Origin of the sequence: Streptomyces sp. YIM 130001, assembly GCF_003574445.1 — a bacterium.
Lineage (GTDB): Bacteria > Actinomycetota > Actinomycetes > Streptomycetales > Streptomycetaceae > Streptomyces.
On sequence record NZ_KZ984553.1, the window covers coordinates 346,029 to 403,052 of the forward strand.

Annotated in this window: 53 protein-coding genes and 1 pseudogene (2 of these 54 running past the window's edge); 19 read left to right on the plus strand and 35 right to left on the minus strand. The window is 68.2% G+C overall.

Going from position 1 to position 57,024, the window contains the following annotated elements; translation table 11 throughout:
• The 3 genes in view from DSC45_RS13405 to DSC45_RS13415 are tightly spaced (at most 40 nt apart) and all read right to left on the minus strand, a layout consistent with a single transcriptional unit that may run on beyond the window.
• Positions 1-609, minus strand: partial view of an ABC transporter permease gene (locus DSC45_RS13405; RefSeq protein WP_119290443.1) — the 5' portion only. It extends 273 nt beyond the left edge of the window; 609 of the gene's 882 nt are visible here — the first part of the coding sequence; the start codon lies at positions 607-609; its stop codon lies off the left edge, out of view.
• Entirely contained in the window at positions 606-1,535 is a 930-nt protein-coding gene (locus DSC45_RS13410) for an ABC transporter permease (protein WP_119290445.1), read from the minus strand. The genes DSC45_RS13405 and DSC45_RS13410 overlap by 4 nt, the downstream gene beginning before the upstream one ends.
• Positions 1,536-1,575: 40 nt before the next feature.
• On the minus strand, positions 1,576-2,634 hold the full coding sequence (locus DSC45_RS13415) for a LacI family DNA-binding transcriptional regulator (protein ID WP_119290447.1): 1,059 nt from the start codon (positions 2,632-2,634) through the stop codon (positions 1,576-1,578).
• A 430-nt stretch (positions 2,635-3,064) separates the two neighbouring features.
• Between DSC45_RS13415 and DSC45_RS13420 the strand changes: the two genes are divergently transcribed.
• On the plus strand, positions 3,065-4,144 hold the full coding sequence (locus tag DSC45_RS13420) for a GDSL-type esterase/lipase family protein (RefSeq protein ID WP_119290449.1): 1,080 nt from the start codon (positions 3,065-3,067) through the stop codon (positions 4,142-4,144).
• Between the two features lie 88 nt (positions 4,145-4,232).
• Here the strand turns inward: DSC45_RS13420 and DSC45_RS13425 are convergent, their stop codons facing one another.
• Complete coding sequence (locus DSC45_RS13425) at positions 4,233-5,030, minus strand: alpha/beta fold hydrolase (protein WP_119290450.1); 798 nt, start codon at positions 5,028-5,030, stop codon at positions 4,233-4,235.
• 1,455 nt (positions 5,031-6,485) lie between these two features.
• Between DSC45_RS13425 and DSC45_RS13430 the strand changes: the two genes are divergently transcribed.
• The 4 genes from DSC45_RS13430 to DSC45_RS13445 all read left to right on the plus strand — a co-directional run bounded on the left by DSC45_RS13430 (position 6,486) and on the right by DSC45_RS13445 (position 12,819).
• Positions 6,486-6,713: a type A2 lantipeptide gene (locus DSC45_RS13430; RefSeq protein WP_119290452.1), complete on the plus strand. Its 228-nt coding sequence runs from the start codon at positions 6,486-6,488 to the stop codon at positions 6,711-6,713.
• 130 nt (positions 6,714-6,843) lie between these two features.
• Positions 6,844-7,650, plus strand: coding sequence for an HlyD family efflux transporter periplasmic adaptor subunit (locus DSC45_RS13435; RefSeq protein ID WP_119290454.1), 807 nt, complete (start codon positions 6,844-6,846; stop codon positions 7,648-7,650).
• Between the two features lie 38 nt (positions 7,651-7,688).
• Positions 7,689-9,938, plus strand: a complete 2,250-nt coding sequence (locus DSC45_RS13440; RefSeq protein ID WP_276145458.1) for an NHLP family bacteriocin export ABC transporter peptidase/permease/ATPase subunit — start codon at positions 7,689-7,691, stop codon at positions 9,936-9,938.
• Position 9,939: 1 nt separating this feature from the next.
• Entirely contained in the window at positions 9,940-12,819 is a 2,880-nt protein-coding gene (locus DSC45_RS13445; protein ID WP_119290458.1) for an NHLP bacteriocin export ABC transporter permease/ATPase subunit, read from the plus strand.
• 284 nt (positions 12,820-13,103) lie between these two features.
• On the opposite strand, the gene DSC45_RS36100 is transcribed toward DSC45_RS13445, so the two are convergent.
• Positions 13,104-13,448: a hypothetical protein gene (locus DSC45_RS36100; protein WP_205571322.1), complete on the minus strand. Its 345-nt coding sequence runs from the start codon at positions 13,446-13,448 to the stop codon at positions 13,104-13,106.
• Between the two features lie 372 nt (positions 13,449-13,820).
• Positions 13,821-14,081, minus strand: coding sequence for a hypothetical protein (locus DSC45_RS36325; RefSeq protein WP_240434613.1), 261 nt, complete (start codon positions 14,079-14,081; stop codon positions 13,821-13,823).
• Between the two features lie 405 nt (positions 14,082-14,486).
• On the opposite strand from DSC45_RS36325, the gene DSC45_RS13460 reads away from it, so the two are divergent.
• Entirely contained in the window at positions 14,487-15,347 is an 861-nt protein-coding gene (locus DSC45_RS13460) for a hypothetical protein (protein WP_240434614.1), read from the plus strand.
• A gap of 322 nt (positions 15,348-15,669) precedes the next feature.
• A complete protein-coding gene (locus tag DSC45_RS13465; RefSeq protein WP_119290462.1) occupies positions 15,670-17,253 on the plus strand; it encodes a restriction endonuclease in 1,584 nt (527 codons plus the stop codon).
• Between the two features lie 33 nt (positions 17,254-17,286).
• On the opposite strand, the gene DSC45_RS13470 is transcribed toward DSC45_RS13465, so the two are convergent.
• Together DSC45_RS13470 and DSC45_RS13475 are read right to left on the minus strand one after the other, a co-directional pair.
• Positions 17,287-18,030, minus strand: coding sequence for a hypothetical protein (locus DSC45_RS13470; protein WP_162929197.1), 744 nt, complete (start codon positions 18,028-18,030; stop codon positions 17,287-17,289).
• A 170-nt stretch (positions 18,031-18,200) separates the two neighbouring features.
• Positions 18,201-18,566, minus strand: a complete 366-nt coding sequence (locus DSC45_RS13475; RefSeq protein WP_119290464.1) for a hypothetical protein — start codon at positions 18,564-18,566, stop codon at positions 18,201-18,203.
• A 362-nt stretch (positions 18,567-18,928) separates the two neighbouring features.
• Between DSC45_RS13475 and DSC45_RS13480 the strand changes: the two genes are divergently transcribed.
• The 3 genes and pseudogenes from DSC45_RS13480 (at position 18,929) to DSC45_RS13490 (ending at position 20,819) form a co-directional block, all read left to right on the plus strand.
• Entirely contained in the window at positions 18,929-19,321 is a 393-nt protein-coding gene (locus tag DSC45_RS13480) for a hypothetical protein (protein WP_119290466.1), read from the plus strand.
• Positions 19,322-19,326: 5 nt separating this feature from the next.
• Positions 19,327-19,515, plus strand: a pseudogene (locus DSC45_RS13485) (hypothetical protein); the annotation flags it as partial.
• A 368-nt stretch (positions 19,516-19,883) separates the two neighbouring features.
• Positions 19,884-20,819 carry an ANTAR domain-containing protein gene (locus tag DSC45_RS13490; protein ID WP_119290468.1) on the plus strand — a complete coding sequence of 312 codons (936 nt, stop codon included), beginning with the start codon at positions 19,884-19,886 and terminating at the stop codon, positions 20,817-20,819.
• 93 nt (positions 20,820-20,912) lie between these two features.
• On the opposite strand, the gene DSC45_RS13495 is transcribed toward DSC45_RS13490, so the two are convergent.
• Together DSC45_RS13495 and DSC45_RS13500 are read right to left on the minus strand one after the other, a co-directional pair.
• The gene (locus tag DSC45_RS13495) at positions 20,913-22,001 is read right to left on the minus strand and encodes a tyrosine-type recombinase/integrase (protein WP_119290469.1); all 1,089 of its coding nucleotides are present in this window, start codon (positions 21,999-22,001) and stop codon (positions 20,913-20,915) included.
• Between the two features lie 60 nt (positions 22,002-22,061).
• Positions 22,062-22,268, minus strand: coding sequence for a helix-turn-helix domain-containing protein (locus tag DSC45_RS13500; protein WP_119290470.1), 207 nt, complete (start codon positions 22,266-22,268; stop codon positions 22,062-22,064).
• Between the two features lie 1,450 nt (positions 22,269-23,718).
• Here DSC45_RS13500 and DSC45_RS13510 point away from each other — a divergent pair.
• On the plus strand, positions 23,719-24,198 hold the full coding sequence (locus tag DSC45_RS13510; protein WP_240434615.1) for a Dps family protein: 480 nt from the start codon (positions 23,719-23,721) through the stop codon (positions 24,196-24,198).
• Positions 24,199-24,324: 126 nt separating this feature from the next.
• Here DSC45_RS13510 and DSC45_RS13515 read toward each other — a convergent pair whose 3' ends face one another.
• Complete coding sequence (locus DSC45_RS13515; protein ID WP_240434616.1) at positions 24,325-25,521, minus strand: aromatic acid exporter family protein; 1,197 nt, start codon at positions 25,519-25,521, stop codon at positions 24,325-24,327.
• A 118-nt stretch (positions 25,522-25,639) separates the two neighbouring features.
• A complete protein-coding gene (locus DSC45_RS13520) occupies positions 25,640-26,446 on the minus strand; it encodes an SDR family NAD(P)-dependent oxidoreductase (RefSeq protein ID WP_119290474.1) in 807 nt (268 codons plus the stop codon).
• A 530-nt stretch (positions 26,447-26,976) separates the two neighbouring features.
• Between DSC45_RS13520 and DSC45_RS13525 the strand changes: the two genes are divergently transcribed.
• Positions 26,977-28,182: a PP2C family protein-serine/threonine phosphatase gene (locus tag DSC45_RS13525; protein WP_119290476.1), complete on the plus strand. Its 1,206-nt coding sequence runs from the start codon at positions 26,977-26,979 to the stop codon at positions 28,180-28,182.
• A gap of 854 nt (positions 28,183-29,036) precedes the next feature.
• On the opposite strand, the gene DSC45_RS13530 is transcribed toward DSC45_RS13525, so the two are convergent.
• From DSC45_RS13530 to DSC45_RS13545, 4 genes are all read right to left on the minus strand, one after another.
• A complete protein-coding gene (locus DSC45_RS13530; protein ID WP_119290478.1) occupies positions 29,037-30,095 on the minus strand; it encodes an iron-containing redox enzyme family protein in 1,059 nt (352 codons plus the stop codon).
• Complete coding sequence (locus DSC45_RS13535) at positions 30,079-30,345, minus strand: CDGSH iron-sulfur domain-containing protein (protein ID WP_240434617.1); 267 nt, start codon at positions 30,343-30,345, stop codon at positions 30,079-30,081. Before DSC45_RS13535 ends, DSC45_RS13530 begins: the two co-directional genes overlap by 17 nt.
• Positions 30,329-31,018 carry a HemK2/MTQ2 family protein methyltransferase gene (locus DSC45_RS13540; RefSeq protein WP_119290616.1) on the minus strand — a complete coding sequence of 230 codons (690 nt, stop codon included), beginning with the start codon at positions 31,016-31,018 and terminating at the stop codon, positions 30,329-30,331. Before DSC45_RS13540 ends, DSC45_RS13535 begins: the two co-directional genes overlap by 17 nt.
• Positions 31,019-31,634: 616 nt before the next feature.
• Positions 31,635-32,327: a GAF and ANTAR domain-containing protein gene (locus tag DSC45_RS13545; RefSeq protein WP_119290618.1), complete on the minus strand. Its 693-nt coding sequence runs from the start codon at positions 32,325-32,327 to the stop codon at positions 31,635-31,637.
• Positions 32,328-32,858: 531 nt separating this feature from the next.
• On the opposite strand from DSC45_RS13545, the gene DSC45_RS13550 reads away from it, so the two are divergent.
• Together DSC45_RS13550 and DSC45_RS13555 are read left to right on the plus strand one after the other, a co-directional pair.
• Positions 32,859-33,569 (plus strand): ANTAR domain-containing protein, encoded by a 711-nt coding sequence (locus DSC45_RS13550; protein WP_162929214.1) that lies wholly within the window; start codon positions 32,859-32,861, stop codon positions 33,567-33,569.
• A gap of 136 nt (positions 33,570-33,705) precedes the next feature.
• Entirely contained in the window at positions 33,706-34,434 is a 729-nt protein-coding gene (locus DSC45_RS13555; protein ID WP_119290484.1) for a GAF and ANTAR domain-containing protein, read from the plus strand.
• 777 nt (positions 34,435-35,211) lie between these two features.
• Here the strand turns inward: DSC45_RS13555 and DSC45_RS13565 are convergent.
• The 13 genes from DSC45_RS13565 to gvpO form a co-directional block, all read right to left on the minus strand.
• Positions 35,212-36,192 (minus strand): SDR family NAD(P)-dependent oxidoreductase, encoded by a 981-nt coding sequence (locus tag DSC45_RS13565; protein ID WP_119290486.1) that lies wholly within the window; start codon positions 36,190-36,192, stop codon positions 35,212-35,214.
• A gap of 700 nt (positions 36,193-36,892) precedes the next feature.
• Positions 36,893-37,798 carry a non-homologous end-joining DNA ligase gene (ligD, locus tag DSC45_RS13570; protein ID WP_119290488.1) on the minus strand — a complete coding sequence of 302 codons (906 nt, stop codon included), beginning with the start codon at positions 37,796-37,798 and terminating at the stop codon, positions 36,893-36,895.
• Between the two features lie 61 nt (positions 37,799-37,859).
• Positions 37,860-38,741, minus strand: coding sequence for an SDR family oxidoreductase (locus DSC45_RS13575; RefSeq protein WP_119290489.1), 882 nt, complete (start codon positions 38,739-38,741; stop codon positions 37,860-37,862).
• 309 nt (positions 38,742-39,050) lie between these two features.
• Positions 39,051-39,329 carry a gas vesicle protein K gene (locus DSC45_RS13580; RefSeq protein ID WP_119290620.1) on the minus strand — a complete coding sequence of 93 codons (279 nt, stop codon included), beginning with the start codon at positions 39,327-39,329 and terminating at the stop codon, positions 39,051-39,053.
• Entirely contained in the window at positions 39,326-39,553 is a 228-nt protein-coding gene (locus DSC45_RS13585) for a gas vesicle protein (protein WP_119290491.1), read from the minus strand. Before DSC45_RS13585 ends, DSC45_RS13580 begins: the two co-directional genes overlap by 4 nt.
• Positions 39,554-39,556: 3 nt before the next feature.
• The gene (locus DSC45_RS13590; RefSeq protein ID WP_119290493.1) at positions 39,557-40,396 is read right to left on the minus strand and encodes a GvpL/GvpF family gas vesicle protein; all 840 of its coding nucleotides are present in this window, start codon (positions 40,394-40,396) and stop codon (positions 39,557-39,559) included.
• Entirely contained in the window at positions 40,393-40,785 is a 393-nt protein-coding gene (locus DSC45_RS13595; protein WP_119290495.1) for a gas vesicle protein, read from the minus strand. Before DSC45_RS13595 ends, DSC45_RS13590 begins: the two co-directional genes overlap by 4 nt.
• Positions 40,782-41,903, minus strand: coding sequence for an SRPBCC family protein (locus tag DSC45_RS13600; RefSeq protein ID WP_119290497.1), 1,122 nt, complete (start codon positions 41,901-41,903; stop codon positions 40,782-40,784). Before DSC45_RS13600 ends, DSC45_RS13595 begins: the two co-directional genes overlap by 4 nt.
• A 6-nt stretch (positions 41,904-41,909) precedes the next feature.
• Positions 41,910-42,596, minus strand: coding sequence for a histone protein (locus DSC45_RS13605; protein ID WP_119290499.1), 687 nt, complete (start codon positions 42,594-42,596; stop codon positions 41,910-41,912).
• 5 nt (positions 42,597-42,601) lie between these two features.
• On the minus strand, positions 42,602-42,856 hold the full coding sequence (locus tag DSC45_RS13610) for a gas vesicle protein GvpG (protein WP_119290500.1): 255 nt from the start codon (positions 42,854-42,856) through the stop codon (positions 42,602-42,604).
• 2 nt (positions 42,857-42,858) lie between these two features.
• Positions 42,859-43,617 carry a GvpL/GvpF family gas vesicle protein gene (locus tag DSC45_RS13615; protein ID WP_119290502.1) on the minus strand — a complete coding sequence of 253 codons (759 nt, stop codon included), beginning with the start codon at positions 43,615-43,617 and terminating at the stop codon, positions 42,859-42,861.
• A 2-nt stretch (positions 43,618-43,619) separates the two neighbouring features.
• Positions 43,620-44,102, minus strand: coding sequence for a gas vesicle structural protein GvpA (locus DSC45_RS13620; protein WP_119290504.1), 483 nt, complete (start codon positions 44,100-44,102; stop codon positions 43,620-43,622).
• 52 nt (positions 44,103-44,154) lie between these two features.
• Entirely contained in the window at positions 44,155-44,478 is a 324-nt protein-coding gene (gene gvpO / locus DSC45_RS13625; protein WP_119290506.1) for a gas vesicle protein GvpO, read from the minus strand.
• A 392-nt stretch (positions 44,479-44,870) separates the two neighbouring features.
• Between gvpO and DSC45_RS13630 the strand changes: the two genes are divergently transcribed.
• On the plus strand, positions 44,871-46,208 hold the full coding sequence (locus DSC45_RS13630) for an APC family permease (protein ID WP_119290508.1): 1,338 nt from the start codon (positions 44,871-44,873) through the stop codon (positions 46,206-46,208).
• An 18-nt stretch (positions 46,209-46,226) separates the two neighbouring features.
• Here the strand turns inward: DSC45_RS13630 and DSC45_RS13635 are convergent, their stop codons facing one another.
• The 6 genes from DSC45_RS13635 to DSC45_RS13660 form a co-directional block, all read right to left on the minus strand.
• On the minus strand, positions 46,227-46,907 hold the full coding sequence (locus DSC45_RS13635) for a LysE family translocator (protein ID WP_119290509.1): 681 nt from the start codon (positions 46,905-46,907) through the stop codon (positions 46,227-46,229).
• 92 nt (positions 46,908-46,999) lie between these two features.
• Positions 47,000-47,458 carry a hypothetical protein gene (locus DSC45_RS13640; RefSeq protein ID WP_119290510.1) on the minus strand — a complete coding sequence of 153 codons (459 nt, stop codon included), beginning with the start codon at positions 47,456-47,458 and terminating at the stop codon, positions 47,000-47,002.
• 5 nt (positions 47,459-47,463) lie between these two features.
• Complete coding sequence (locus DSC45_RS13645; RefSeq protein ID WP_119290511.1) at positions 47,464-49,833, minus strand: molybdopterin oxidoreductase family protein; 2,370 nt, start codon at positions 49,831-49,833, stop codon at positions 47,464-47,466.
• Between the two features lie 169 nt (positions 49,834-50,002).
• Complete coding sequence (locus DSC45_RS36330) at positions 50,003-50,239, minus strand: hypothetical protein (RefSeq protein WP_119290513.1); 237 nt, start codon at positions 50,237-50,239, stop codon at positions 50,003-50,005.
• Between the two features lie 156 nt (positions 50,240-50,395).
• Complete coding sequence (locus DSC45_RS13655; RefSeq protein ID WP_119290515.1) at positions 50,396-51,535, minus strand: baeRF2 domain-containing protein; 1,140 nt, start codon at positions 51,533-51,535, stop codon at positions 50,396-50,398.
• Positions 51,536-51,720: 185 nt separating this feature from the next.
• On the minus strand, positions 51,721-53,031 hold the full coding sequence (locus tag DSC45_RS13660) for an NAD(P)/FAD-dependent oxidoreductase (RefSeq protein WP_119290517.1): 1,311 nt from the start codon (positions 53,029-53,031) through the stop codon (positions 51,721-51,723).
• Positions 53,032-53,348: 317 nt separating this feature from the next.
• Between DSC45_RS13660 and DSC45_RS13665 the strand changes: the two genes are divergently transcribed.
• The 4 genes from DSC45_RS13665 to DSC45_RS13680 all read left to right on the plus strand — a co-directional run.
• On the plus strand, positions 53,349-54,392 hold the full coding sequence (locus tag DSC45_RS13665) for a non-homologous end joining protein Ku (RefSeq protein ID WP_119290519.1): 1,044 nt from the start codon (positions 53,349-53,351) through the stop codon (positions 54,390-54,392).
• A gap of 353 nt (positions 54,393-54,745) precedes the next feature.
• Entirely contained in the window at positions 54,746-55,549 is an 804-nt protein-coding gene (locus tag DSC45_RS13670; protein ID WP_119290521.1) for a VOC family protein, read from the plus strand.
• 154 nt (positions 55,550-55,703) lie between these two features.
• The gene (locus tag DSC45_RS13675; protein WP_119290522.1) at positions 55,704-56,612 is read left to right on the plus strand and encodes an SDR family oxidoreductase; all 909 of its coding nucleotides are present in this window, start codon (positions 55,704-55,706) and stop codon (positions 56,610-56,612) included.
• 151 nt (positions 56,613-56,763) lie between these two features.
• Positions 56,764-57,024, plus strand: partial view of a DUF5709 domain-containing protein gene (locus DSC45_RS13680; RefSeq protein WP_119290524.1) — the 5' portion only. It continues 210 nt past the right edge of the window; 261 of the gene's 471 nt are visible here — the first part of the coding sequence; its start codon is at positions 56,764-56,766; its stop codon lies off the right edge, out of view.

Consider the following 57,024-nt stretch of genomic DNA (forward strand, 5'->3'; position numbering starts at 1 on the left):
CCGGGTGAGCGTGGCCCGTTTGGAGACGCCCATGATGCGCGCGGCGTCGACCCAGTCGCGTTCCCGGGTGGACATGGTGATGCTGCGCGACAGACGGGCGAACCCGACCCAGCCGCCGACCGAAAGCGCGATGATCACGACGTGCATTCCGCGCTCGAGCAGGCCCGAGATGACGATCGCCAGGAGGATGCCGGGGAACGCCATCAGGACGTCGATCAGGCGCGAGACGGCCATGTCCGGGAGCCGGCCGATGTAGCCGGCGATCGCCCCGAGCGCGACACCGACGGCACCGGAGACCAGGACGACGGCGATGCCGATGATGAACGACGTACGGGCCCCGTAGACGACCTGCGCCAGGACGTCACGTCCGACACCGTCCGTGCCGAGCCAGGCGGTACCGGACTCGGTCTCGGATCCGGGCGGCAGCAGCCGGCCCGTCACCTTCGTCGCCACCGGGTCGTAGTCGATCAGGAGCGGCCCGACGGCCGCGGCGATCAGATAGAGGCCGATGATCACGTACGGCAGGGCCGCGAGCGGGCGGCGTCGGCGGCGGGCGGGTGCGGCCGCCGGGCGCGGCTTCGGATCGGCCGCCAGGACGGTCTGGCTCATCGACTTGCCTCCAGGCGGATCCGGGGGTCGAGTTTGGCGTTGACCAGGTCGGCGGCCAGGTTGAGGACGATCACGCAGATGGCGATGAGGAACGTCGCGCCCTGCACCACCGCGTAGTCGCGGTTGCCGACGGCGCTCACCAGCAGGGATCCGAGTCCGGGCCAGGCGAACACCGTCTCGATCACCACGGCGCCGCCGAGCAGCGTGCCCACCTGGAGTCCCACGACGGTGACGACCGGGATGAGCGAGTTCTTCAGGACGTGGCCGCTGAGCACCTGGGTCTCGCTGAGTCCCTTGGACCGCGCGGTCTGCACGAATGCCTCGGTCATGGTCTCGGCGACGCCGCTCCGCGTCATCCGGGCGACGAGCGCGGTGAACGGGATGGACAGCGTGGTCGCGGGCAGCACCAGCTGGGCGAAGCTCCCGCCGCCCGCACTGGGCAGCAGTTGGGCCTGCAGCGCGAGAACCAGGATCAGCATGATGCCGACCCAGAACGGCGGCAGCGCCTGCAGCGCGAGCGTGAAGGTGGACACGGCGCGGTCGATCAGGCTGCCGGGCCGGTGGCCCGCGATGATGCCGAGCACCAGGCCGACGACGACCGCGATCACCGTGGCGGCTACGGCCAGTTCGACGGTCGCCGGGAACCGCTCGAGTACCGCGTCCATGGCCGGCCGCCCGTAGCGGTACGACTGGCCGAAGTCGAGCGTCGCGGCATCGCCCAGGTAGGCGAAGTACTGGACGAACACCGACTCGTCGAGGCCCAGCGACTGCCGCAGGGCCTCGATCTCCTCGGCCTTCGCGCCCGGACCGAGCGCCACGGTGGCCTGGTCACCGGGTGCGAGGCGGATCACGACGAACACGGCGGTGACGACACCCCAGATCGTGAGAAGGCCGATCGCAAGCCGCTTGGCGAGGTAGTTGATCACTGCGACAGCCCTTTCGTCGTCGAAGGTGCGGGTTCCTGGGTCATGACGGCCGGCTCACGGTCGGTTCCGCGACGGATTCCCCGGGGATCGGCCTGCAGCCGAGGAGGAGATGGCGCGGCCGCCCGTCCTCGTCGTCCAGCAATTCCAGAAGCAGCCGGACCGCCTCGCGGGCCATCTGCTCCCGCGGGGGCCGGTACCGGGTCCAGTCGCGTGTGCTCTCGCTCGGTGGCGGATCGCCGAGGAGCACCACCGAGCAGTCCTCCGGAATGAGGATTCCCGCCTCTGCGGCGGCGCGTTCGACGGACGCGATCGCGGCGTCGTCCTCGCTGGGTTCGACGAGGAGCGCGGTGATCCCGTCGGTGAGCCACTCCCGCAGCAGTGCGCCGGTGACCGGTTCGTCCGTGGCGTGGACGAGCACCTGGTCCGCACCGATCCCCACGTCGGCGATCCCCTGCCGGAAGCCCTCGGCACGGTCACGCGTGGGCTCCTGGTCGTCGGCCATCTTCAGGTACGCCATGCTCCGGTGCCCGAAGCCGGCCAGGTGCAGCACGGCGTTCCGGGTGGCCGCGACGTTGTCGGGGGCGACGTACGACAGTTCGTGGCCGGGGACCTCGCGTCGTCCGATGAAGACGAACGGGAAGTCCTCGCGGACGAGTTCGGCCAGTTCGGCGCGGTCGATGTCGCGTCCGAGGAGGACGCATCCGTCGGCGACCTTGAGCCGGTTGGCGCCGCTGGCGTAGATGCTGCGGTCACCGCGCGCGGTGGCCGAGCTGAACAGCAGCAGGTCGTAGCCGCACGCGGCGGTCGCCTCCTCCACTCCGAGCAGGAACGGGAAGTAGAAGTCGCGCCGGTCGACCGGGAAGACCGGCTCGAACGTATACAGCCCGAGGAGGCGGTTCCGGCCGCCCTTCAGGCTGCGCGCGGCAGCGTTGACCGTGTAGCCGAGCTCGGCGGCAGCCTCGAGCACCGCGCGGCGCGTGTGCTCGGCGACCTGGAAACTCGCAGGCCCCCCGCTCACCACGAGAGACACGGTGGCCTGGGAGATGCCGAGACGACGGGCTATGTCCACCTGGGTGGGGCGCCGTCGTGGTGATGCCATGCCGGATCCTTAATACGTATAAGGCGAGGATGGCGGGGACGTTACGTACGCCTCTCGGCGGCAGTCAATAGGTCGGCGTCAACTCTGTGTTGAGCCAAACCGGCGCCACCGAGCGCGACGGGAGGCACATGCTGAATACCGCGCGCGAGCGGCTTCCGACGGCCCGGACACGTACTGCCCCCGAGCCCCGGAAGCCCTGCCGGCCGGGCCCGTACCGCCCTTGACAACGCGGTCGCCGCAGTCCATGTTCGAGATCGGCGAGCCGCGCGGGACCCGGCGGCCCGGCCCCGCGACGGCGCTCGCACGTCCGTCTCCGCACTACTTCGACCTGCGCCTCAACTCCCCCGGGCCGTACGGCGGGTGGCGTCCGCGGTCCACGTCACGCGCCTCGCAGCACACGCTTCGGCGCGCGTCGTGAAGCCGACCGGAAATGCCTCTTGACGGCAGCATCGAACGACAGGAAGCGAGCGAGTCGAAGGGCAATGCGCGGGTGACACAGGAGCAGCGCGAGATCCGCGCCGACGACCCGGCTCTGCGGTGGGACGGCGCGATCGAGGTCGAGCACACGCCGCACTACTCCCGCCCGTGGCGCCTCCCGCACAGCCGGATCTCCCTCTTCCCCGGCGAGGGACTGCGCAGCCGCGCGGCGATGGGGGCGGGGGTGCGGATCGTGTTCCGCACGGACAGTGCCCAGGTGTCCGGCCGGTTCGTTCCGGTCAGCGGCCCGGAACACCTCTCGCCGGTCGACCTGGTCGTGGACGGCTGGCCCGTCCGCACCCAGCCGCTGTCGCCCGACGGGACCTTCTGTTTCGACGCTCTGCCGGCCGGTGACCACACCCTCGAGCTGTGGTTCCCCCAGTTCGGCGAACTACGCCTGCGCGGGCTGTCGGTCGACGCCCACGCCCGGGTCCGGCGCGTCGGGCCGACCGGTCGGCCCGCGCTCGTCGTGCACGGAAGCTCCATCACCCACGGCAGGCAGGCGGCCTCCCCGACCCGCACCTGGCCCGCACGCACCGCCCGGGCCCTCGGGTACGACCTGACCTGCCTCGGCTACGCCGGCGAGTGCCACCTCGACCCCATGGTCGCCCGGGTCATCCGCGACCTGCCCGCCGACCTCGTGGTGACCTGCCTCGGGATCAACGTCCGCGGCCAGGGCACGTTCACCGAACGCTCCTTCCTGCCCGCCGTCCTCGGCTTCCTCAGCTCCATCCGCGACGGCCACCCCGGTGTCCCGCTCGCCGTCCTCTCGCCGATCGTCTCCCCACCCCGAGAGGACACCACCGGGCCGGGCGGTATGACCCTGGCCCGGATCCGCGACGCGGTGGGCGAGGCCGTCACCCTGCTGAACGAGCACGGCGACACCGCACTCCACCTCGTCGACGGCCTGCACGTCCTCGGCCCGCCGGACGCCGCCCTCCTCCCCGACGGCCTCCATCCCGGCCCCGAGGGTCACGAACTGATGGCCCGCAGGCTGGTGCCCGTACTCGAGCAGCTGCCGGCGCGATCCTGACAGGTGGTCACACGGGCCGGCCCCGAGCAGCCGGCGCAAGACGCCGACCACCCGGCCGTGACGCGCCGTGCCACCGTGAAGCGGCCGTTCAGGCGGCCGGCCGCGATCCCGCTCCGGTGAGGAAGTCCAGCACCAACGGGCTTGCCGTGGCCCGGAATTCCTCGAAGTAGGCGTGCCGGGCTCCGCGGATCAGATGCAGCCGTGCACCGGGAATGCGGCCGGCGAGCAGCGGAGCGTTGGCAGTGGGGTTGAGGAGGTCGTCGGTTCCGTGGACGACCAGGGTGGGCGCGCCGATCTCCGGCAGGAGGTCCCAGGCGTCGTGCCGGTTGCTGGCCGACAGGTGCCGCCGCCTGGAGTGGGCAGGCATGGAGGGGTCACCCAGGGTGTGGTGCGGTCCGGGGTGGCCGGCGAGCCAGGCGGGCGTGTACATCAGCTCCATCAAGGCCCGCCGCGCTGCACCGGCTTCCGGTTGGACCAGGGATTTACGGACAGCGTCGCTGCTCGGGGTGCTGTGCGGGCCGCCGGATGAAGTGCAGCCGAGGACCAGGGCACGCACTCGGTGCGGATGGCGGGCGGCGAGCTGTTGGGCCACCCGTCCGCCCATGGACGTGCCGTAGACATCGGCCCGGTCGATGCCCAGGTCGTCGAGGATCGCGACGACATCCCGGGCGAACAGCTCGGTGCTGTGCGGGCTGTCGGGCTTGTCGCTGTCGCCGGTGCCGCGGTAGTCGAGCGTGAGAGTGCTGCGAGCGGTGTGGAAGTCGGCACGCACCGCGTCCCACCAGTGATGATTGTTGGCCTGCCCCGCCAGCAGCACCAACGGCACTCCGCGTCCCCGGAGTTGGTACCCGATACGGACACCGTCCCCTGCCGTCGCGTACGTCATCGCCCCACCTCTGCGCGCGCCGAGCCCCACGAGCGTCCTGCTCACCACCAAATTATCGCCCGCGCCGCCCACACCACGCCCACGCGTGCGGACCGTCGACTATCGCCCTGGTGAACTGAGACGGCCGGGTGCGCATCGGTCGTGAAGGCCTGCCCCGGTGCTGCGGCGCGGCGATGACGTGCGCACCGCCCGCCTCTGGCACCGGGCACCGGGCACCGGGCACCGGCCGAGTGCGAGGCGCCCTTACCGCGGAAGCCCTGCACTGCACTGCCGCCGAAACAGCAGTCGAGCAGCAGGCCTCGAGTCGAGTCGGGCCGCGCATTTCTCCAACCGGTCGGTCACATAGGAGACTTCGAGGGGCGCTCTGCCGGAGCCCGTCCGTATGCGTGTCATGGGTGACGTAGTACAGCTGACCGTCCTCACGGCCGTACGCCCCGTGCCCGCTGACGTACACCACGGCCAATTCATCGGGCTCACGATCCCGCAGAAACTCCTCGACGGCCTGCCTGGTCGACGTCCTCGAAGATCCCTCGGCCCGCACGCAGTTCTCGTAGCCTCCGAGCGGCGCCGGCATCTCCAGAACGCGACTCAGGTAGTGCACGTCCGCACGCACAGAGGGCAGCGCAGGGAAGCTCGCGCCCTGATGGACGGCCGTTCCCACGCGTAAGGCATCCTGACGGCTCATCGGACCGCGAGGTGGGTGACCAGCTCACCGGCGTCTCCCCTCAGATCACGTCCCTGTCGATCGTCGGCCGGCCCGTCGGCGCCCTCCCTCGGGCAGCCTCCTCGTCACGGCCGACAGCACCCACGTGATCACCGGCAAGTCATTCGAGGACGTCATCGAGCTCTGGAGCCAGAACGGCGAACCCGCGTACCACCTGCGCCAGTCCGACCAGATCGCACGGTTCCACGACGGGCTCGAACTCCTGGACCAGGCACCACCTCCTGCCCCGCCGGCGTCCCGACGTCCTGACGTCCCGGCGTCCCGACGTCCCGTCAGCACGGGCCGGCGACACGGACGAGTTCTGCGGCGTGTGCCGCAAGCCCTGATGCTCGCCACGCCCCTGCCACCGCTCCGCAGGACGCCTTCAAGAGACCTGCACACGGAATGTGCGGCGTGGTCACGTAATTCGGTTCGGGGAGCTCGCGGAATTCCCTGCAGAGGGCATTTACCGGATTCTTCGGCAGCGGGGTGTCGGATTTGTTGGAGGGAGTCTCCGCACGCCCTTGATCTCCTTCTGTGTGGGTTGTGAAGGTGCTGCCGCCGTACGGTGAACTGGCCTGCACGAAGCGGTGTTTCGGCGTCACGAACCCCGGGGGGAGCCGCTGCGCGAATTGGGTGACCCGGCGTGTGCGTGCTTTGATCCAGGCCGACGCGGAATTCGCACCACGGGTTTCGCGGAGTGGGAAACACCCTTGCAACATTCACGTTCCACGAGAAGGGCAGTTCACATCATGAACAACACCCCCCAGGTCGAGACCGCCGAGATTTCCGACGCCGACCTCGACAACGTGGCCGGCGGCCTCGTCTCCGGTGTCGCGGGCAACGTCACCGGCGCCGTCGACGGCATCGCCCCGGTCTCCGGCGTCGTCGGCGGCCTCGTCGGCACGGTCGAGGGTGCCACCGGCGTGAACACCGGTGCCGTCACGGGCCTGGCCACCGGCCTGACCGCCGGTCTCTGAGCCTCAGCTCACCGCGACGCGTCATTCGTGAGCCCCGGAACTCCGCGTTCCGGGGCTCTCGGACGCGGCAGCTCCAGGTGCCCGCTCCCCGGCACCGGCACGGCACCGGCACAGGTAAGGAAAGCGCTCCATGCAGTTCCGCCAACAGGCCCTTTCCAAGCTGCAGTCGCCCGAGGACCTCGACGTTCCGGTGCGCTACGCCCGCCCGCAGGGCCTGCTCGTGCTCACCGTCACGCTCGTCGTGATGGCCGCCGCGGGCGTCTGGGCCGTGACCGGGTCGGTCGACTCGACACTCCGGGCCACCGGCATCCTCACCCATGGGCAGGGGAGTTACGTGCTGCAGAGCCCCGTCACCGGTCAGGTGACCCGCGTCGTCGCCGAAGAGGGCAAGCGCCTGGCCGCGGGCGCTCCGGTGCTCGAGGTCCGCACGGAGCGGGGCGACCGGGCGGTACGTGCGATCGTCGCCGGCCGAGTGACCTCGCTCGCCGCCAGGATCGGCACCGTCGTCACCACCGGCTCCGACGTCGCGACCGTGGAGCGTGTGACGGACGAAGCCGACCCGCTGCTCGCCATGCTGTACGTCCCCGCCGACAGCGCGGCCACCGTCCCCGTCGGCGCCTCGGTGGACCTGACCGTCCAGACCGCACCCAGCGAGAAGTACGGAACGCTGCGCGGCCGGGTGAAGGCCATCGGGAGGACGGCGCAGAGCCGGCAGAAGATCACCGGCTTTCTGGGCGACAAGGAACTGGCCGGGCAGTTCACGAAGAACGGACAACCCGTCGCCGTGCTCGTCCAGCTCGACCGCTCGTCCCGTACCGAGTCCGGCTACGCCTGGTCGACCGCCGGCGGACCGCCCTTCGGGCTCGACTCCATGACTCCGGCCGCCGGTGCCGTTCACCTCGCCGAGCAGCGCCCGATCGATTGGCTGCTTCCGTGACCGCCGCACCGCACCCCTCCCCCGCGCATCAGCAGCAACTGCCGCCCCCGGGTGGACGCCGCAGGCACCGCCCCGATCCCCCGCGGCGCGGCCGGCGCCGTGCCGCGCCCCCGCGTCCCGCGTCGAGGAGCAGGCGGCCGAGGACCGTCCGTACCCCCACCGTCCTGCAGATGGAGGCCGTCGAGTGCGGCGCCGCCGCGCTCGCCATGGTGCTCGCCCACCACGGACGGCACGTCCCGCTCGAGGAACTGCGCATCGCGTGCGGCGTCTCCCGGGACGGCTCGCGGGCGAGCAACCTCCTGAAGGCGGCCCGCAGTTACGGTCTGACGGCCAAGGGCATGCAGATGGAGCCGGCCGCACTCGCCGAGGTCGAAGCACCGGCGATCCTGTTCTGGGAGTTCAACCACTACGTCGTCTACGACGGCACGGGACGCCGCCTCGGCCGCAAGGGCGTGTACGTCAACGACCCGGACAAGGGCCGCCGCTTTGTGCCGGCGGAGGACTTCGACACCAGCTTCACCGGGGTCGTCCTGGTCCTCTCACCCGGTGAGGACTTCCGCCCGGGAGGACGCAGACCCGGTGTCATGAAGGCCCTGCCGGCCCGGATGCGCGGCACCGCGGGCACCATGGCCGCCGCACTGCTCGCCAGCCTGCTGCTCGTGGCAGTCGGCGCCTCGCTCCCCGCACTCAGCCGGACGTACATCGATCTGTTCCTGATCGGTCATCAAACCTCGCTGCTCGGCGCCCTGTTCACCTCGATGGGCGCCATGGTGGCGCTCACCGCGGTGCTGACCTGGCTGCAGCAGGCGAATCTGCTGCGCGGTCGCATCATCTCCTCCACCCTCGGCAGCGCCCGCTTCCTGCGCCATCTGCTGCGTCTGCCCGTCTCCTTCTACGCACAGCGAAGTCCCGCCGATCTGGTGCAGCGCCTGTCCTCCAACGACACGGTCGCCGAGACCCTGGCCCGCGATCTGACGGCCGCCGGGGTGGACGGCATCGTGGTCCTTCTCTACGCGGCCCTGCTGTGGACGTACGACCCGCAGCTCACCCTCGTCGGCGTCGGTATCGCGCTGCTGAACATCGTGGCCATGCGGATCGTCGTCCGGCTGCGGGCCACCGGCACCCAGAAACTGCGGGCCGACAGCGCCAAGCTCACCAACACCTCGTACACCGGCCTGCAGTTGATCGAGACGTTGAAGGCCACGGGCGGCGAGGACGGCTACTTCCGGCGCTGGGCGGGCCAGCACGCCACCACCCTCGAGGAGCAGCAGCGCCTCGGGGTGCCGAGTGCGTGGCTCGGTGTCGTCGCGCCGGCCCTGGCCACGGTGAACAGCGCCGTGATCCTGTGGATCGGCGGCCTGCGTGCGGTCGAGGGGCATCTGTCGATCGGCCTGCTCGTCGCCTTCCAGGCACTCGTCACCCGGTTCACCGCGCCGATCACCCGCCTCAACGGTGTCGCGGGCCGCATCCAGGACTTCGCCGCGGATGTCGCCCGCCTCAAGGACGTCGAGAACTTCCCCGTCGACACGCTCTACTCCCGGCCCGAACCGGCCGCGAGTACCCGCCGCCTCACCGGGCACGTCACGCTCGATGCCGTCACCTTCGGCTACAGCCCGCTCGACAAGCCGCTCCTGACGGGCTTCTCGCTGTCGGTCGGGCCGGGGCAGCAGGTCGCCCTTGTCGGCGGCTCCGGCAGCGGCAAGTCGACCGTGTCCCGGCTCATTTCGGGGCTCTACAGCCCGTGGGAGGGCGCGATCCACATCGACGGGCAGCGTCTGGAGGACATTTCACGCGGGGCGCTCGCCGCCTCCGTCTCCTTCGTCGACCAGGACGTCTTCCTCTTCGAGGGCACGGTCCGCGACAACGTCGCTCTGTGGGACCCGTCCATCACGGACGACGCCGTCGTCGCGGCCCTCCAGGACGCCTGTCTGTACGATCTCGTGTCCCGCAGGCCCGGCGGCATCCACGCGCGCGTGGAGCAGGACGGGCGGAACTTCTCCGGCGGGCAGCGGCAGCGTCTGGAGATCGCGCGGGCCCTCGTCCGCCGCCCGAGCATCCTTGTCCTCGACGAGGTGACCAGCGCCCTGGACGCCGAGACCGAGCAGAGAGTGATCGACAACCTGCGGCGCCGCGGCTGCGCCTGCGTCGTCATCGCCCACCGCCTGAGCACGGTGCGCGACAGCGACGAGATCGTCGTACTCGACCAGGGCCGGATCGTGGAGCGCGGACGCCATGAGCACCTTGTCGCCGCGGGCGGGCCGTACGCCGAGCTGGTCAAGGAGCACTGAGATGGCCTCTGTTCCGCACGAGCAGTCGTACCCGCGTCACTCCGACGACCCCGACGACTCCGTCGCCGCCGCCTTCGGCGCGCTCGGCACAGCGGTCGACTGCGCGGGGCTGCCCAGCGTGCATCTCGAAGGCCCGCAGGTGCTGTGGCTGGTCGTGTCCGGTGCGCTCGACCTCTTCGCCGTCGACGCGGTGCAGCAGGGCCACTGGCACTACCTCGGCCGACTCGAACCGGGCACGCTGCTGCTCGGCCCCACCGAAGGCCCTCAGCACACCCTCGTCGGCCGCCCCCTGCACGGCTGCGCCCTGCGCCGGATCCCGCTCCGCGAGCTCTACCGTGCGGAGTACGACAACGCGTGGTCGTACGACCAGCAGTACGCCAGCCGGTATGACACTCAGGACGCGGCGCTCAGCCTCCTGGAGCACGCCTTCGCGCTCGGTATCGGACGCGGCCACCGGGTCCTTTTCGAGGCTCCGCTCGACGGCCGCGGCACGGGCGACGACGTGGTGACCGACGACGACGTGCTGTGGATGCCGGTGGCACCGGGAAGCGTGCAGTACGGCGCCGCCTACAGCGAGCAGACGGCGAGCGATCTGCTCGTCGATGCGGCGATGTGGCAGCGGATGGTCAATCAGCAGTGGCGGCTGCTCTCCGCCCTCGACCGCTGGATCGAGCGTCTGGAGCGGGCCCACGAGGACCGTGCGGCGGCCGGGATCAAGGCGGGCGAGCACGTCCGTGAGCAGGCCGACCGGACCCTGATCGCCTCCATCGGCCGCACGGGCGGGCGCGGTTCCGCCCGTCGTACGGGGTCCGGCGGCGGCCACGACGACGCGACGTACGCCGCCTGCCGCCTGGTCGCGGAGGCTTCGGGCATCACGCCGGACCAGCAGCTCAGGGGCAGGCCGGGCGGTGAACGGATCGATCCGGTGGAGCAGTTCGCGGTGGCTGCGCGGGTCCGTACCCGTGGCGTCCGGCTCGACGGCCGCTGGTGGCGCGAGAACTCAGGGCCGCTGGTGGGGCACCGCACGGCGAGCGGCGCGCCGGTCGCCCTGCTCTGGCGGCGCGGCGGCTACGAGTCGGTGCATCCGACGTCCGGGCGCCGCACCCGCATCGATGCCGCCATGGCGGAGGAGCTCGAGCCGGGCGCCGTCATGTTCTACCGCCCGCTGCCGGAGCGGGCGTTGACGCCCTGGGGCCTGGCCCGGTTCAGTCTGCGCGGCAGCGGCGGCGACGTGCGCAATCTCGCGCTCGCCTCCCTGGTGACCGTGCTGGTAGGCGCCCTGGTGCCGGTCGCCACGGGAGAGGTGCTCGGCGTACTCGTACCTAATGCCGAGACCGGCTTGATCGTCCAGGTGTCCCTGGCAGTCCTGGTCGGCAGTATCGTCTCCGCGGCCTTCATGCTGCTGCAGCACCTGACGGTGCTGCGTATGGAGGGCCGCATGGAGAGCGCGCTCCAACCGGCCGTCTGGGACCGCCTGTTGCGACTGCCCACCCGCTTCTTCGCGGCCCGCTCCACCGGGGAGCTGGCAAGCGCGGCGATGGGAGTCAGCGCGATCCGCCGGGTCCTGTCGGGCATCGGCCCGATCGTCCTGCAGTCCGGCTCGATCGGCGCGATGAGCGTCGTACTGCTGCTCCTGTACAGCGTGCCGCTCGCGCTGACCGCCCTGGCGATGCTCGCCGTCATCGCGGGCGTCTTCCTCGTCCTCGGCCTGTGGGAACTGCGCTGGCAGCGCCGCCTGGTGAAGCTCGCCAACAAGCTCAACAACCAGGCGTTCCAGACCCTGCGCGGCCTGCCCAAGCTCCGGGTCGCCGGGGCGGAGAGCTTCGCCTACGCGGCCTGGGCCGGGGAGTTCGCCCGCAGCCGGGAACTCCAGCAGCGGGCCGGCCGCATCAAGAACATCACCACGGTCCTCGACGCGGTCTATCTGCCGCTCTGCACGCTCATCATGTTCCTGCTGCTCGCCGGCCCGGCACGCGGGAGTCTCACCGCGGGCGAGTTCCTCACCTTCAGCACCGCGGTGACCATGCTCCTCACCGCCGTCACCCAGCTGACCGGCGCGCTGATATCGGCGGCCGCCGTCCTGCCCATGTTCGAACAGATCAAGCCGGTACTCGACGCGACCCCGGAGGTACGCAGCGGGAGCACCCAACCCGGCGAGCTCCGGGGCGCGATCGAGGTGCGCTCGTTGTCCTTCCGCTACAGCGACGACGGCCCACTCGTCCTGGACGATGTGTCGCTGGCGATCCGGCCGGGCGAATTCGTGGCCGTCGTCGGCCCGAGCGGCTGCGGCAAGTCGACCCTGCTCCGCCTCCTGATCGGCTTCGACGCACCGGTCTCGGGCAGCGTGCTCTACGACGGCCAGGACCTCGGGGCCCTCGACCAGTCGGCGGTGCGCCGCCAGTGCGGTGTGGTGCTGCAGAACGCCCAGCCGCTCACCGGCTCGATCCTGGACTGCATCTGCGGCGCCGAGTCGTACACCCAGGAGGAGGCCTGGGAGGCCGCCGCGATGGCGGGCCTCGCCGACGACATCAAGCGGATGCCGATGGGCCTGCACACGATGATCGCGGGCGGCGGCGCGGTCTCGGGCGGCCAGCGCCAGCGTCTGATGATCGCCCAGGCCCTGATCCGCCGCCCCCGCGTCCTCTTCTTCGACGAGGCGACGAGCGCCCTGGACAACGAGACCCAGCGCACGGTCATGGACAGCACCCGCTCCCTGAACGCCACCCGCATCGTCATCGCCCACCGCCTCTCCACAGTCCTCGACGCCGACCGCGTCGTGGTCATGTCGGAGGGCCGCATCGTCCAACAGGGCACCCCCGCCGACCTCCTGTCGGACACGAACGGCAGACTCCACGAGCTGGTGCGGCGGCAGATGCGGTGACGCGGGCCACGCTGTCCACTCTCTGATCCCTGCTCGACGCCGCCGCCCACTCGGGTATCGGACCCCGCCGCCAGGCTTTCCGCCGAGGCGGTCCCGCACCACGGGTTCAGGATCCGGGTCGGGGATCGCCGTGGGCGACTTGGCCCGCGCGATCCAGATCCGCGCCGCGGGGCCATGGTGTGGCGGCGAGGCTGGGTGGAGCCCGTGACACCACCGCCCGAGCCACACCACCCGGTGGCGCAGCAATCGCCCACGGCGACGCTCCAACAACACAAACTGGGCGATCAGTTGAGCAGCGACCGCTTGTCGACAGCCTCGGCGACCTTGGGGGCCGCGCCTTCCTCCTTCCCTTTGGGCAGCAGGTTGATGGTGAGGACCTTCTGGCGGATGGCGTACCTGATCGCCACGTTGAGGATCCGTCGCTCACGCCTGACCGAACTGGCCGCGGACGGGTCGCCGTCGAGCCGGATGTCGAGCGCATGCAGGACCGCGTCGACGTGCTTGGTGTCCTCCCGAGCCGACACGGGAAGGGAGTTGCGGCCGATCCACGACAAGATGGTGCGGACCTCGGGCGGGGCCTCAGAACGGCGGAGCTTGTTGAAGGCGTACTCGCGCAGGGCCCTGCGCACGTCGACCGGCTCGAAGCGGTCGGGACCTCGGGGCGGAGGAGCGCAAGGGTGGCCTTGGTGGGGGCCTTGGCGGTGTTCTTGCGGTTGCTCGCGGAGATCCGGGGCCACTTCGCGTCGACGCACTGGAGAGCGAACTCGTATGCGGTGAGCTCGGATTCCGGCCTGACCTGGGATGCCGGCAGGCCGGTGTCCATGTCGAAGGGCTCGCCGTTGTTCGCGGCGACCAGCAGCGTCGCACGGAAGGAATCCGCGAGGGCTCTGGTGGCGAAGCCCTGGCCGCGCCGTCGGCCGACCAGCGAACGGTGTAGGTGGTCTTGCGCTTTCCCTTGTAGACCTCGGTGTCGTAGAAGTGGACCTTGAAGGACCGGTGGCTCACGCAGCTCCCTCGCAGTCGGTGAGCCAGTTCTCGTAGTCACTGCGGCGGATGCGCAGGGCACCGTTGGGGATGCGTATGCAGCGCGGTGCCTTCAGCGTCGTGAAAGGTTCCAATGCTTCCACGTCGCCCTGTCGAAGGATCGCCGTGATGTGGACATCGCACCAGCTGGCGCGCGTGCGCGTACGGAAGGCCGCAGGCTGATCGCAGTCCGTTTCGGAGCACTGCTGGATACCCTGCGGGGAAGTCATGGAACCCATGTACGGATTGTCACAGATGAGCGAAGCAAGTACCTCGCCCGCGTGGGCCGGGGCCGCGCCCACTCAACACCTCGGCGTCCCGCACCGCCCGTCTCGGTGGCCGCTGACCTACCCCGGCAGATCCACCAGTCCCGCAATGAGCCCCCAGTTCCCGCAGCAGCACCCACACCGGCGCCCAACGCATGAGCCGCGCAACGCAGCCCCGCCACCGCCACCGCCAGCGACATGGTCTGCCGGGGCACGCACACGCTCTTCAGAGTAAGAGCAAGCGGGATCTCCAGTGTTATGCGCAGCCACAGGCCACCGCTGGCCACCGGCAGACGGGGCAATGACGCACTGGCTAAAGTGACCACCGTCTGCGCCCGGGACAGGAGAAACGGGGGGGTTCCAATGCCCATAGAGCCGGTGTCCATCGTCGTGGTGGCGGCAGCGATCGAGCTGAGCGAGTTTCAGCAGAACCTCGTCGTCGCCGTCGTCGGCATCGTCGGCGGTGTCCTCGGAACGATTGCCGTCGAGCGGTTCAAGCTGCGGCGCGAGCCGACCAAGCGGCTCTCCTGGGATGCTGAGGTCCACAATGCCATGCTGTCCACGGACGAAAACCTGCACCAACAGCTACAGTTGAACTTCAACGGCCACCCGATCGCGGGCCTGAGTTCGGTCGACTTCCGCGTGGAGAACACCGGCAACCGAGTGGTAAAGGACCAGTATCTACGGTTCCACTTCCCAGTCGGGCAGCTCGTCGAAGCCGCCATCACGTCGGGACCCGAGCGCGAGATGGGCGTGGTCAGGCGCCAGGACCGCGAACAAGGACCGGGCGAGGCTGTGTTCGCCATCGGGCACCTCGAGCGCGGCCAGGCCGTCTCGCTCCGGCTCTCTGTGTCGGCGCGTGACCTCGGCAACTGGCGGGTCGTCGCCCACAACGATGAAGGCGATGTCGAGTTCCACGAGCGTGCGGCCGCCCGACGGCGAGCGGACCGGGAGCACGTCCCAACTCTGTTCGCCCTGACGTTTCTGCTGTTCTCGGCGCCCCCATTGGCCGCGCTCCTCGGCGACCTCGGACGAATCATCGCCGTGGTCCTCGGCACGGCCCTTCTCCTCAGCATCGTCCCGCATCTGGCACCCGCCGGACGTGCCCTGCGGGACTTCCTCACCCGGCCCGAGCCGAAGCCGGGCGTCCACATCAACAGGGTCGACTCGTCTGCATTGTCCATCGGCGACCATGGCTCGGCCACACATCACGCGTCCGTGCCCGGGCAACACCCCTAGAGGATCCCGAGGCGCCCCAAGACCGCGACAGCCACGCGGTACCTCTTAGTCGGCTCCAGAGCCTCTTTGAGTAGCGGACACCGGGGTTCCGTCAATAGAAGCGTGCAGCAGGTGATTTCGCTTCGCTCCTAGCTGCGGCCAGGTCCTGCCGATGGGCGCTCTCACGCCGCCGGCTGATTAGTGGCACTCTGCTCGTCCTCGCGGTTTGAGACGGATCACCGTCGCATCTCCGCCGGACTTCCGGTGCCTCCTGTCGCTGTCATAAGGGTAGGTGATACTGCGAAAGTTCGGCAGAAGGGTCATGCACTGACCGGGGGGCGCAGTGGCAGGCAGAGGTGGGGCGGGCGGGAACGATCCCTACGCCAGGGAACTCGCACGGCAGGCGCGGGAGCACGAGAAGGCGCGTAAGGCCGCCGAGGCCGAGTCCAAACGCAAGGCGCGCGAGGAGAAGATCGCGTACGAGGCGGCCCGAGCACAGGAGGCTGTCGATCGCACCTACGTGCTTGAGAACGACGTCGAGCAGCTGGCGAATCTTCTGCGAACCGCGGTGCTGGACAGCAGCCATCTGACCTTCGACCGGCTCCAGCAGAGGTTCGTACCGGCCGCCTTTACTCCTCCCAAGGGCCGGGCCAAGGCCGCGCCGCAGCCTCGCTGGGAGGAGTACGAACCGGAACCCCCACGCGGTTTCCTCGGTGCGCTTGGCTTCGGCCGCAAGGGATACGACGCCGAAGTCGAGGCGGCCCGAGATCGGTTCGACAGGGCATTGCGCGACCATGCGCGGGACGACAAGAAGCGCGTCGAGAAGCTGGCGAGGCTCCGCGCCAAGCACGAGGAGCAGAACCAGCAGGAGGCCACCAGGGTCGAGGAGTGGAACGCACGTATCGAAGAACGCCGGGCTGCTTACCGCGAGCGGGACGTCGAAGCCGTTGAGTGGTTCATCGACCAGGCGCTCGCCGCTTCCAAGTACCCACATGGCTTCCCTAAGGCGCACCGGGTCTCGTACCAGGCGGACACGGGCGACCTTCTGGTCGAGATCGACCTCCCGCTGGAGGACGTCGTTCCCGAGGCGCGCGCGTACCGCTACGTGAAGTCCCGCGACGAGATGAATTCCGTGCCCCGCCCCGACAAGGAGCGCAAAGAGCTCTACGCTTCCGTCCTCGCACAGACCGCACTGCGTACCGTGCACGAGCTGTTCGCCGCCGACACCGAGGGCACGGTGAAGTCCATCGCCCTCAACGGACATGTGGCCACCATCGACCGAGCCACCGGGCGCGAGGTGCACCCGTGCCTGATCACCCTCCAGACGGACCGGGAGGAGTTCGCGCAGCTGGTACTGACACAGGTGGACCCACGCGCCTGCCTGAAGCGGCTACGCTCGCTGATCTCACCGAACCCGTACGAGCTGGAACCTGTGCGGCCCCTGGTCACCTTCGACCTCAGCAAGTTCCGGCTCATGGACAGCCTGGACGTCGTGGCAGGGTTGGACAGCCGCCCCGTGCTCATGGACCTGACGCCCACGGAGTTCGAGCACCTGATCCGGCAGCTGTTCGAGGCCATCGGCCTGGACAGCGTGAACACCCAGCCCTCCAAGGACGAGGGTGTCGACGCCATCGCGATGAACACCGACCCGGTCATGAAGGGCCTGTGCGTCATCCAGGCCAAACGCACCAAGAACGTGGTGCCGTTCGAGACCGTCTCGGCCTTGGCCGGCGTCGTGGAACACAAGCGGGCGGCCAAAGGCATCCTCGTGACGACCTCATGGTTCGGTCGGGCCAGCGAGGCATTCGCCAACGAGCACGGACGTCTTGAACTGCTCGACGGCGCCAACCTGGTCCACCTGTTCAAGGAGCACCTGAACCTCGATGTGATCCCAGGACCGGTGCCGCCGAAGCGCCGACCCCAATGAGCGGGGCGCCACGAACGTCGTGCGGTGCCCCGCCTATCGCCGGTTGAGCAGCGCGCGGCACACCGCGCAAACCCTGCCCGCGTTCCGGCCGTATCTCCTCATCAGCTGCCCGCATTCCGCACAGGGACCGAGCTCCCACACCGTGCACCCCAGCGCGGCGGCAGCCGCCGCTCGCTCGACGGAGGTGATCAGCATCGGGCGCTCGGAGTGTCGTGCGGGCATCCGGGGCAGTGTGAAGCCACCGGTCGGCTGCCCCAAGTCCCGAATGGGCCGGGAGTCGCTGACGAACCAGCCCTCATCTCCGGCACGGCAGGTCCGGTCGATCTCCTGGTCGGCGAATGTGGTCTCGTCGCCCTCTTCCTGCTCTGGTACGGGAAGAGACTTCTTCTCGCCGACGAGTTCCTTCCAGAGGTCACGATCGGTCGCAGTCACCCGCATGTGCCGCCCTGCCCGCCCACTGCCGCGGTTTGGCACATAGACCGGAACGCTTTCCCCTGTTGCACTCGACACGACGAGATCCTCAAGGTGCACAGGCTTCCTTTCCAGCTGGCACAGGGCCGGCAGGAACCAGTCCGCGTGCATCCCGCCACAGTGACCGGCGCCCTCACTCAGTAAGCAATGCCGGTCGCTGCTGGGGACACACCTCCAGACCTCAAGGTGGCGGTAGCCACCACGAATCACCATTTCCCTCCCGCCGGCGATGTCTTTCCACGGCATATCGTCCACGCGTGCCCAGGCGGCGCGGTCGATCAGTGAGGCAGTACGGTCCTTCGCCACCCAGAGCGGGGTAATTCCGCTGTCCACCGCCGAGGCGGAACGACGGTGCACGCTGCTCGGGCTGATGTGGTGGTACTGGATCTCCCAGCCAACGCGTATGCCGTCAGGCCCAGTCACCAACGCATCGCAAATACTCCGGCGCCTGGCTGTCGGCACTTCGGCCTCCGCATCTAGACCGCATCGCGACGCTTCTCGCACGACGCGTTCCTCCAGGAACGTCCCAGCACCCGTAGCAGCGCGGCGGCCCGTCGGCGCCGAACCACCCCGTCCTTCTCCAGCGCTATGTCATCGAGGACAGCCGTCAGGTCAGGGCTGTCGTAGTCCTCCAGGGTGTAGGTGGCCGAGCGGGCCTGGAGATCTTTTCGGCGCTCCTCCGGGTTGCCTTTGACCCGGGCCGGCAGCCCCTCGTTCGGGTTGGAGGCTGTGAAGCGGTGCTCGACTCCGGGGTGCGCCCGAAGCCGCGGTCCCTTCTCGGCACCGAGTAGGGCAACACAGGACGCCTGACACCCCGTCAGAACGAGCGTCACCAGCGTCATTTCGGCGTCAAGATATCGTCCGTAACGCCCACACCGCACATAGCGCACACAGGCAAAACCGCAGGTCAGGCGCCCTTAGCCACCGGCTCAAGCACCGCCACACACTCCACATGATGCGTCATAGGAAAGGGGTCGGTCCGGGCGAGTCGCGGAAAAGGCCAGGTCAGGGGCACTTTCTCGGTTCGCTGTGCAGCGGGAGGGAGCCCAGAGCGTCAAACGAGCGTCACGGCCGACAGCCCGTCCCGCCTACTCGGGGCAGACCGAGTTGCCGCGACTGGCTCCCCAGCAGACTCCGTCCCGCTCACTCCAGATGCCAGCTGGCTCATGACCGGCGCCACTTCTCCGGCCGCCATAATGGACTCATGCCCTCCAGCCCACAGCACCCCGCACCCACACCGAGCGACCGCTCGGGCGCGGTCGCCGAGGACCTCGCGCTGTACCGGGAAAAATTCCGGCGGCGTCTACCGGAGTCGCTGGACGATTTGCACGGCCCGACCCAGGGGATCGTGGAGCTTCCGCTGCACATGGCTTGGTCGGGGATGACCGCGTACGACATGAGCAAGTCTCGCCAGCGCATGGGCCTGTACCGCACCGTCCTGCACGAAGGCCTGCACGACGACCTGCCCCGCTACCTCAACCGGGACCTGATCCTCCAGGTGTGGCCTGTGCTCCGCACCCTCGTCGGTCGAACCGTGCGCACCGTGTGGGAGGACACCTTCCCCCAGCTCGCCTCCCGCAGCCGGGCAGCCACGTGACGGACATGCCGGAGCTGCACACGCGGCTCCTGGCAGATGTGATCGCCCTCGGCTCCCCGTATCCCCTGGTCCTCACCGGCGGATATGCCGTACGGGCGCAATGCTTCGTCAACCGCCCCAGCCAGGACCTCGATGTCGCCACTGACAACCCGGCGCCCATGGGCGACATCGCCACCACACTCGGCGCCGGCCTGGTGGGGTGACGCCTCGGCGGTCTTGCCAGTGACCATGATTGGCTGTCACTGGCTTAGGTTCGGAGCTAGGGATGAAACAGGAGCTGATGGGGCGCGGCAGCGACTTCACAGGCCCAGCCATCACAGCTGCACCTGGACTCCCTCTCACTTCTCCAGTCACTCGCCATAAAACGGTGTAAACCGTAGCAAGAGTGAGCTAAACGCCCTCTTTCGTGTCCTCGTCGGCCTGGACGAGCACCACATCATCCTGCGCCGGGAAGACAGAGAACGCGCTTGCGCTCATCGAGTTGTCCTGAGCATTATGACGCTGGAGCCACCGACCGCGTCGCGGAGCCCCCTGCCCCCCAGGTACACCAAGAACGACGGCGATGACCGCGTTCCAGAAACCGAGGGTGGCCCTCCACATGTCGACGGGGAACAACGACGCCAAGGCTCAAGCCTCCCTGCCGGAGCAGGTGTCACAGGCGCCCCTCAACGACCTCCCCCAGGGAGAGCCTGACGGTCTGACGGAGAACGCGTGGGCCGAGTGGCTCGACGAGCGCAACCGACTGTTCGCTCGTTTCGTAGTGCGTAGAGCGGAGAACGTGCTCGTCGAGAGGTACGGCCTGGAAGATCTGCTCCAGGCGTTCAGTCTGCTCAAGGAAGCGTCGCAACAATTCAACGTGAAGCTGCACACCGTGGCTGATGCAGTGGCGCGCGTCGACGGGCCTGCCCCGGGGCGTTCTGACTGGTTCCCCGGCCGCAGGCCGGATCCGGCACCGAGTCTCGGCACGCTCAATCTGGTGGACAACAAGGGGGGCAGACTCGGGCCGCCGCAGGGGGCGGTACTCAGCGCGGCGCTCGACCGGACCCTGAGTATCGCCGGCGCCGCCGTGGGGCACGTGCACCTTGCGGAGACCGGCGTACGTCGCCTGGCCCAGTCCAGTGGGCTGGACGGCCCCTTTACCGAATACGCGAAGTTCACCCAGGACCAACAGACCGCCTGGGACTGGGCCGCGGCCGAGAACCGTCAGATAACCGTTGAAGCACTGTCCAGCAGCGAAATGTTCACGCCGAGAGCCCGGACCATGATGCTGCGCAGCGGCAGCCGAGCATGCCATTGCGTGCCCCTGACGCACGACCACGATGCTCTGGCCGTGGTGACCGTGCACGCCCAGGACCGGCTCACGAGCCCCCTGTCACAAATGCAGTTGACGGACCTGCAGGAACTCGCCGCCGAGACCGGAGCGTGGCTCGAGTGGCACCGCCGCACCATAGTCCTGAACTGCCTCGAGCTCCTCCACCACCGCGCCCAGGCACAGTGACACCCGGCAACGAGCCCGCACCAACCGGGAGTTCCGCTAAACGGCCGCCGGAAACGCCTGTGGCACGGCAGCGAGACGGGACGAAGAAAGGTTTCATGCAACGACGGTGAGCGATGCTTCCATACGCTCCCAAGCACCGAGCACCGCCTTGTGCGCGTCCGGCTGGAGGTGTGCGTAGCGCTGGGTGGTCTGGAAGCTCTCGTGGCCGAGCAGGTGTTGGACCTCATAGAGCGAGACGCCCTTCTGAACCAACCAGGAGGCGCAGGTGTGGCGCATGGAGTGCGGCGGGTAGTGCGGGACAAGCTGCCGCTCGCCGTCATCGTCGAAGTAGCGGGCCCCGTCGACGGCGGGCCACCAGGTCTGTTGTCGCCAATTGCCGTCAGTCAGTAGGCGGCCGGCGCGCCCCTTGGTGAGAGTAGTGAACACCACGGCATCCCGGTCGAGCCCGTGGATATGACGTTCGAGTGCTTCCAGGACATGCGGCGGGAGCGGCACCTCCCGGCGGCTTCTGGAGCTCTTCGGGTACTCCTTGATGCCGCTCTTGCTGTTGACCTCGACAACGAACAGGCGGGAGCGGCGCTGGTCGATGCGCTGGCGGTGTAGGCCGGAGAGCTCGCCCCACCGCAGTCCGGTGTAGAAGCCGAGCAGGCACATTGTCCGCCACACGGTGGGAAGTTCGTCCAAGACGCTCTGCGCCTGGTCCAGCGTGAACCACTGCGGCGGCTTGACCGCGATCTGAGGCAGGTCGATGCTACGGCAGGGGCTCACCGCGATCACGTCGTCATCGACAGCCGCGCGCATGATGGATGACGTCAGGTTGTAGGCCCGCTTGATGGCCGCGGATCCGGCGCCCTTTTCGATCAGGGAGCGGATCCAACTCTGCACGTCCATGCGGGTGATGGCCCGCATCTCCCAGTCGGCCCAGTGGGGCATGACGTGGTTCTTGATGCTCGAAGCGTCGCCCCGCAGAGTATGCGGCTCGACCACGCGGGCGGCCCACCATCGGTCGTGCCACTCGCGGAACGACGTCTCGCCGGCCCGCGGGTCGCGCATGCCTCCGCGGGCGAACTGGGTCTCCATCTCGAGCCCCCAGGCGCGTGCCTGAGCCTTGAGGGGGAAGGTTTCACTGAATCGATCACCGAGCCGGTTGCGCACTGTCGCCTGCCACTTACCGGTCTTCAACTTACGTAGGTACAGCCCAACTCCTCTTGTCAGTACGGGGGGTCCTTCGCTGGACCGGAGTCAGCGGCGCGGTCTCGATGCGATGACCGCGCGACTGGAGATGAACTCATCGAGGCAGGCGGCGGGGACCCTGATACGGGAACGCCCCGTGCCCGTACGCAGATCGACGACTGGAAGGTCGCCTGCAGCAACGAATCGGTAGACGGTGCGACGGTCGACGTCGAGGACGGCGGCGACGGCGGGAATGGACAACAGACGCGCAGGCATAGCTCAGTCCTTGATAGGGGCGAGAAGGGTTCCGGCGTGCAAGCGCCGATGTGCGGCAGGTCCGCAGCGGAGTCGCCGTGCCGAGACGAGCACGGCAAGTCCGGGAGCGGCGGTTGGCCGGGCACGAAGCCGTCGACCACTGTCTGACAGGTGCGCTGAGCGAGGAAGGCGGGTGCCGGAGCTCGACGTATGTGCAGGAGTCGGCCTGGCTCGCCGAGCGGTCGTCTCCACGAGGCCGACCGCTCAAGTAGGGGGCCCACAGTCGATCTCGGTTGCCTGGCTGCGGATGCAGTACCGATACCGAAGAACTGGCCAGGTGAGGACCACCCCAGCAAGCTCGACCACCGTCACGACGTCGACGTCAAGCTTCAAGACCCGCATCTGACGGGCCCCAGAGGGTGTCAACCGGCGCTGCCCCCAGCTGCCAGTCAACAGCTCGTCGTGTGCAGGCACCGCCTCCTGTGCCTGCCTCCACAGACGCTGAAACGCGGCGGAGAAGAGCCGACCGCCACGCGGCCCGGGGGACAGCAGATCGTGCTCCTGGAGACCGCTCCCACAAGCCACTCGAGCCGGCACGCCACAAGCCACAGCTGGAGGTGAACCACTCGGGCTTCTCCTTGACGACGGGCAGCCAGTTCACCGGGACCACGCGAAAGGCGTGCGAGCTCGCGAACTCGCAGGGTGCAAGCTCCATTCGGCCGAAGTGGCCCCTCGGCCACGGTGGCAAGGAAGGGGTAGACGAAGGCGCCTTCCCTGCGCGCTCCCCGATCCAATCGCGCGGCCCCCGAGCTGCACCTCGAACAGCATCCATTCGTCCGTCAATGCATCAACAAACACAGAAATGAGCTCCTTAGGGAATGCAAGATTCGCCGCGCGGCGGCCCGCTGGACAACAACAATCGTCCACACGATCCCCGATTTCGGTAACCGGGGAACCCGTGCTAAAGGGAAGAAGATCGCACGCCCCATCTGCGCTCCGATTCACCGATACTTAGCGTTGAATTCACCCGCTCTGCGACCAAGCCTGTGCACCTAGGTTTGCTTGAAGTCGCCGAACTATTCCAGTCCATTGCCGGTTCGATGCGTCTGCCGAAGGCGAACCGCCGAACGGCCGCCGAAACGTAGGGACGACTGAACGCATTTCAGCTGCGTCCCGGCAAGTGAAGATCGTGGTCGGTGTGTGACGAAGAGCGCGGTGTCGGCGTACACGTGAACGTGCAGTGGTGCGATCGGGTGGCACATCTGCCTCGAGAACCATCCGATGACCGCGCGGGACATACACGTCCCCTGGGGCATCATCGGGTTGATTTGGCCGACACGGGTACCTGGGGGCCGTCGTAGGAGCCACAGACACGGACCAGACACCGGCGGAGACAAGGCCGCGAGACAGGAGGCACACACTCACGGCTTCCAAGAACACCACTCCCGGTTACACGGTCCCCGGGCTCGCGGTGCAGGACGCCGGCACGGTCATCGAACTGCTGCAACAGCGCCTGCACGCTCTGAATGATCTTAATTTGACTCTCAAGCACATTCACTGGAACGTGGTGGGCCCACATTTCATCGCCGTGCACGAAATGCTCGACCCCCAGGTGGACCGCGTGCGAGATATGGCCGACGACGTCGCCGAGCGTGTAGCGGCCCTGGGCGGTGTCGCCCAGGGAACGCCAGGTGCGCTCATCGAAGAGCGGACCTGGAAGGAATACAGCGTGGGCATCGTGTACACCGGCGTGCTCGAAGCACTGCGCTCGACGATCAAGACGGTGGGCGACATCGACGCGGCCACCGAGGACTTGTTGATCGAGCAACTGCGCGATCTGGAGCCGTTCCAGTGGTCCGTCCGGACGCACCTGGAGACGGCAGGCGGCACGCTGACCACATCGGACGCCACCACCGAGGTGGAAGCCGCCCGGCAGTCCAGCCAGCAATGACTACCGAACCAACCGGCCGATTCGTCGCTGATGTCAGTCGCGGGGGGGGGCACAGGGCCCAGGGCGGCCCAGGCCCCCGTTGAGGTCCTCGGGGGTGACACGCTCGTGGACCGAGAACAAAGAGCGTCAGCTTGTTGCCTGTCCTTCGACCAGGCTGCACAAGGTGTCGTTGGTGTACTCGATCTCTTCCATGAGGCGGGTGGCCTCCACGACGAGGACTCCGTACGGTCGAGTGGGGTCGGAGAGCGGGAGGCGCTGGGACAGAGCCTCGTCGGTGACCTCGCGACGTCTGGTCTGCGCCTCGCCGACCAAGTCGGTGAGCTCGTCCGTCTGCTGCCGGAGTTCCTTCTCGTCGGTCGTGCTCAGCAGCAGAGCGGTCTCGGAGACGGCTTCGAGGAAGGCCGCGTACCGGTTCAGGAAGTGGTGGTACTCGTAGTCGTTCTCCTCCTGCTTCCACTGGTCCAAGCTCCTTACCAGGGAAGCCAGTTGATGCAGGGTCCGCTCCACTGCGTTCAGCACCGCCTCGTATCCCCGGAAGCTGATGGGGCCGTGGTGCCGCTTCAGGAGGCGCCGCGGGTTATAGGGAACGCTCTCCTTCGCGTTGTTCAGGCCGGCCCTCGCGTCGGCAATCAGGCCATCCAACCGCGCGGCGCTCTGGCGCCAACGTCCGGTGGTCTCGGCGTCCGGCGCGCCGTCGCGCAGGGCCGGGTACACGTCGGAGGTGAGGTCGTAGAGCTCGCGCGCGAGGCTGCGGACGCCGTACTCGGCGCTCCGGTAGCGCAGCGGTGGGGCAAGGACCACCGTGACCACTATGCCGATGGCGCAGCCGATGACGACGAGCAATACGATCTGGCCCAGCTGTGCGAGGCGTTCGCTGTTGTCGGCGGCACTGCTGTACGCGGCGAACGCGAAGAACGCCGCGGTGGCCACCTGTGGGCCCTGGACCCCGAGCAGCCGTGATCGGCCGATCGCCAGGGCGATAACGGTCACCAGGACGAACGTGAGCAGGTCGGGGCCGGTGAGGTAAGCAAGGGCGGCCTGCGCGGCTACTCCAACCACGACGGCTCCCACGTAGCGCAGTGCCTGGGCCACGGACTGATAGACCGTGACGTACATGATCGTCACGGCGGAGAACGGCGCGAACGCCGGCGACTGTGCCTCCAGGAAGTAGAAGGAGACCGTCCAGGCGAGGGCAGCGGCCAGGGTGCTCTTCGCCCCGAGCAGCAGCACGTGCCGCTCAGGACCCGCGTAGCGAAAGGCCTGCTTCCACCATTGAGGCACCACCAAGAACCACCGCGCGGTCTTCTTCTCAGCGACCGTCATGCAGCCATCACACTTCCGATCCCCTCGGTGACAGGGGCGAGCCCCCGATATACGGAGAGTGATCGGCCATTACTGCCGCCCCCAGCCGAAGCTGCTACTGCTGCGCTCGCCGCAGGGGTCACCGTTGGTGGTCTCCCGCCGAGCCCGGCTCCGCCATCTTTCGGTGCGCGGCAGCCTTGGAGCTGTCGGGGAGGACCTTGTTCGCCAGGCCTTGCGTCTTGGTTTTCGCCGAACCGGCCACCACCTTCTTCGTCCCGCTCATGAGCGCATCGAAACCGTCCCTGGCGACCTGGACGGCGTCGTCCTTGTTCTGCGTGCCGACCTTGGTGTCCTCCATGTCGGCACGCTCGAAGAACTCCGTCTCCGTGGGACCCGGCATGAGCACGGTAATCGTGAGGTCGGTGTCCTTGAGTTCGTTCTGCAGGGCCTGCGCGAAGGACTGCACGAAGGACTTCGACGCGTTGTACACGGCTTGAAACGATCCCGGGATGGTCGCCGCGATCGACGACGTGAACAGCACCTTGCCCGCTCCAGAGCGCACCATGTCTGGAAGGATCCGCTTGGCGAGCCGCACCGTGGATGTGATGTTGAGGTCGATGACGCGGATCTCGTCCTCCAGCGGAGTGTCCACAAAAGGCCCGCCTTTTCCGACGCCCGCGTTGAGCGCCGCGGCGGCCAGCGGCCGGCCCACGGCAGTGACCGCGTCGTATAGTTGGCCCACCCCTCCTCGCTCCGCGAGGTCAACCTGCACGACGGCCACCACATGTGCACCACTTCCGCGTATCTCGTCGGCCGCTTGCTGCAGTTCGTCGTCCTCAGCCGTGAGCAGCAGATCAAACCCGTTGTCGGCGAACTGCTTGGCGAGCTCGAAGCCGATGCCGCTAGATGCGCCCGTCACCAGGGCCAGGGGTTTCGCGTCATCCATGCGCCCCAGGTACCCGTTAGAACGACCGCAAACGTCACCCGGAGGATCTGCAGCACCCTCCCCGGTACGAGAAGGCTCAGCCTGAGGCTGAGAGCGCCCCGCGGCTGACCGTGCCAGCTTCGTCGTGCTCGGAGACTTCGCCTATCTGCGTCGATTCAAAGTCCGACCCTTTGACTCCGAAGCCTCCCCCCTCCCGCGTCCTCGCCGTTGTGCTCGTTTACAGCTTGTCGGCTATTGATGCAGTGTCTCCGGCATCAGCTGCAGGCGCCGCCGACCGGGCGGCCCTCACGACAGGAGTTGGCCCCTGGGTGCCTCGCCAGTCTGACTCCCTCGAGCGGAGCAGCCACTCACCGTCCTTGATCACTCGGGCCGGTTGCCATAGGCGCATGCCATCTCGTCGAAGATCAGAACCCTTGTCCCGAGTCATACGAGGGCGCCCCAAGGGCGGGCCGTCACTCGCGGCCTCCTTACGCGCAATGAGACTGTGTCAAGACCAGCGACGAACGGGAGTTCCGGTGCCTGAGCCGAACATGAGTGTCGAGAAACTGATGGCGGCCGTCGAGCAGGCACCTCCGGTCGAATCGGTCGCGGTAGTCGCCCGCCTCCTAGCTGATCAGCTCGATGCACGCGATGTGTGTTTTCTGATCACGGAACTCGGTGGTGAGACGCTGTGGCGCCTCCCCGCCCTCTGGCCGAATCGTGCCAACAGACACGACCCGGTGCACGCATCCGACAACGTCTACGACGCGGTGCTGCGAGCGCAGAAGCTGCACATCACCGCGGCACCCCGGGACGAGGGATACCGAGGCGGGCACCGGGTGCTCGCGCCCGTCACCATCCGAGGCGACGCCATCGGAGTGCTGGAGCTGATCACCGGGGCTCCGCCCAGCCCTCTCGAGCAGCACCAGATCGAGCAGGCAGCACATGCCCTGGCTTACGTCGTCACCGCCAACCGCCGCTTCACCGACCTCTACGAATGGGGCCGTCGCAGCACCACCCCGACATTGGCCGCCGAGATCCAGCAGAACCTGCTGCCCGACGCACTCACCTTCGAGGCCGGGGAAGTCACCGTCGCCGGCGGACTCGAACCCGCCGGCGACATCGCAGGAGACACATTCGACTACAGCCTCGACGAGAACACCGTCCACGTCTCGATCACTGACGCGATGGGGCACAACGAACCCGCCGCGCTTCTGGCCTCGCTCGCTGTCGGCGCTCTGCGCCAGACTCGCCGTGCAGGCGACACTCTGGCCGAACAGGCACATGCCGCCCATCGAGCCGTGCTGGAGCACGGCTTCGACGGCAGCGTCACCGGTCAACTCCTACGGATCGACCTTCACAGCGGGCAAGCACTGCTGGTCAACGCCGGCCACCCCTGGCCACTACGGTTGCGGGACGGCGACGTGACAGAAGTGGAACTCGACGTGGATCTTCCGTTCGGCACCCCCTGGCACGGTCAGTACCGCGTCCAAGAGGTGGACCTCCGGCCCGGAGACCGGCTAGTGCTCCTCACCGACGGAATGATCGAACGCAACACGACCCGCTTCGACATGCCCGCCGTCATGGCGCGCGACGCACACCTCCACCCCCGCGAAGTCGTCCGCTACATGACGCGCGAACTCCGTAAAGCCACCGAGGGCCACCTACTCGACGACGCAACCGTCCTATGCCTCGATTGGCACGGTCCCGGATCCAGCCGACGCAGCAGCGATGCCGATGCCAACGACGTACGGTAGACCGCGGCGAACGTAGCGGTTGCTGCCCCCTGGCCGCTTGACCGAACCTCAGCTCGCCGATCTGATGCCGGCTCCAACAGCCAGCAGGTTGTCTGCTGCGTTCCTGCCCAAGGATCGCGACAGGCCACGTGCGGGCCAGGAGTTCGCGGGACGACATCCGACAGGTGGCCACACCCTATGCCGACGCTCAGGTCGTATGGCCTCCTGGATTGGGCCACCCGCTGACCGACGAGCGCGCCGCGGCGAGGGGAACCGCCTGCGGCGACGGCGCCAGCTGCGTTTACCCGGTCCAGCCGATGCACTGACGGATTCACCGGTGACGTTCAGCAGCACAGGGAGGCTGGGCGGGAGTGTCCGGCGTACCGGGTCTACCTGCCTGCGCGGTCGCGGATCCTTCCGGTTGCCGTAGAGCGAAAGGGTCGATCCCACGGGTCCGAGGGCGGGGCCTGCAGCAGGCGATCAGTGCAACGAGCCGGGCCAGCCGACAGCGGAGTACAAGCAGGAAGAGCACCAAATCCCCAGAAGGCTCACATGAGAGAGAACAGCCGCTTTCTGACCGTTGAGTATTGGGGAGTACCCGCCCGCAGGCGGCCTACTCATCTGACTGCTCGCAGGTCGGTGACCGTGAAGCAGACGTCCCACCGCGGCCGTGCCCCCAGATCGGCTGCTGTGTCGACAGCTCCCGAGGTGAGCCGGGCCAGAACCTTACTTTCCTGGATCAGGACAACCTTCGTAGTTCTCGTCGATGTCAGACCCACGCGGGCCCGCCCGCCGACCTAGGTGGGGCTGGTCGAACCGTACGGACAGCTATTGGTGGGCCGCGAATATTGCTGGGGCCCGGCCCGCACCCGCTTTCACCTCTGACGAGCGGCCGCAGGCATGGTCGGCGAAAGAGTGAACGTCGTACGCAACGCTGTCCGATTGTCGCGCCACCGTTGCAGGAGATATGCGCCGAACCGGTCCTCCAGGAGATCGGTTGCCTCGATGCCGAGGACGACGTCCGGTTCCAGAGCAGGCTCGTCGGCAAGCAGGCCGTCGATGACGTCGCGGCGTACGACTTGCTCGTGCACGGCGTCGGCCTCGACGTGCTCGTCGTAGAAATGGGCAGCCGGTTCTCCGGCCCCTGTGCGGCGCAGTGCCTTCGCCAGGCGTCGGGAGCCGGGCGGTGAGGTGACCTCGACCACCGCGAAGTGGCCCACCAAGGCCCCGCGCAGCGCGCGGTGCAGCCCGAACAGGGACATGAGGTTCACGATGGCGAGCATCTCGCCGGGAGCCCCGTCCACGTAGTGGCCGTAGTCCGTCCGTAGCCCCAAGTTGGCCATGAGGTCCGCGAACAGCCGTGCGTGCACCTGCTCGGCGCGGCCGGCGCCGAACTCGTCGTACAGCACAGCGACCATGCCTGCCTTGGCTCTTCCGTAGATCCGGGGCAGGACCCAGGCGTGCGGATCGGCTTCTTTGAGGTGGTAGAGCGAGCGCATCGCTGCGTACTCCCGCAACTGCCAGGCGCTGCCCTCCTTTTGGAGGTAGTGCGTGACGTTCGTCGGGTCGTACCCGCTGGGCTCCACGAGCAGGTCCGCCATGGCCGCCGCCACGTCCTCGGCGCCATGGGTCTCCTCGCGCAACGCCTCCAGGAAGCGTCGCTCCAGGATCCGGCGCATCTGCAGCAGAGGCGGGTCCCACTCCAGGCTGTCCGGCAGCCCATCGAACCCCTGGTAGTGCAATTCGTAAAGCACATACAAGGCCAGCTGCAGGTCCTCGCCGAATCCGTCGGCGCGCGCGACTACCGGCCCGGACAGCGGGGCCTCCCGGCCGGCGCGCAGAGCGGACAGCAGGTGCGCGGACAGCTCACCGCGCGCCTCCGGCAGCGGGGGCCGCGTCTTGCGGGGCTCGGTGAACTCAGGCGTCGCGGGCATCGGGTTTTCCCTTCCTGGCCGATCGGTTCGGGTCCGGCTGCGCCTGAACACGTGGCCGCAGCCGGTGGCTGGTGTCGCACCAGGGATACGTACGGCTGCGGTGGCAGGTGCACACCGCGACCTCGAAACGGTCGGAGCGTGCCATCCGCCCGTCCGGCAAGGCCACCTCGACCGGGCCCTCGACGAGGAGCGGCCCGCCCTCGTCCGACCAGACCCGCCGAGCGGGGCGCTCCTCAGGCACGCTCGGCACGGATGACCACGAGTTCCTCTCTTTGCTGTGTCCCGGTGACCAGGCGCGTCTCGCGTAGCCAGCCGGCCCGAGACTGCAGCACGGGCCCATACGGGACGAAGGTGCGTTCAGAGACCTCCGCTCGCATCCCCGCCCGGCGCAGACGGCGCAGGGTCGCTCCCGTACCGCACAGTCCCGAGTGCACAAGCAGCAGCACCCCGCCCGGCCGCAGCGAAGCCGCCGCCCCGTCGCAGACGCTGTCCAGCACCGCCCGCCCGTCGTGGCCCGCATCCCACGATCGGGCCGCTCCTCGGGTGGGTAGCGAGGCGTCGGGCGAGGGTACGTACGGCGGATTACTGATCACGATGTCCCAGCCGTGGCCGGGGAACGAGGCGATAGTGCCGCGACGGACCCTTACTTGATGCCCGGACAGTCGCGCGTTGAGACGCGCGGTCAGAACCGCACGCCAGGACACGTCCACGGCGGTGACCCGGGCCCCGAGTCGTGCGGCGTGCAGCGCCAGGGCGCCCGTGCCGGTGCCGACGTCGAGGAGCTCTGCGCCCCGGCCGATGTTTTCGTGATGCAGGGCGTTCAGCAGGAGCCTGGTGTCATGCTGCGGGGCGTAGACCCCGGGGGGCCGCAGGAGCCGCAGCGGCCGCGTGTACCGGCTCGAAGTGGGCGTGGTAGTCGTCATCATGGCGCCTTTCCGGGGGTGCCGTCGGTCGGTGACCTGCAGCACGCCTCACCCAGCGTTCGACGCCCGGGCGTACTCCGCCACCTGAGTAACCTCTCCACGGCACTTCACACCCGCGGGGCACCCGACCCCATGCGCGTTTGCAGCAACCTCCGGGCGGCGCGATCGCTGGCACGACCTCGGAATCAGCCCAGCGCCTGAGCCGACACCCGACCCTACGGTCGTGCATACGCACCCGGGTGCGATTCCCACGACAACCGTCTGACCTCAGGTTGACGTGTGACGGCCGCGACCATGGGTACTCCGGGCTTACGGCGCGAGCAGGGACAAAACCCTCCGGAGGTCTGTCGCGTCGAGGTTCTCCCGGTTCTGACCTGCAGCCGGGAAAGCCGCCTACCTATTCAGTCGTCGTCGCGGGGAGCCCGCCCTCGCGAGTGCGACCACGCTTGTGCAGTCGGCGCATCGGCCCGGGCTCGCTGTTACGCGACGTGCCCGGGCTGGCTCGGGACGCCTTCCACGGCCTCTGACTGGCGGAACTGCCGGGCCTCGAGCAATCCCATAACAGACGTCCCCGGCCTGGGGCTTGCCTTGGGCGCGTAAGCCGACTCGATCAGGTTCAGATGATGGCGGTGCCGGTTTCGCAGATTTGCTGGGCGATGTCCCGGAGCTTGATGTTGCGCTCCTGGGACAGGCGTCGCATGACGCGGAAGGCTTCGTCCGGAGGGAGTTTGTAGCGCTCCCGGATGATCCCCATGGCTTCGCCGATGGCGTGGCGACTGGTGAGGGCTTGGTGGAGTTGGTCCGCGTTACGGGCACTGGACAGAGCAACCGCGGCGTGCGAGGCGAGGAGTAGGCCGGCGGTTTCGCTGTCCCTGGTGAAAGCAGAGGGGCCCCGGGCATACAGGTTGAGTGCGCCGAGTTCCTGATCGTCGGTGTACAGCAGGAAGCCCATCATGCTGCCGATGCCGAACTCGCGGGCCGCGTCTACGTAGAGGGGCCACCGATCCTGATATGCAGTCAAGTCTTCGATTCTGAAGACGCGCTCCTCACCGCGATGCCGCGCGGCGTCGAAATTCGGGCCCTCACCGCGACGCCCCTGCAGCTCATCACTGCGCACGACGAGGGCGTCGGTGGGAGCCAAGGACTGAACGCGATTGCCCTGCACTACCAGGATCCCGGCAGCATCGCAGCCCACCACGATCTCCACCGCAGACTCTGTGATCCGCTCCAGCGTGGCATCGACGGAGTCCTGCGCCAAAAGATCTCGCGACATCGTCCCCATCTGGGTCGCGAAGCCCTCCCAGTCCATCTCCTCGACCTCTTCACATTCGAGCATGAACCCGCCGATCTGATATCACTCCACCCGAAGATGTAGCAAGGGCGCCCTTGGATAGGCGTCCCCTGACTGACCTCCAGCTGCAGTTACAGACAGTCTATAGGCGGTGCCGCCCCCACAGCCGGTGCTCACCCGAGCCGTCGCACTCCTCGAAACCGGCTATAAACCCGCGAGGAACGAAAGCCGCAGAGACGGAAGAAGCTCGCCAGGGAGGGCGGCATACTTGCGGCTCATGCGGCGGGGGGTGAGTGGTCGGGAGGCGTGCCGCATCCATCGTCGGTGAACGGTAGGGGTGCCTACGAGTAGGAGGTCTGGCCCCGGCGTGCCACCAGCGGCGGTCGAACGCAGGGGTCTCCCCGGCGGTTCCGTCCCGCATGGCGTGGATCGGCGGGGGTGGGGACCTGCGGAGTAGGGTGGTTTCGGCTATCCGAAGTGCTGCAAATTTCGCGGGTGACAGCGCCTCCTGGGATGTGCATTCAGGTCGTCGAAATGGGGGCGAGCGGAGTGAAGGACGACCGCAGGCTGCGGTTGTGGCAGCAGGTTGTCGCGCACGCAGCGGATGGGCCCGTCACGCTAGCGCACGTATCGGCTGCGATGATCTCCTCAGCCAGAGTGGACTCCGTCGGCGTCACCGCCGTGATGAAGGGCACTCAGCGGGAGACGGTCCACGCGAGCTCTCAGCTGGCCATGGACCTGGAAGAGCTCACTGTCACGCTCGGTGAGGGCCCCGGAGTGGATTGCTACCTTGATGGCCCCTCCCTTTCCTCTGACCTGACGGCTGAAGCCTGCCAGGTGCGCTGGCCGGTCTACGCTCCGGCGGCCGTCACGGCTGGGGTCGCTGCGCTCTTCGCCCTTCCGCTCCGAGTAGGTGGAGTGAGCGTGGGCGTCGTGTCCTTGTACCGGACGGAACCCGGCCCTTTGGGTCGTGATCAGCTCGCGGACGTTCTGGTCCTCACGGACACCGCGCTCGCGCTGCTGCTCGACCAGGGACTCAGCGACCCTTCTCAGCAGCACGACGGCTGGCGCGAGTCCAGTGGACTGCAGCATTCGGAGGTTCATCAGGCGACAGGGATGCTCACGGTCCAGTTGGGCGTATCCGCTGCGGAGGCGCTGGTGCGGCTGCGTGCTTACGCGTTCGCTCACGATCGCCGGTTGAGCGATGTAGGAAAGGACGTGGTGGCCCGCCGGCTTCGCTTCAACGGGAGCGAAGCATGAGGCAAGAGGTCGTTGCTGTGCTGTCGCCTGGTGCAGAGGCCGGGCGGCTACGGTGGTCGAAGGTGTTCGAAATGGCAGCGCTACGTGGCAGAGGAATGTTCAGCCGCGGTGCCGACGAAGGACGCGGGTGAGTGAAATGACGCAGGTCCGGTTGACCGAGGTGTTCGTAGAACTGACGGACACGCTCGTGGATGACTTCGATCTCCTGGACTTTCTGCACGGGTTGACGGAGAAATGCGTGGAGATCCTCGGAGTCAGCGCCGCCGGGCTCCTGCTCACCGACGAACGGGACCGGCTGCAGCTCGTGGCCGCGTCCACGGAACGCACGCGACTCCTCGAACTCTTCCAGCTGCAGACCGAGCAAGGTCCCTGTATGGACTGCTTCCGCACGGGCCAACCCGTCTCGGTGGCCGACCTGTCTGCTACCGACCGATGGCCGCACTTCACCCAGGCCGCCGCGGAGGTGGGTTTCGCTTCTGTTCACGCCCTGCCCATGCGCCTGCGCACTGAGGTCATCGGCGCGCTCAATCTCTTCCACACTGAGCCTTGCGCACTGGACGAGGAGACCCTGCGGGTGGGGCAAGCGCTGGCGGACGTCGCCACCGTCGGCCTGCTCCAGCAACGGGCCATCCAGCATCGCGACAACGTCACCGAGCAACTGCAGACCGCGTTGAACACCCGCGTGCTGATCGAACAGGCCAAAGGAGCGCTCGCGGAGCGGCTCGGCCTTGACGTGGACGACGCCTTCATCCGGATCCGAGCCGAGGCCCGCACCAGGAACGTCCGCCTTGCCGATCTGGCCCGAGACATTGTGGAGGGCACCGCCCCGGCTCCCCTGGCCGCACGCGGTGACGTAATCGACTGACCTCACCGCGCGGTCCGAGTAAATTCCTATGGCACTCGGTCGGTTGTTGTGCGGAACCGCGACGGCGACGGTGGGGGTTCGAGCTGCTCCACACGAGTCGTCGGCCGAGTTTCTCCAGCAGACCTTCCCGCACCCAGGTGGCCTGGGGCTCATGCCCCTGGGAAGCCAGTCTCCGCGCGAGGTCGATGGTTTCCAGTTGCCGGTCGATCACGGCGTCCACCACGCCGGCGGTTGTCGTGAGGCCGCCGTGGCAAATCACCTGGCCTTCACTGGGTGCGATGGCGCCGTCGGCCCACGTCGCGTCGTCCGGCGGCGTGAATCCTGTGGTCGCATCGTGATAGTCGCGCAACAGCGGGGCGAAGGCTGGTAGCCCCTGGTCGTCCACCACCTTGGCCCAGCTCTGAGGCCCGGACTCTCCGTTTATGAAGGTGAGTACCTCCCGGCCCTGGTCATCAGATCCCAGGGCGCGGGGCGCGTAGGGAAAGCCCACCGCTTCCAGATGCCTGAGCAACGCGGGCACCGTCGGTGCCCAGGGCTGGGCAGGGCGCCGGACCGTGTCGCCGACCCGCGCCACCACCCGATGGGGCTGATCCTGCGACGCCTCCTCGCTCGTCATGCGCGGGACGCTACCGCTTCGCTGCTTCCCTCAGCCTCCCCATTGCAGAGAGTCGCAGATTGGCGGCCAGACGCCTCCCCGCCCAATGGCCGTCGTTGGGGAATTTCAGCTGGCCGCCAACGCTGAGTGAGTGCCACGCAGAGCCTCTCGCTGCTGGTCGCTCACTCACCGGTACGGGCGTTGTAGGCGTCGGCCGCCCTCTCGTTCAGGGCGCTGCCCCACGACTGGAGCGTGCTTCTCACAGGGCCATCGGGCGGTTCGACGTCAGCACCACGGCGCAAGGGCCGCTGTCCCATGGACGCCCTCGGCAGCAGTCGAGCCACGACGCCATCGAGCCGTGTCACTGCGGCCGGCGCGAGACCATGAGCCAAATCGGCAGCACGAGCTGCGGGCGTCAGGACCAGGCGAGTGCGGCGCCTGACCACCGCCTTGATGATGCGTTCCGCTGCCCGCTGCGCGTTCATGGAGATCACCGGCGCGCCCGCAAGGGCGGAGAACCAGCCGAACTCGCTGGTACGAGCCCCACCGAACTCGGCGTAGAGGTGCGATCCGGTCCGCATCAGCCCGGGGTAGACGGCGGTCACACTCACTCCGGAGGAGGCGGCTTCCGCGTGCAATCCCTCAGCAAGCACCCCGGTCGCGGCCTTCGCGCTGGCGTAGGGAAGCAGGTGGGGCACACCAAGGAGTCCGCCCACCGACGAGATCAGGGCCAGGCGACCGCCGGGCTCACTCTCTCTGAGGTAGGGAAGCGCCTCCAAGGAGGTGTGCACGGCCCCCATGAACATGGTGTTTATGGCATCCCTGAACTCGGTGGCCCCGATGGCTTCCAACGGGGCCACCTGGATGATCCCGGCGTTGGCGATGACGATGTCTGGTCCACCGCAGGTGTCGTGGGCGGCCCGGAACATATGGTGAACGGCCCTTTGGTCCCGCACGTCACAGACGGCCGTGTGGATGACTGCGGCGGGCCTGCGGTGCCACAGCTTCTGCTGCGCCGATGCGAGCTCGTCGGCGTCGCGGGCGGTGATGGTCACCGTGCTGCCCCGGGCGGCAAGCCGGTCGGCCATGAGCAGGCCCAGGCCCCTGGACCCACCCGTAACGACTGCGGTCAGTCCCGAGAGAGACTCTGCGGAGTGCGACATAAGCGTCCTGCTTCCTTGATCGCCCCGTCCTGCCCGCTCCTCCTGGAAGATCTGGTGCGTCGTGAGCCCGTCTGACCGCGGCCCGCACTCGCTCTACGGCGTCGGTACGAACCGACCTGGGCAAAACGGGTGGCCGGCCGGGGCGGCGTAGACACTGGTCCGTGGCGAACGGATGCCTACTCGTGTGTCCGCGCCTGAAACGCTCCTCCGCGCGACCACGCCCTTTTTCGTGCTCGCCTTCGGCCCGCAGGGACTTATCGCGTAGGGCTATGCCATCGGCCTCCTTCCTCCGCCCCAGCACCTGCTCAATTTTTGCTTTTACCCAACCCATCCGCCAACACCTCTCCTGTCCGGACTTCGGTCGGCCTTCGTGTTACCGAGTCCCCCCATCGAGGCCTCCCACGCAGAACGCGGTTCACGCGGGGATGTCCGCAGGCCCGTACCCCGCCCCACAAGCCGGAGGGGAAGTGAATCCTCATCGGGTCGAAGCGGCTCGACCAGCCGACTCGGCCTGCTGTCCCGCGAGCGGCATGCGACGTTCTCCCCGTGGTGGGAGCGCCATGCATCGAAGCGGTCGTTGGCGTAGGTCGCCGATACGCACGCCGCCCTGTCCGCTGCAACAGCCGGACGATGGCGGGCCCGGCCTTCTGGCCCCGGGGAAGGCGCAGTTCAGCGTCCGGATGTTCGCACCAGCGTGACTCTATGCCAGTGCCCGCAGGCGTCGGCTCGCCGCGGTCACGCCGCGTCCACGACGCGCGAGCCCCTCCAGGGGATCCCTGTCGAGGCGGTCGCCGAGGTCGGTCACCGCCCACCGACGGGCTGTCAGCTCAGAGTCGTCCAGTTCATCCCAGCCCAACGGCACCGCTACGGGGGCGCCCGGCCTGGCCCTCACGGCAAACGGAGCGACCACGGTCTGGGCGTAGCCGTTACGCGCGACATCCAGATACAGTCGTCCCTTGCGGGCCTCCTTGCGGGGCTCGGTCGTCAGCTCCTCCGCATGCCGAGCCGCCAGCGTTTCCGCGGCAGCGCGGGCGAACGCAAGCACGTCATCCACGTCATCACGCCGATTCAGCGGAACGACCACGTGCAGACCACGTGAGCCCGTGGTCATCAGGCCCGAGGGAAGGTCCAGCTCAACGAGCAGGTCGTACAGACGGTGCGCTGCACGGCGCACGGGCTCGAAGTCCTCGGCGGGCGGGTCGAGGTCGAAGACCAGGCGGTCGGGGCGGCGCGGCCGGTCAGCGCGGCTCAGCCAGCGATGGGGGGTTATGCATGCCTGGCTCGCGAGATAGACCAAGGTCGCTGTGTCGTCACAGACCACATGCGTCACCTCGCCGCCCTCCTTGGGCACCGTGCTGCGATGGATCCAGTCGGGGAAGTAGTCGGAGATCTCCTTCTGGTAGAACCGGTCTCCGTCGATGCCGTCCGGCATTCGCTCGAGCATCAGAGGCCTGCCGCGCAGTTCGGGCAGCATGCGCGGTGCCACTCGCCGGTAGTGCTCGGCGAGATCCGCCTTGGTGACGCTGTCTTGCGGGAACAACTTCTTGTCGGCCCGCTTCACGTTGACCTTGCGTCGTCCGACCCGTAGTTCGACGTCTGGGCTCACGTCACCGCCTCCATCGCACCGGTGCTGTCATTGCCTCTACGCCCTTGCGCCCCTGACCGGATCAAGGCAGCGGCGTGCCCCCGGTGGCGTTCATGATCTCCGCGGTGATGAAGCTCGCGTGCTCCGAGGCCAGGAACACATACGCGGGCGCCATCTCCGCGGGCTGCGCCGGCCGCCCCATCGGCGCCTGCTTGCCGAACTTCTTGGTGTCCGGCAGCGTGGCCGGGATCAACGGCGTCCACACCGGTCCCGGTGCGACGGCGTTGACGCGGATTCCGTCCTCGACCAGCATCTGCGCGAGGCCCTGGGTGAACGTCACGATGGCGCCCTTGGTCATGGCGTAGTCGAGCAGGTGAGGGCTCGGCTTGTAGGCCTGCACCGACGTGGTGTTGATGATCGACCCACCGGAGGGAATGTGCGGCACGGCCATCTTGCACAGCCAGAACATGCCGTACAGATTCGTGCGCACGACGCGGTCGAACTGCTCTGTGGAGATCTCCGCGATGCCCTCAGGCTGAGACATCTGATACGCCGCGTTGTTCACCAGTACATCGATGCGTCCGAATTCCGCCACGGCCCTCTCCACCAGCCGACGGCACTGTTCCTCCTGCCGGACGTCGCACGGCACTGCCAGTCCGCGCCGCCCCGACTTCTCCACGAGGCGGACCGTCTCCTGTGCGTCCTCCCCCTCCGCGGGCAGGTAGGTGAACAGCACATCCGCTCCCTCGCGGGCGTAGGCCAGCGCAACAGCCCTCCCAATGCCGGAGTCGCCGCCGGTCACGACCGCCGCGCGGTTCCGCAGGAGCCCGCTCCCCCGGTAGGACTCCTCACCATGGTCGGGAGACGGGTCCATCGGGCCGCTCCAGCCCGGCGGGTCCTGGTCCTGCTGAGCGAATTCCGGCTGCGGATGCTTCGTCGTCGGGTCCTGCGGAGTGTCGCCCATCGGTGCTGTTCCTTCCTCGGATCCACTCTCCCCAGACTGCGCCGCACCTCCCGGAGGCCCGAACGATCACCACCCGCGGTGGCCCGCCCGTGCGCACGCAGGTCATCGGAGCATCGGGTGTCCCGCGATCCGCAGTCCCACACATGCGAAAGAGGTATTCCACTGCCCTCCGGGCACACCTGGAGAGGGCAGGTGGCGCCCTCACCACCGCCGATGCCACCACCGAGGCGGAAACCTAGCGTCAGTCCTCGGGACGGTGAGCCCTTGAACCACTCTCTCGGTACTGGCATGACCGCGGCACCACTGATGTCAGTCGCGGGGCAGGAGGGACCCCAGGGGGCCGAGGTCCAGATTGAGGTCCTCGGGCCGTACGCCGTGCTGGTCGCAGAGCTCCTGCATGCGTTGGTCGAGCAGCATCAGGGTGGTCCCGATCTCCTCGAGCTTGTCGTCGCTGAGTCCGCCCTGCTCGACCCGGCGGATGGCCTGCCGTTCCATCAGCTGGCGCAGCAACTCGACCACGGTGAGCACGAGTGCGACCAAGTCGCGGCCCATCTTCTCGGAATCCAGGTCGACACGTGAGCCGGTCACAGCGGCCCCCCGTCGCGCCACGGTGCCGGCACACGCTCGTTGACCGAGGACAACAGAGCATGCAGCGACAGCCGTACGAGCGGTACATCAGCGATGGCGATGACCAAGTCCCCACTGACCACCACTCCGGTCGCCAACACCCGGTCCAGCAGGTCCACGAGAGGGACGCCGATGGGACCGTTCAAGGGCTCCGGATTGTCCCAGGGCACCACTTGTCGTTCCACGGCTCACACCTCGCCGACGAATGAGTAGGGAACCCATGGTCCGGACAGTTCGATCTGCGAGCCCGTGCGTTCCTTCAAGGCCGTAACAGTCCGCCTGAGGTCGTCCGCACGTTCCGTGGGGACCAGGTAGGTGGCATTGAGGACGTGGACGCGCTGGTCACCGGTGAGGGCCGCTCCATGCGTGCGGAGCCGGCGGGACGCCGCGGCGAGAGACCTGAGCTCGCTGTCGACCGACTCGGCGATGGTCATGGCTTCCTCACGACGCCGTTCACGCTGGTCCTGGGCGCCGCGCTTCCGGTTCAGATAGGCGAGGCCTGCGCCCGGCGCGGGGGACTCGCGCCGTTCGGCCGCGCGCATCGCGGGCTCGGGTGGGGGAGCGACGGGCTCGGGCGGGGCTTCCGGCTCGTACACCTTCACGCCCCACTCGGTGTGGTGCGCGATGCGCTTCAGGGCGCTGTGGAAGCGCGCCGCCTCGTCGTCGAGCACGTGGCGGGCCCGCTCGTCGTCGTGGTACAGCGTGGCGAGGGGCAGCGGTACGGCGGGACTGCGGGCGGCGGCAGCGGACACCACGTCGTGGTGGGCCCGTGCGTAACGCTCGATCTCCGCCTGGTCGGAGAGCCGAAGCTGCCATGCCTCGTCCGTGAAGTCGGCCGCCGGCACGGTCTGGACGACGGCCGTCAGGGTTTCGGAGGCCAACAGACGCACCTCCTGACCTCCGGGCATGCCCACGAGGCCGGTGAGGTCCGCTGAGTGGGTGGCGCGGGTGCTGCGGCACACGGCGAACACATACGTGGAGTCTGACTCGCGGGCCTGCGCCCGGGGACCCGGGCCGGGGTGCGTCATGTCTGCCGCCTCTCCTTCGTCTCGCCCGTGGCGCCGTCAGCGGCGTCTTCGTCGGTGCCCGTGTCCGTGCGGGCGTTCGGTGCCGCTTCGAGGGCTTCCAGGCGCTTGCGCAGGTCCCGGTTCTCCTCCTCGAGCGCGTTGCCTGCCGCGCGCGAACTCAGCGCCGGATCCGTCTCCCACCAGTCGATGCCGGCCTTCTTCGCGGTGTCGACGGACGCGACGAAGAGTCGAAGGCGGATGGTGAGCAGTTCGATGTCGAGGAGGTCGATCTTGATGTCACCGGCGATGACGATGCCTTTGTCGAGGACGCGCTCGAGGATGTCGGCCAGATTGGTGGTGGCAGGGCCGGGAACAGGTTGCCCTCCCGTGCGGAAGTCCAGGTCAGTCACCGCGCCGCCCCCGTACGACGCTTACGGCTCGGACGCTTCGGAGCGGGAGGCTCTTCCTCTTCCTCATCTCCCTCATCCTCGTCGGTCGCGTCGTCATCGTCCTCCTCCTCGCCTTCTTCCTCGTCCTCGTCCTCGTCGTCGTCCTCTTCGGTCTCGTCTTCGGTCTCGTCTTCTGCTTCGTCGTCGTCGAGTCCGTCGTCCTCGGCCTCTTCGGAGTCGTCGTCCGCCGGCTCGTCCTCCCGGTCGTCGTCCTCTTCGGCCTCCTCCCGTTCGACGGCGTCCTCGTGGGACTCGACCACTTCACCGTCCCGGATCTCGCCGCGCCAGCCTTCGGGCTCTTCCTCGGTGAGCGTGACGTAGCGCTGGAAGTGCTTGAAGTCCAGCCGTATGCGGCGGCCTTGGGCGCGCCAGAGATTGCCGGTCTTCTCGAAGAATCCGGACGGGTAGTACTCCACCACGAGGACGATCCGCGTCAGATTCGGCGCCAATTCATGGAAGCTGACTGCGCCCCGCGTGGAACCCTTGGCTCCCTCGGAGGTCCACACGATCCGGTCGTCCGGGACTTGCTCCTGCACCGTGGCCTTGAAGCCACGCGAGGAGGGGCCGATCTTGACCTTCCAGTTACTCTCGACCTCGTCGCTCGTCGAGACATCCTGGACGCCCTTGGCGAAGCTGCTGAACTGGTCGTACTGCGTCCAAGCATCGTAGGCAGTGCGCAACGGAACGCCGACGTCGAGAACTTCGATGATGTTCATGAGCTTGCCACCGCCGGCCTTTCCCTTCCCGCCGCCCCCACCGCCCCCACCGCCCCCACCGCCCCCACCGCCGAGGGTGTCCTTCGCCTTGTCGACGATCGCGTCCTTGGCCCCCTTGGCCTTCTCCGACACCAACGCCTTGACCGGGGATTCGCCTTTGAGCAGGCGTGACCCGATAGCGGGCAGCGATCCACCGTTCTCGGCCGCATCGCTCAACTTCCCTGTCAGGTCGGTGAGTTTGTCGCCCGCCTTCTCGGCCAGGTTCTCGATCTGCGCGGTGGCGAACTTGGACAGTTCCTCTTTGATGCGGTCGACTCCCGACTCCTCGGGAGCTTCGGCTTCATTGCTGTCGTTCTTTGCCATCACTGGTCACCTCCGCCGGTCCGCGCGCTTGGACGTCGCACGCTTCGCCGGCGTCGCCTTCTTGGCCGCCGATTTCTTGGTGGTCGACTTCTTCTTCGAGGCTGCCGACTTCTTGCCGGCGGATGTCTTCGTCGTCGACTTCCCCGCCGGCGCGGTCTTCTCGGCCGTGGGCTTCTGCTTCGGGGCGGCGGCCTTCTTTGCGGCCGCCTTCTTCGGCTTGTCGGCGGCCTTCTTCGGTGCGGCTGCCTTCTTGCCCGAGGGGGACTTCTTGGCCGGGGCCGGCTCCTCGGCCGGGGCGGCCGGCTCGTCCGCTTCCTCGTCCTCCTCGCCTTCGTCCTCGGGCTGGTCGTCCTCCTCCGGCTCCTCATCAGGTTCCGGAGCCCCCGACAGTCGGGCGGTGCGTTCACCGATGGCGTCCGCCAGGCTGTACAAGCTCCGGTTGGCGCCCGCGGTCACGGCCTGGCGGCCGGCGCCGAGCACCTCCTCCCGGAGCTGTTCCTGCAAAGGCGCGAACTGGGGCATCTCGCCGAGCTTGCGCAAGCCCTGCGCGGCCATCTGCCGTGGCTCGAGAGCGAACCGCCGTCCCGCCAGATAGGTCGCGACGCTCAGGGCCAGCCGGCCCTTCTTCGTCCGGCCCAGCACATATCCGCCCACCACGGCTGACGCGAGGGCCACCTTGCTCTGGTTATCCATGCCTGTCACCTTCTGTGGGTACGCTTCGGGCCGGTCCGCGCGGCATGCAGCCGGTCGAGCAACCGCTCCTCTTCCGCTTCGAACTCCTCCAGATCGAGGTGGCCTTCGTCGAGCTCCCGGTTCAGCGCGGCGAGCTGGGCGCGAATCACCCCGGGGTCGTACAGCTCGCGCTCGGCAGCGTCCTGCAGCCGTTCGGCGATCCACGCCACACCGCGCACGGGGGCCAGCGGCAGCAGAAGTACTCCGGAGATCAGCCCCATGGTCAGCCCTTGTCGGCAGCGACCGGCGTGGCCCGGACTGCGCCGGTGTCGACGAAGCTGTAGCAGGGCAGCGGTCCGGCGACGCGGAGTTCGACGTGCTCTTGATACGTGGTGGCGAACCGTTCGGCCGTGGCGCGAAAGCGGTCGGCGTCCGCCCGGGGGACCAGGAAGGACACATTGAGCGCGCATCCCTGCACGTCCGGACCGGGGGCCGTCGCGCGGGCCATGGATGTCAGGTCGTGTACGGCGATCCGGCCGGCCTCGGCCGCCCGGCGGGACAGCGCGGTGGCGACGGATTCACCGAGGCGCACGTTGGCTTCGTAGCCGGGCCGTCGGCGTGCTTCGTCGCGCAGCCGTCGTACGGTAGCGTCCCCGGCCAACAGCGCGGCCAGGGAGTCCTGCGCGGGCAGCGCCTTGACGTTGATCTCGACCTGCCCGGTGAGCCGCTCCAGAGCCGCGAGATGCTCCGGCTCGGCCGCGGCCAGCTGGGCGCGCAGCGCGGCCTCGTCGGCTGCCACCGTTCCGAAGCGCATCGGCAGTACCGGACCGGCCTCCACCAACGCCATGAGCAGGTTCTGGTGAGCCAGGAGATCGCGGCGTCGGGCCCTGAGCTGGGCGGGGGCGGCGCTGACGACCGCGGCCAGCCGTCCTGCGGAAAGCGTGTGCAGTACGGCGGGCGGCTTGCCCACCCCCACGGCGTCCTGCGGCACCGATGTGCCCGCCGGGACGATCGCGTAGACGTACATGCCATGGTGCGACACGGTCAGGCCTCCGCTCCGCGGCGGCGACGCGCGGCCCCGCTGCTGCGGACCGGGGCCCGACGCTTCTTCGGGCGTTCCTCCTGCTCGACGGCCTCTTCCGCGTCGGTGTCGGCGTCTGCTTCCGTGTCGTCGTCGGCGCCGACCACCTTGCGCACCGTGTCGCCGACCGACTCCGCGGCCTTGCGCACCTTGCGCTTGCCGACCTGCTTCGCGGCGCCGCCGCCGAGGAGTTCGGGGACGGTCGTGCTGCCTGAGTCCCGTTCGAGATCGAGGCGGTTGCACGCCTCCGCGAAGCGGAGATACGTGTCCACACTGGCCACGACTATTCGCGCGTCGATCTTGAGGATCTCAATGCCGACCAGGGAGACCCGGACGAATATGTCGATCACCATGCCCCGGTCGAGGATGAGTTCCAGCACGTCGTAGAGCGTGCCGGCCCGCGGTGGGCACGGAGCGATCTCGTCGGCGTAGGTCGTGGTCGTCATGAGGTGTCCTTCTCTCGTCCGAATGGAGTCATTCGTCGGCGGACGAATGGGGTCACTCGTCGGCGGAGCCGCGCCGATAGCGGCGAAGCCGCCGGTACTCGAGGAGTTCGCCCGCCCGGTCGAGGCGCACCTCGTACGAGGCGAGCAGGCTCGTCGTGTCCGGGATGCGGGCCACTTCCAGGACGTCCACGACGACACACCAGCCGCCGTCGTCGGAACGTCGCACCGCGGAGACGCCCTCGGTACGGTGGCCGATCAGGCCTTCCAGGCTCTGGCAGGCGGTGCGGGCAGCGTGTTCGAGCCCCTTCTTGGGAGCGGAACTCTTCCGGGTCGCCGTGGCTGAGCCGCCGGTCCGAGCTGAACGTTGGTCTGCCATGGCGCCCAGTCTTCCCGCTCTGGGCCGCACCGCATCTTGAGAGCTCCACGACGGTCGCTGTGCGTAGCCCAGACCTGACCGCGAACGACTCGACGGCTACGGATCGTGTCACTCATGGAGATACCTCTTTCTCGGTCACCTAAGGCCCCTCAATGGGCCTCGGTGTCTTTTCCCTGAACACCTCCGACATTAGAAATTCTGGGCATCCGTCCGCTTCAGCCGAAGAGTCAAAGCCGCATTGGCCGAAAGGACAATCCGCCCGCGGGGCAATCGTGGGCAGGGGCGGAGGACCGATAACTCGCCCCTCCCAGCGCAGTCCGGCGGGCGAACGGAGTACCCACCGCGTGCGGTGTCCAGAGTTGGGTACACAGTGCGGCGTGAAAGCTCCCCGCATGCTCTCGACGGAGACCTCCGCCTCCCCGGCTCCGCTCAAGAAGGCCCTGACCACCCCGCTGCTGTACTTCTTCATCCTCGGCGACGTACTCGGCGCGGGCGTGTACGTCCTGGTGGGTCAGGTCGCCGCCGAGTCGGGAGGTGCCGTGTGGGTACCTCTGTCTGCAGCACTGTGTCTTGCGCTCCTGACGGCCGCCTCGTATGCCGAACTCGTCACCAAGTTTCCGCAGGCGGGGGGCGCTTCGCACTACGCCAACCTGGCCTACGGGCCGTTCGTGGGATTCCTCACCGGCTTCTGCATGCTCTGCGCCGGCATCGTGTCGGTCGGCGCACTCGCCCGCGGATTCGGCGGCGATTATCTGAGCGAGTTCGTCTCCCTGCCGACGGCCCCCGTCGCCATCGTGTTCCTGGCGGCCTTGGCGATACTCAATGCGCGCGGCATCAGCGAGTCGACGCGAGCCAATGTCGTCGCGACCGCCATCGAGGTGAGCGGCCTGGTGCTCGTGATCGGTCTGGGGGCCTGGATCGTGGTGCGCGGCGACGGCGATACGGGTCGGCTGACCGACCTGGGAACGGCAGACAACGGCCCCGCCGCTGCCGTACTGAGCGGGGCGGTTCTGGCCTACTACTCATTCGTAGGGTTCGAGACGTCCGTGAACGTCGCCGAGGAGACCCGAGACACCCGTCGCTCCTATCCGAAAGCCCTCTTCAGCGCTCTGATCACGGCCGGCGCCATCTACGCGCTGGTCGGTGTCGCTGCTTCGGCAGCAGTGCCGACGGCGACGCTGGCCGAGTCGAGCGGCCCGCTGCTCGAGGTCGTCCGGGCAGCCGGTGGTGTCCCGACCGTGCTGTTCAGTGCCATCGCCCTGGTGGCTGTCGCCAATGGCGCACTGCTCACGGGCATCATGGCGTCGCGGCTGTCCTACGGCATGGCGCGCGACGGTCTGCTGCCGCGCTTCCTCACGCGGGTACTGCCTGGGCGGCGCACCCCCTGGGCAGCGATCGCCGTGACCACAGGCCTCTCTGTGTTGCTGGCGCTGACCGGCGACGTCGCCACGCTCGCGTCGACTCTGGTCCTACTTCTCCTGGTGGTCTTCTTCGTCGTCAACACAGCGGTTCTTGTGCTGCGTCGGAACGCCGGAGCGCGCGGACACTTCAGGGTCCCGGTCGTCCTTCCCGTACTCGGGGCTACGTCATGTGTCCTGCTCGCGACCCAGATCGAACGCGAAGTGTGGTGGCGCGGTTCGTTCGTCCTCGTAGTGGGTGTGGTGCTGGGTGCGGCCGCAGCCGCACACAGACGGCGGGAGCAGCGCGTGACGGGCGACGAGCCCGAGTAGTCGAGACGGCAGCGGAGTTCATCGGTTCTCCGTCGCCAGCCATCCAGCCAGACCCACCATGGCCGTACCGGTCAGGGCGTCCAACAGACGGCGGGAGCGCCGGCGCATGCCCAACTTCTTCAATCGGCCCCCGACGGCTGCGTACCCCCACGCGCAGCAGAATTCCACACCGATGTAAGCGGCACCGAGGGCAAGCAGGGAGACTGCGGCGTGGTCGGCGCCGGCGGGCACGAACTGCGGGAGGAAGACGGCAAAGAGGATCAGGGCTTTGGGGTTGGAGGCCGCCACCAAGAACTCCTGCCGAGCCAGTCTCCACGAACCGCTTTTCGTCTCGGGACTATGCCCGCCGGGGCCCTCCCCACGAGCAGGGGCCGCTGCGGGAGGCGGGTCGTATTCCTGCGCTCTCCCCCTGGCAGCTGTGATCAGGGTGCGCCCGCCGAGCCACAACAAGTACGCCACGCCGCACCACTTGATGATGTTGAACGCCACCTCGGAGGCGAGTAGGACCGCCCCGAGTCCCGCGGCTACCGCGATCACCATCAGCGCAAAGGCGGCGAAGCGTCCCGCCGAAGCGCTGAGGGCCGGCCTGAGGCCATGGCGCATCCCGTTACGCAGAGTCAATAGTTGGTTGGCCCCCGGCGTCGCGGACACGACCAACGCCGCGGGGAAGAAGGCAGCCCACTCCGCGTAAAGAGTCATGCGAGCAGGTTTACACCTCGCGCGTCGGCCCTTGCCAGGAGCAGAGTCAATTCCTCCAGACCCGCTGCGACACCGCCCGCCGAAGCGCCGGGCTACCGGGCGACGAGCAGCGCCTGTGGTGCGGCTGCCTTGATCCGTGTCGTCAGCCAGCGGACCTGTTGAGCCGTCTCATCCTGGCACTCGGCGACGATGTCGAGCAGCATTTCGTCGCGTAGGCCCTGCGCGGTCTGCTGGACGACGGTCCAGGTGATGTCGACGAAGTGGGCCAGGACGTAGAGGTCGTGGAGGTCTCGCAGCAGTCCGAGGCCGCCTGCCCTCTCGCCGGAGAACTCGCTGACGCGAAGGCGTTCGGGCTCTTCGTCGTCGTGCTTTCCGTACCGTTCGACGGCGGGGCGCAGGCGAGCCGCGTGTGCCGTGCACTGGCCGGCCATGCGCTCGGCGAGCACGGCGATGTCGCTCTCCGCCTCACGGGCTTCAGCGACGGAGGCGAAGGCCGCGCCGAGGGTTCGCTCCGCGTGTTCCTGCATGCCCAGATAGGTCGGCAGGTGCATCGTTCTCACTCCTCGCTGCCGGTCGGGGCAGCGGCCCCGACCACGGGAGCCGGGGCAGGTCGGCCGTGACCGGAGCCCAGCCGCCGCAGGCGCACCGCGCTCACCTTGTACACGGGCTGTTTGGAGACCGGGTCCCACAAGGTGCGGGTCAGCTCGTTGGCCGCCTGATCCCCGTAGTGGAACGGCACGAACACCGTTCCCGGCCGCGTGCCGCAGATGCGGGCGGGCGCCTCCATTGCCCCGCGCGGGGACTCGACGCGCACCAGGTCACCCTCGGTGATCCCGTACGGTCCGGCGTCCTCGGGTGAGATCTCCACCCACGGGGAAGGGGCGGCGTCGTTCAGCCGCGGAGCGCGGCCCGTCTTGGTGCGGGTGTGCCACTGATAGACGGTCCTGCCGGTCATGCACAGCAGTGGGTACTCGGCGCGGGGGGCTTCCGGCGACGCCTCGTAGTGGGCGGGTCGCAGTCGGGCCCGGCCGTCGAGCCGCAGCGCCTCGTGCTCCTGCCGGGTGTACGTTCCGCCTGTCGCCAGGTCGTGGCCGTACGTCTGGCACCCGTCGGCAGTCGTGGGGAACTGTCCCGTGCCGTAGAGCCGAGCGGTGCCGTCCGGTGCGGCGTCGGTGCACGGCCATTGGATCCCGCCCGGAGCATCACGCAGCCGTCGGTAGCTGATGTCCGAGTAGTCGCAGGGACGGCCGCGGGAGCAGGCCTGCCAGCCTTCGTAGGCTCCCTCGGGGTCCGTCCAGGGAATCAGATCGTCTCCGTCGCGGTTCGTGAAGCCCATCCTGCGTGCGTACTCGAGCCAGATGTCGAGGTCGCTGCGTGCCTCGCCGGGCGGTGCCACCGCCTGTTCGGACAGGTGGACCGTACGGTCGGTATTCGTGTACGTGCCGGTCTTCTCTCCCCACAGGGCGGCCGGCAGCACGACGTCCGCGAGGGCGGTGGTCTCGGTGGGGTAGGCGTCGGACACCACCGTGAAGCAGGTGTCGGAGGCCAGCGTGGCCCGTGCCCGACGGGCTTCGGGGAGCGAGACCGCAGGGTTACTGCCCGCGATCCAGAGGAAGTTGACCGACCCCTGCTCGACGTAGCGGAAGATCTGCATCGCGTGGGTGGGTTCCGCCCAGTGCGGGATCTTCAGTCGCTCCACGTTCCACAGGTCCGCGAGTTCTTGCACGTGTTCCTCGTTGTCCCAGTTACGGAAGCCCGGCAGGTCGCCGTCCGCACCGCATTCGCGGTTGTTCTGGGCGGTCGGCTGGCCGTTCATCTGGAGGATTCCGCAGCCTGGTGTGCCGATCTTCCCTCGGAGCAGATGCAGGTTGTTGACCTGCGCGGACGAAGCGGTCGCCTGGTGGGACTGGTAGAAGCCCTGCAGAACGGTGGAGAGAACGCGCTCACTGGTGCCGAAGATCTCCGCGGCCCGCTCGATGTCCGTCGCCGCCACTCCGCAGATGTCCGCCGCCCAGGTCGGCGTGCAGTCGGACACGGCGGAGCTCAACTCCTCGAATCCCCGGGTGTTGCGGTCGACATAGACCTCGTCGACCCAGCCCTTGGCGATGATCTGCTGTGTCAGCGCGTTCATGAGCGCGAGGTTCGTGCCGGGGCGGACGGCCAGGTGGACGTCCGCCTCGCGGGCGACCACGGTCGAGCGCGGGTCGACGCACACCAGGAACGGCCGGTCCGGACCGCGCAGCCGGTCGCGCATCCGGGCCCACAGCACGGTCTGCGTCTCGGCGGGGTTGTGTCCGTAGAGGAAGAGTGCGTCGGTGTGCTCGATGTCGCCGTAGGTGCCCGGCTGACCGTCGGCGCCGAAACTCTCCTTCAAGGCGGAAGCCGCAGTGGCCGTACACAGTCGGGTGTTGCCGTCCATGTGTGGTGTGCCGAGGCCCGCCTTCCCCAGTACGGCAAGCGTGTAGTACTCCTCGATCATGAGCTGCCCGCTGGAGTAGAAGCCGTGGGTGAGGGGGCCTCGGTCAGCGAGGAGTTCTTGTGACCGGCGGACGATCAGGGACATCGCCGTGTCCCAGTCCGTCTCCCTCAACCACCCCTCGGCGTTTCGGATCTGGGGCCGCCTGAGCCGGTCGCCGGATTGCTGGCCCTGCCAGCCGAACAGGCCTTTGGGCCCCAGACGCCCCCGGTTGACCTCGTCCCCCGCCCTGCCCCGTACCCCGACCATGCGGCCGTCCCGTACGGCGATGTCGAGGCCGCATCCATTGCTGCACAGCAGACAGGCCGAACGCACCCACCGGTCGACCTGCTCCGGCCGCACTCCGTCGGCCAGCCACTGGTCCACCCGCTCGGTCCACTGGGCGCCTCGCCGCCCCGGCGCGGGCTCTCCCCACGGATCGGCGATACGATCCCTCGTCCGGTGCGTCATACGGGCACTCCGAATCCGCTGCGGCACGCCGTGGCACGGCTCTGATCGGGCCACGAGTACCCCACGGCGCGGCGGGATAACGGGGACAGGCCTCGGTCGCAGCGGCACGACGGCCTCCGCGGTTCGGGAGCGAGACTCGGCCACCACGCGGACAGAGACCGGTAGTCGGTCAGGAGCTGTCGGCCAGTTCGTCATGCCCCTTGGCCCGAGCGCAGTGAGCACAGCAGAAGAACTGGCCACCCGCCTGGTGGCCGTGGCCGAGGATAAGGACCTGGCAGTGGCCACACACAGGTGCGAGCTTGTGGGCAGCGCACTCGAAGCTGTCGAAAGTGTGGACTCCCCCTCCGACCGTGCGTACCTCGAATGCCGCTTCGTAGTCGTTTCCGCAGACGTCGCATACAGCCATGGCTCGTCTCCTCCTTCGTTGTGCTGCGTGGGCGACAACCGCCACGGGTGCGCAAGTCGTGTCGTGACCGGTATTGCCGCCGAGTTTCAGTCCGGGTTGCTCGGCGGGACGATGAGCACCGGGCAATCCACGTTGTGTGATGCCTCCGGACGGGCCTCAGTCCTGCGCCGGTTCCGCCCAGCGCAGCAGAGCGCCGAGTCCGCCGACCGGCACCTGTTCCGGATCGCGGACGATGATCGCCTCGGCCCCGCTTGCCGCTGCCGCACGCAGCAAGGCGTCGTCCGCGCGCGACGAAGCTGGATCCACCTCGCCCAGGTACTGCAATTCGGTGCTGCGGGCGGCCAGTTGGGCGGCGTTGGGGCCGACCCAGACCTCCCGGCCGGTGTCCGAGCCGTCCGGACCGATCAGCAACGTGTCGATGCGGTGCTCCCGCGCGGCCTCCACCAGGGCGGGCACGCCTGTCACCGCGTAAGGCGCGTCCCCTCCCCCAGGGCCCGCGCCTGCGCGGAATCGCCCCACGACGTCGTCCACCTGCTTCTGCTCGTGCGCAGCCCGCAGTTGGGCGATGTCCCGCTCGAGAAGCTCACTCCCGGCTCCGTGGGCGCGTCCACCGTGGTCACTCTCCTCCGTCACCGTGCGGACCGGTTCGGGGAGTTTGTCGAACACCGACCGGCGCTCGCGGGGATCACCGACCAACAGCATGACCTCGGCGCCGGCGCTCCCGAACATCTTGTGCGCCTCGGCGGCAATCTCTTCTGCGTTCCGCTCCCAGGTGTTCTCAACCTTCGTCTGGAAACGACGCTCGGACCAGTCCGACGTCGCGGTGCGATGGATAGGCCAGTTCTCGCCTGTCACCTTGCCGGCATCGTCGCTGCCCCGGTCGGTCCGCAGTTCGAAGTCGGCGCCGGTCCGGTCCACGTACACCACCAGGCACGCGGGGTCGTTGCCGGAGGCTTCGAGCAGAGGCGTCAGCCGTGGAAGTTCTCCCCATGCGGTGATGGGTGCCGCGGGCCGCCCCGGAAGAAGCCTGTCGAGGACGACCTCGCCCCCTGCGGCGAACAGCGCCCGGCCCCTGTTCGCTGCCGACTCACCATGCAAGGCCGGACCGACAAGCGCTGCGTGCACGGCGCCACAGGTCGCCTCGTCGGCCCCGAGCTCGAAGAGTTGGTCGGCGGCCGCCCGAGCCGCCAGCTCCTGCTGCTTGGCCGCATCCTCCGTGTAATGCGATGCATCGGCATAAACCGATGCCCACGGGCCCGGCCGATCGACAACTGGTTGCAAGAGCGAGAGCTTCATAACGCTGCCTCCTCACATTGCCCGGAGGAGTCCGCCAAAGGGCAATGGCGCGAACTATCTCCATATTCCTGCTTTCTTCACCACCGAGTTTCCCTGATAGGGCGGGATATGCAGAGAGCTCTCAAGGTGTCTGCTATTCAGACGCGATACCTTCCCCGGGGAACGCTTGGCTCAGGGTCGGTGGCTCACTGGCGGGGGGTTCGGGCCAGTTCGGGCGACGACGTATCCAGCGGGACCGACCCGGATCGGACCAGGCCCAGTTGTACGGCCTGTCTGGGCAGAACGGCGTCGAGCAGCCAGTCGGCGGCCACCCGGATGCGGTTGCCCGGCATCGACATGAGGTGGTAGCCGCGGGTGACGGCCCCGGCGAGGGGACCGGCCAGTGGCACGTTCCACGGGTTGGCCGCTGCCTGGACACCGCCCAGGTCCACGGCGAAGCCCTTGTTGTGGTGCTCGTACGGTTGTGGGGCGCCACTGCCGTACGACGCGGCGACGTTTTGACCCGCGGTCTTCCCCTGACGCCAAGCATGCTGCGCGGTCATCGGCGTGAACTCGCCCGGTCCCGTCAGGTCCGGCACCGCGGCCGCGTCTCCGCAGGCGTACACCTCGGGGTGGTCCGGGACACCCAAGTACTCGTCGACGACCAGGCGTCCCTTCTCGGTCGGCAGCTGGAGATCCTGCACCAGCGGGTCCGGGCGTACGCCCACGCACCAGATGAGACTGCGGGTCGCCACGAACTCTCCGTCGTCGAGCAGGACTCCGTCGTGCGTAGCCTCACGGACGGACGTTCCGGTGCGGATGTCCACCCCACGACGGCGCAGAACCCGGTCAGCCGTGCGGGAGAGCCTCGCGTCGAGTTCGGGCAGGACCCGGGGAGCAAGATCCAACAGCAGCCAACGCGGCAGCGGCTTGGAGCGCAGTCTCGGGTTGCGGGCGACGAGGGAGCGGGTGAGCTGCTGGCCGTGGGCGGCCACTTCGGTACCGGTGTAGCCGGCGCCGACCACGACGAAGGTGGCACGGGCCTCCTGCTCGTTCTCGTCCTCGGCGTCCGCGGCGAGTTCCAGCTGGCGGATCATGTGGTCGCGCAGGTAGAGCGCCTCCGGCAGACCGCGGTACCCCTTGGCGTGCTCGGCCACGCCGGGGATGGGCAGCAGCCGGTTCACACTGCCGACGCTCAGCACGAGCTTGTCGTACCGCAGTTCCCCTTCGTGGCCTTCCGGATCCGTGTATCGCACGTGCCGGGTCTGCAGATCCACTCCACTCGCCTCGCCCAGGACCAGTCGGCAGCCGGGCAGGGTGTGGGTGAGTGAGACGGTGACGCGGCGCGGCTCCAGGATCGAGGCGGAGACCTGGGGCAGGAGCGGCACATAGAGGAAGTGGTCGGTCGGGTTCAGCAGGACGACCTCGACATGCGACGGCACTCGACGCAGCAAGGTGCGTACGGTCTGGTAGCCCGCGAACCCGGCGCCGACCACCACGACTCGTGACCGGCTCACTGCAGCTCACCACCCGGGTGGATGCCCGCGCTGCCGGCGGGGACGGAGTTCGCTGCGCGTCCGCGGTTCCTGGGTGTGAGTCGGGTCATGAGGGCCTTACCTCCCGCTTGTGGATCTGCTGACGGCTCCGCCCGAGTACCCGACGGACCCTCCGCTATGCGGGACACCTGGCCGGGCAGCTGCAGCGGTTCGCTCATCGGCGCCCGGATGACCGGTAGCGCGCTCCCCCGCCACCACCGCACCTGCCCCTCCCTCCGGATGCGCCGAGCCATCCGCCGGGGGTGCCATGGGTGGGCAGGGAAAGGGGTGACGACGCCATGGCACGTCCGGTGTGGAGCGGCGCCCTGACCTTCGGGCTGGTCTCCATGCCCGTGCAGATGTTCACCGCGACGGACCGTCATACCATCCGCTTCCACCAGCTGCAGCGCGGCACCTCCGACCGTGTGCGCAACAAGCGCGTGAACGAACGAACCGGCAAGGAAGTACCCCTGGACGAGATCGTCAAGGCCTACGACGCGGGCGACGCGTACGTGCTCGTCGAGCCGGACGAACTGGACGACATCGCACCGGGCCGGTCCAGAACCCTGGAGATCACCGGCTTCGTCGAACTCACGGACGTAGCACCGATCTTCTTCGACAAGACGTACTACCTCGGCCCGAAGACCAAGGACTACGCCAAGGTCTACGCGCTCCTCGAGAAGGCACTCGCCGACACCGGCCGAGCGGGCATCGCCACGTTCGTGATGCGTAACCACCAGTATCTGGTCGCCCTGAAGTCCGAGGCGGGTCTCCTGACTCTGCACACCCTGCACTGGGCCGACGAGATCCGTGACCCACGCCAGGAGATCGGCACGCTCCCGGGAAGGACGAAGGTCACCGACCGTGAACTGAAGATGGCACGTCAGCTCGTGGACACCCTCCGCATCGAGTGGAGACCTGAGGACTACCGCGACACGTACCAGGACCAGGTGACCGCACTGATCGAGGCCAAGCGCACGGGCGAGGCGGTCGAGAAGGCGGAGCCACCGGCCGAGTCCACCAATGTCGTCGACCTCATGGACACGCTGCGTGCCAGCGTCGAGCGTGGCGGGAAGCCTTCGCGACGCGACGACAAGAAGTCCGCCCGGGACACCATCACGCCTCCGACTCACATCCGTGACGCCTCGGCCAAGCGACGGTCCGCCGGAAAGAAGAAGCGAAAGGCGGGCGACGACCACGACCACCGGCCGCTCGACGTGCTCACCAAGGCCGAGCTCTACCGTCGAGCCGCCGACGCCGAGATTCCGGGCCGCTCGTCGATGAACCGGAAGGCGCTCCTCGATGCGCTCCGCAAGGGGACGCAGCACAAAGCCACGTCCTGACCCCGCTCACGCGACCATCCGACCGGCAGTCGACGGGCGCGTGAGAGATGACAGGCACAGGGCCTCCGGACAGTCACCCCAAGCGCGAACTCCGTACACCACACGGTTGCCTCGTGCTGCGCGCGTCTGCGCCGGTTCGGATCTCCTCGGCCGGCCGAGCAGGACGTCGCTCCGGACGACAGGAATGATTAGAAGCCTCGAGTGCCGGGAACTCGGGTGTGCCCTCGGAGTTCGCGGGATCCATAGCCTGGCGCGAGCAGGAAGCCGGGCCCGCGACCCGGTGGGACGCGTCGGCGCCACAATGCGGATGCCACCGGTCGGCGCATCTCTTTCCCCCTTGGATGTTGAGATCGATGAGCGAACACAGAACAGCCGCCTCCGCCACGAGCAGCCGCGAAGTGGTCGGCGCGCCCTGCTGGGCGACCCTGTTGACGCACGACCTGACGGCCGCGGAGTCCTTCTACGGCGAGGTCTTCGGTTGGACGTTCGCCCCCGCGAGTCTCGGTGAGGATTTCCGCGTCGCCCTGCAGCAGGGCAAACCGGTGGCCGGCATCGGCGCTCTCATCTCCGCACCCGTCGTATGGACGCCCTACTTCGCGGTCGCCGACGCCGATGCGACCGCCGCCCGCATCCGTGAGCGCAGCGCCACCGTCGCCGTGGGGCCGTTGCGGTTTCCCGTGGGCCGTGGCGCCCTGGCAGCAGACCGGGACGGCGCGGTATTCGGTATCTGGGAGGGGCGCCTCATCTCTGACTGGCATTCCTGGCGTGCGGACGCACCGGTCTGGATTCACCTGCGGTCACGAGACGCATTCGCGGCCGCCATCTTCTACGGCCAGGTTCTCGACTGGGCCTGCGGACGTCCCGGCTGCTGCGAAGTGGAGTACGAGAACGACGAGGTCGTCCTGCTCCAGGAGGGCAGGCCCCTCGCCCGGCTCAGCTCGGGGGCCGTCGACACCTCGGCCGACCTGGCGGCCGTACCGCGGTGGGACGTCTGCTTCGCGGTCAGCGACCCGTCGTCCACGGTGCGTGCGGCTCTCGACCACGGCGGTTCAGTGGTGCGCCGCGGCGACCAGCACGACCCGACGACCACTCTCTGTGACCCCCTGGGCGGTGTGTTCACCATTACGGAAACCTGGGCGCCCAGCCGTGCGCAGTGACCATGGCGCCGACCCGTTCAGCGACCTCAAGACGACGTTCCCCGGGCTCGCCACGTGATGCCAAGCGTAGGCCTCGTGATCACCACTGCGTTTCACCAGTCCCGTCCGGGATACGCGGGTGGTGTCCCATCCCTGTGAGCTGGAGTTGTCGCTCATGACTGACGCGCATGACGTCCCCACCGCACGGCCCACCGCCGAGCCGTCACCGCCGTACCGCTTCGAACGGCAGCCGCGGCCCGGGCTGGAGTCGAAAATGTCGACTCCGCCCCGCTACCTGGCGCCCCGGTACCGCGGATCGGGCAAGCTGCAGGACAAGGTGGCGCTGATCACGGGCGGAGACTCCGGGATCGGTCGGGCGGTCGCGGTGCTGTACGCGCGCGAAGGCGCTGACGTGGCGATCGTCTATCTGCCCGAGGAGCAGGAGGACGCCGAGCAGACCCGCGCAGCCGTCGAGGAGGAAGGCCGGCAGTGTCTGCTGATCGCGGGCGACTTGTGCGACCCGGAGTTCTGCAGGTACGCGGTCGACTCGACGGTGCGGTCACTGGGCGATCTCAACATCCTGGTGAGCAACGCAGCCCGGCTCAACAGCCAGAACACGCTCGAGGACCTGAACGTCGAGGACTTTGACCTCGCCTTCAAGACGAACGTCTACGCGTACTTCCACCTCGTCCTCGCGTCACTGCCCCACCTGAAGCGTGGCGATGCGGTCATCGCCACGGCCTCTGAGGAGGGTCTCAAGGGCAGCGACATGATGATCGACTACGCGGCGTCGAAGGCAGCGCAGATCATCTTCACGAAGTCGATCGCCTCGCACCTTGCCAAGCGCGGAATCCGGGCGAACGTGGTGGCCCCCGGCCCCACCTGGACCGTACTCAACCTGGCCGGGCAGCGTTTCCCTGACGCCTACTTGGAGAAGAACCTCGCCAGCGCGGACCCGTTGGGTCGCGCCGCCCAGCCCGAGGAGCTCGCCCCGACCTACGTCCACCTCGCCTCCGAAGCCGATTCCAGCTACACGATCGGCGAGACCATCGCTGTCACCGGCGGCCTGACCGACAGCCGCTGAAGCCAGGCCGGGGCCGCCCGTGGACGCCTACGCGGCAGCGATCTCGCCAATCCAGGCTGTCTGCTCCCTCGTCGCCGAGGGGACACGCACGCGCACAGGAGAACGTGCCCCCTATCGGCCCCGCCTCTCTCCCCCGGAATGCGAGGAACTCGTGAGCGAGCAAGACAGGGCGGACGACGCCTACCAGCCCACCGGCAGCAACGAGGAACAACAGGACGCGGCCCCGCTGGACCCGGAGAACGCCGTCGGCGAGCGTACGTACGACGACATGCTCGACGAGGGCTATTCACCGCCCGAAAAACCACGGGGCGTGAACAGCAAGGGCACCACGGCAGCCGAGCAGAACGAGGGCGAGACCCTCGACGAACGGCTCGAGCAGGAGGTGCCGGACACCGAGAACCGGGCCGACGAC

What these genes read in the sequence shown, in the direction of transcription:
- DSC45_RS13435 (WP_119290454.1), top strand. Translation starts at nt 6,844, where the DNA reads ATGCAGTTCCGCCAACAGGCCCTTTCCAAGCTGCAGTCGCCCGAGGAC.
- DSC45_RS13655 (WP_119290515.1), bottom strand. Translation starts at nt 51,535, where the DNA reads ATGAAGCTCTCGCTCTTGCAACCAGTTGTCGATCGGCCGGGCCCGTGG.
- DSC45_RS13555 (WP_119290484.1), top strand. Translation starts at nt 33,706, where the DNA reads ATGACGCAGGTCCGGTTGACCGAGGTGTTCGTAGAACTGACGGACACG.
- DSC45_RS13445 (WP_119290458.1), top strand. Translation starts at nt 9,940, where the DNA reads ATGGCCTCTGTTCCGCACGAGCAGTCGTACCCGCGTCACTCCGACGAC.
- DSC45_RS13545 (WP_119290618.1), bottom strand. Translation starts at nt 32,327, where the DNA reads ATGGACTGGGAGGGCTTCGCGACCCAGATGGGGACGATGTCGCGAGAT.
- DSC45_RS13500 (WP_119290470.1), bottom strand. Translation starts at nt 22,268, where the DNA reads ATGCCTGCGCGTCTGTTGTCCATTCCCGCCGTCGCCGCCGTCCTCGAC.
- DSC45_RS36330 (WP_119290513.1), bottom strand. Translation starts at nt 50,239, where the DNA reads ATGGCTGTATGCGACGTCTGCGGAAACGACTACGAAGCGGCATTCGAG.
- DSC45_RS13565 (WP_119290486.1), bottom strand. Translation starts at nt 36,192, where the DNA reads ATGTCGCACTCCGCAGAGTCTCTCTCGGGACTGACCGCAGTCGTTACG.
- DSC45_RS13670 (WP_119290521.1), top strand. Translation starts at nt 54,746, where the DNA reads ATGAGCGAACACAGAACAGCCGCCTCCGCCACGAGCAGCCGCGAAGTG.
- gvpO (WP_119290506.1), bottom strand. Translation starts at nt 44,478, where the DNA reads ATGGCAGACCAACGTTCAGCTCGGACCGGCGGCTCAGCCACGGCGACC.
- DSC45_RS13415 (WP_119290447.1), bottom strand. Translation starts at nt 2,634, where the DNA reads ATGGCATCACCACGACGGCGCCCCACCCAGGTGGACATAGCCCGTCGT.
- DSC45_RS13675 (WP_119290522.1), top strand. Translation starts at nt 55,704, where the DNA reads ATGACTGACGCGCATGACGTCCCCACCGCACGGCCCACCGCCGAGCCG.
- DSC45_RS13540 (WP_119290616.1), bottom strand. Translation starts at nt 31,018, where the DNA reads ATGACGACTACCACGCCCACTTCGAGCCGGTACACGCGGCCGCTGCGG.
- DSC45_RS13640 (WP_119290510.1), bottom strand. Translation starts at nt 47,458, where the DNA reads ATGCACCTGCCGACCTATCTGGGCATGCAGGAACACGCGGAGCGAACC.
- DSC45_RS36325 (WP_240434613.1), bottom strand. Translation starts at nt 14,081, where the DNA reads ATGGGTTCCATGACTTCCCCGCAGGGTATCCAGCAGTGCTCCGAAACG.
- DSC45_RS13605 (WP_119290499.1), bottom strand. Translation starts at nt 42,596, where the DNA reads ATGGATAACCAGAGCAAGGTGGCCCTCGCGTCAGCCGTGGTGGGCGGA.
- DSC45_RS13575 (WP_119290489.1), bottom strand. Translation starts at nt 38,741, where the DNA reads ATGGGCGACACTCCGCAGGACCCGACGACGAAGCATCCGCAGCCGGAA.
- DSC45_RS13590 (WP_119290493.1), bottom strand. Translation starts at nt 40,396, where the DNA reads ATGACGCACCCCGGCCCGGGTCCCCGGGCGCAGGCCCGCGAGTCAGAC.
- DSC45_RS13425 (WP_119290450.1), bottom strand. Translation starts at nt 5,030, where the DNA reads ATGACGTACGCGACGGCAGGGGACGGTGTCCGTATCGGGTACCAACTC.
- DSC45_RS13665 (WP_119290519.1), top strand. Translation starts at nt 53,349, where the DNA reads ATGGCACGTCCGGTGTGGAGCGGCGCCCTGACCTTCGGGCTGGTCTCC.
- DSC45_RS13520 (WP_119290474.1), bottom strand. Translation starts at nt 26,446, where the DNA reads ATGGATGACGCGAAACCCCTGGCCCTGGTGACGGGCGCATCTAGCGGC.
- DSC45_RS13475 (WP_119290464.1), bottom strand. Translation starts at nt 18,566, where the DNA reads ATGACGCTGGTGACGCTCGTTCTGACGGGGTGTCAGGCGTCCTGTGTT.
- DSC45_RS13515 (WP_240434616.1), bottom strand. Translation starts at nt 25,521, where the DNA reads ATGACGGTCGCTGAGAAGAAGACCGCGCGGTGGTTCTTGGTGGTGCCT.
- DSC45_RS13530 (WP_119290478.1), bottom strand. Translation starts at nt 30,095, where the DNA reads ATGCCCGCGACGCCTGAGTTCACCGAGCCCCGCAAGACGCGGCCCCCG.
- DSC45_RS13620 (WP_119290504.1), bottom strand. Translation starts at nt 44,102, where the DNA reads ATGACGACCACGACCTACGCCGACGAGATCGCTCCGTGCCCACCGCGG.
- DSC45_RS13480 (WP_119290466.1), top strand. Translation starts at nt 18,929, where the DNA reads ATGCCCTCCAGCCCACAGCACCCCGCACCCACACCGAGCGACCGCTCG.
- DSC45_RS13600 (WP_119290497.1), bottom strand. Translation starts at nt 41,903, where the DNA reads ATGGCAAAGAACGACAGCAATGAAGCCGAAGCTCCCGAGGAGTCGGGA.
- DSC45_RS13525 (WP_119290476.1), top strand. Translation starts at nt 26,977, where the DNA reads ATGAGTGTCGAGAAACTGATGGCGGCCGTCGAGCAGGCACCTCCGGTC.
- DSC45_RS13635 (WP_119290509.1), bottom strand. Translation starts at nt 46,907, where the DNA reads ATGACTCTTTACGCGGAGTGGGCTGCCTTCTTCCCCGCGGCGTTGGTC.
- DSC45_RS13430 (WP_119290452.1), top strand. Translation starts at nt 6,486, where the DNA reads ATGAACAACACCCCCCAGGTCGAGACCGCCGAGATTTCCGACGCCGAC.
- DSC45_RS13490 (WP_119290468.1), top strand. Translation starts at nt 19,884, where the DNA reads ATGACCGCGTTCCAGAAACCGAGGGTGGCCCTCCACATGTCGACGGGG.
- DSC45_RS13645 (WP_119290511.1), bottom strand. Translation starts at nt 49,833, where the DNA reads ATGACGCACCGGACGAGGGATCGTATCGCCGATCCGTGGGGAGAGCCC.
- DSC45_RS13420 (WP_119290449.1), top strand. Translation starts at nt 3,065, where the DNA reads ATGCCTCTTGACGGCAGCATCGAACGACAGGAAGCGAGCGAGTCGAAG.
- DSC45_RS13610 (WP_119290500.1), bottom strand. Translation starts at nt 42,856, where the DNA reads ATGGGGCTGATCTCCGGAGTACTTCTGCTGCCGCTGGCCCCCGTGCGC.
- DSC45_RS13630 (WP_119290508.1), top strand. Translation starts at nt 44,871, where the DNA reads ATGCTCTCGACGGAGACCTCCGCCTCCCCGGCTCCGCTCAAGAAGGCC.